This is a genomic window from Stenotrophomonas sp. 80084_Sma (genome assembly GCF_056481995.1).
The window spans coordinates 113,921-169,336 of record NZ_CM151177.1; the positions used below are offsets into that span (position 1 = coordinate 113,921).

At 67.1% G+C, this 55,416-nt stretch carries 53 protein-coding genes and 1 riboswitch (2 of these 54 only partly in view); of the genes, 31 read left to right on the forward strand and 22 right to left on the reverse strand.

Annotated features, from left to right (window positions below; genetic code table 11):
• From ACZK3W_RS00460 to ACZK3W_RS00490, 7 genes are all read left to right on the forward strand, one after another.
• Window positions 1–235, forward strand: partial view of a YceI family protein gene (locus ACZK3W_RS00460; protein ID WP_032128717.1) — the 3' end only. The gene continues 383 nt to the left of window position 1, outside the view; the window shows 235 of its 618 coding nt (coding positions 384–618); its start codon lies off the left edge, out of view; the stop codon is at window positions 233–235.
• Entirely contained in the window at window positions 232–2,283 is a 2,052-nt protein-coding gene (locus tag ACZK3W_RS00465) for a phospholipase D family protein (protein ID WP_253143522.1), read from the forward strand. The genes ACZK3W_RS00460 and ACZK3W_RS00465 overlap by 4 nt, the downstream gene beginning before the upstream one ends.
• Before the next feature lie 10 nt (window positions 2,284–2,293).
• A complete protein-coding gene (locus ACZK3W_RS00470; protein ID WP_032128719.1) occupies window positions 2,294–2,728 on the forward strand; it encodes a hotdog fold thioesterase in 435 nt (144 codons plus the stop codon).
• Window positions 2,729–2,848: 120 nt separating this feature from the next.
• Window positions 2,849–3,640, forward strand: coding sequence for a lysophospholipid acyltransferase family protein (locus ACZK3W_RS00475; protein ID WP_049398187.1), 792 nt, complete (start codon window positions 2,849–2,851; stop codon window positions 3,638–3,640).
• Window positions 3,641–3,692: 52 nt separating this feature from the next.
• Window positions 3,693–4,682, forward strand: coding sequence for a YheT family hydrolase (locus ACZK3W_RS00480; protein WP_050509830.1), 990 nt, complete (start codon window positions 3,693–3,695; stop codon window positions 4,680–4,682).
• 56 nt (window positions 4,683–4,738) lie between these two features.
• A complete protein-coding gene (locus tag ACZK3W_RS00485; RefSeq protein ID WP_049398186.1) occupies window positions 4,739–6,808 on the forward strand; it encodes a tetratricopeptide repeat protein in 2,070 nt (689 codons plus the stop codon).
• Window positions 6,809–6,818: 10 nt separating this feature from the next.
• Window positions 6,819–7,430 (forward strand): YbhB/YbcL family Raf kinase inhibitor-like protein, encoded by a 612-nt coding sequence (locus tag ACZK3W_RS00490; protein ID WP_125893046.1) that lies wholly within the window; start codon window positions 6,819–6,821, stop codon window positions 7,428–7,430.
• Between the two features lie 90 nt (window positions 7,431–7,520).
• On the opposite strand, the gene ACZK3W_RS00495 is transcribed toward ACZK3W_RS00490, so the two are convergent.
• From ACZK3W_RS00495 to ACZK3W_RS00505, 3 genes are all read right to left on the reverse strand, one after another.
• Window positions 7,521–7,979, reverse strand: coding sequence for an META domain-containing protein (locus ACZK3W_RS00495; protein WP_293799213.1), 459 nt, complete (start codon window positions 7,977–7,979; stop codon window positions 7,521–7,523).
• A 142-nt stretch (window positions 7,980–8,121) separates the two neighbouring features.
• Window positions 8,122–8,949 carry a DUF4377 domain-containing protein gene (locus ACZK3W_RS00500; protein ID WP_478450296.1) on the reverse strand — a complete coding sequence of 276 codons (828 nt, stop codon included), beginning with the start codon at window positions 8,947–8,949 and terminating at the stop codon, window positions 8,122–8,124.
• A gap of 73 nt (window positions 8,950–9,022) precedes the next feature.
• Window positions 9,023–9,817, reverse strand: a complete 795-nt coding sequence (locus ACZK3W_RS00505) for an undecaprenyl-diphosphate phosphatase (RefSeq protein WP_012509682.1) — start codon at window positions 9,815–9,817, stop codon at window positions 9,023–9,025.
• A gap of 224 nt (window positions 9,818–10,041) precedes the next feature.
• On the opposite strand from ACZK3W_RS00505, the gene glnA reads away from it, so the two are divergent.
• The 11 genes from glnA to ACZK3W_RS00560 all read left to right on the forward strand — a co-directional run bounded on the left by glnA (window position 10,042) and on the right by ACZK3W_RS00560 (window position 22,300).
• Window positions 10,042–11,451: a type I glutamate--ammonia ligase gene (gene glnA / locus ACZK3W_RS00510; protein WP_004153533.1), complete on the forward strand. Its 1,410-nt coding sequence runs from the start codon at window positions 10,042–10,044 to the stop codon at window positions 11,449–11,451.
• Between the two features lie 367 nt (window positions 11,452–11,818).
• Window positions 11,819–12,157, forward strand: a complete 339-nt coding sequence (locus ACZK3W_RS00515; protein WP_004134334.1) for a P-II family nitrogen regulator — start codon at window positions 11,819–11,821, stop codon at window positions 12,155–12,157.
• 21 nt (window positions 12,158–12,178) lie between these two features.
• A complete protein-coding gene (locus tag ACZK3W_RS00520; protein WP_071228817.1) occupies window positions 12,179–13,609 on the forward strand; it encodes an ammonium transporter in 1,431 nt (476 codons plus the stop codon).
• A 177-nt stretch (window positions 13,610–13,786) separates the two neighbouring features.
• On the forward strand, window positions 13,787–14,533 hold the full coding sequence (locus tag ACZK3W_RS00525) for an N-acetylmuramoyl-L-alanine amidase (RefSeq protein ID WP_125893050.1): 747 nt from the start codon (window positions 13,787–13,789) through the stop codon (window positions 14,531–14,533).
• Between the two features lie 67 nt (window positions 14,534–14,600).
• A complete protein-coding gene (gene mltA / locus ACZK3W_RS00530) occupies window positions 14,601–15,776 on the forward strand; it encodes a murein transglycosylase A (protein WP_125893052.1) in 1,176 nt (391 codons plus the stop codon).
• Window positions 15,777–15,860: 84 nt separating this feature from the next.
• Window positions 15,861–16,175 carry a hypothetical protein gene (locus ACZK3W_RS00535; RefSeq protein ID WP_032130155.1) on the forward strand — a complete coding sequence of 105 codons (315 nt, stop codon included), beginning with the start codon at window positions 15,861–15,863 and terminating at the stop codon, window positions 16,173–16,175.
• Between the two features lie 140 nt (window positions 16,176–16,315).
• Window positions 16,316–18,361, forward strand: a complete 2,046-nt coding sequence (locus ACZK3W_RS00540; RefSeq protein WP_478450297.1) for a TonB-dependent receptor — start codon at window positions 16,316–16,318, stop codon at window positions 18,359–18,361.
• A 115-nt stretch (window positions 18,362–18,476) separates the two neighbouring features.
• Entirely contained in the window at window positions 18,477–19,538 is a 1,062-nt protein-coding gene (locus ACZK3W_RS00545) for a two-component system sensor histidine kinase NtrB (RefSeq protein WP_478445287.1), read from the forward strand.
• Window positions 19,531–20,979, forward strand: coding sequence for a nitrogen regulation protein NR(I) (gene ntrC / locus ACZK3W_RS00550; protein ID WP_071228811.1), 1,449 nt, complete (start codon window positions 19,531–19,533; stop codon window positions 20,977–20,979). Before ACZK3W_RS00545 ends, ntrC begins: the two co-directional genes overlap by 8 nt.
• Window positions 20,980–21,072: 93 nt before the next feature.
• Entirely contained in the window at window positions 21,073–21,642 is a 570-nt protein-coding gene (locus ACZK3W_RS00555) for a superoxide dismutase family protein (RefSeq protein ID WP_004134573.1), read from the forward strand.
• Between the two features lie 31 nt (window positions 21,643–21,673).
• On the forward strand, window positions 21,674–22,300 hold the full coding sequence (locus ACZK3W_RS00560; RefSeq protein WP_478445289.1) for a superoxide dismutase family protein: 627 nt from the start codon (window positions 21,674–21,676) through the stop codon (window positions 22,298–22,300).
• 122 nt (window positions 22,301–22,422) lie between these two features.
• On the opposite strand, the gene ACZK3W_RS00565 is transcribed toward ACZK3W_RS00560, so the two are convergent.
• Window positions 22,423–23,310, reverse strand: coding sequence for a hypothetical protein (locus tag ACZK3W_RS00565; RefSeq protein WP_049423143.1), 888 nt, complete (start codon window positions 23,308–23,310; stop codon window positions 22,423–22,425).
• Between the two features lie 93 nt (window positions 23,311–23,403).
• Between ACZK3W_RS00565 and ACZK3W_RS00570 the strand changes: the two genes are divergently transcribed.
• Complete coding sequence (locus ACZK3W_RS00570) at window positions 23,404–24,699, forward strand: acetyl-CoA C-acetyltransferase (protein ID WP_099551602.1); 1,296 nt, start codon at window positions 23,404–23,406, stop codon at window positions 24,697–24,699.
• 219 nt (window positions 24,700–24,918) lie between these two features.
• On the opposite strand, the gene ACZK3W_RS00575 is transcribed toward ACZK3W_RS00570, so the two are convergent.
• The 3 genes from ACZK3W_RS00575 to ACZK3W_RS00585 form a co-directional block, all read right to left on the reverse strand.
• On the reverse strand, window positions 24,919–26,214 hold the full coding sequence (locus ACZK3W_RS00575) for a heme biosynthesis HemY N-terminal domain-containing protein (protein ID WP_478450298.1): 1,296 nt from the start codon (window positions 26,212–26,214) through the stop codon (window positions 24,919–24,921).
• Between the two features lie 6 nt (window positions 26,215–26,220).
• Window positions 26,221–27,198, reverse strand: coding sequence for a uroporphyrinogen-III C-methyltransferase (locus ACZK3W_RS00580; protein WP_478450299.1), 978 nt, complete (start codon window positions 27,196–27,198; stop codon window positions 26,221–26,223).
• Between the two features lie 104 nt (window positions 27,199–27,302).
• Window positions 27,303–28,112, reverse strand: a complete 810-nt coding sequence (locus tag ACZK3W_RS00585; RefSeq protein WP_180837879.1) for a uroporphyrinogen-III synthase — start codon at window positions 28,110–28,112, stop codon at window positions 27,303–27,305.
• Window positions 28,113–28,147: 35 nt separating this feature from the next.
• Between ACZK3W_RS00585 and ACZK3W_RS00590 the strand changes: the two genes are divergently transcribed.
• The 5 genes from ACZK3W_RS00590 (at window position 28,148) to ACZK3W_RS00610 (ending at window position 31,233) form a co-directional block, all read left to right on the forward strand.
• Window positions 28,148–28,615 (forward strand): YiiD C-terminal domain-containing protein, encoded by a 468-nt coding sequence (locus ACZK3W_RS00590; RefSeq protein ID WP_005407593.1) that lies wholly within the window; start codon window positions 28,148–28,150, stop codon window positions 28,613–28,615.
• A 32-nt stretch (window positions 28,616–28,647) separates the two neighbouring features.
• Complete coding sequence (locus tag ACZK3W_RS00595) at window positions 28,648–29,073, forward strand: hypothetical protein (protein ID WP_293798920.1); 426 nt, start codon at window positions 28,648–28,650, stop codon at window positions 29,071–29,073.
• Window positions 29,074–29,130: 57 nt separating this feature from the next.
• On the forward strand, window positions 29,131–29,568 hold the full coding sequence (locus ACZK3W_RS00600) for a rhodanese-like domain-containing protein (protein WP_004134671.1): 438 nt from the start codon (window positions 29,131–29,133) through the stop codon (window positions 29,566–29,568).
• Between the two features lie 100 nt (window positions 29,569–29,668).
• Window positions 29,669–30,187, forward strand: coding sequence for a protein-export chaperone SecB (secB, locus tag ACZK3W_RS00605; RefSeq protein WP_005407596.1), 519 nt, complete (start codon window positions 29,669–29,671; stop codon window positions 30,185–30,187).
• A gap of 20 nt (window positions 30,188–30,207) precedes the next feature.
• Window positions 30,208–31,233 (forward strand): NAD(P)H-dependent glycerol-3-phosphate dehydrogenase, encoded by a 1,026-nt coding sequence (locus ACZK3W_RS00610; RefSeq protein WP_004153554.1) that lies wholly within the window; start codon window positions 30,208–30,210, stop codon window positions 31,231–31,233.
• Between the two features lie 144 nt (window positions 31,234–31,377).
• Here the strand turns inward: ACZK3W_RS00610 and ACZK3W_RS00615 are convergent, their stop codons facing one another.
• Window positions 31,378–31,854 (reverse strand): YybH family protein, encoded by a 477-nt coding sequence (locus ACZK3W_RS00615; protein WP_180837880.1) that lies wholly within the window; start codon window positions 31,852–31,854, stop codon window positions 31,378–31,380.
• A 115-nt stretch (window positions 31,855–31,969) separates the two neighbouring features.
• Between ACZK3W_RS00615 and ACZK3W_RS00620 the strand changes: the two genes are divergently transcribed.
• Window positions 31,970–32,635, forward strand: coding sequence for an Ivy family c-type lysozyme inhibitor (locus ACZK3W_RS00620; protein ID WP_253145862.1), 666 nt, complete (start codon window positions 31,970–31,972; stop codon window positions 32,633–32,635).
• A 36-nt stretch (window positions 32,636–32,671) separates the two neighbouring features.
• Here the strand turns inward: ACZK3W_RS00620 and ACZK3W_RS00625 are convergent, their stop codons facing one another.
• From ACZK3W_RS00625 to ACZK3W_RS00645, 5 genes are all read right to left on the reverse strand, one after another.
• Window positions 32,672–34,054, reverse strand: a complete 1,383-nt coding sequence (locus ACZK3W_RS00625; protein WP_293798923.1) for a HipA domain-containing protein — start codon at window positions 34,052–34,054, stop codon at window positions 32,672–32,674.
• Window positions 34,051–34,272: a helix-turn-helix domain-containing protein gene (locus ACZK3W_RS00630; protein WP_200881082.1), complete on the reverse strand. Its 222-nt coding sequence runs from the start codon at window positions 34,270–34,272 to the stop codon at window positions 34,051–34,053. The genes ACZK3W_RS00625 and ACZK3W_RS00630 overlap by 4 nt, the downstream gene beginning before the upstream one ends.
• A 439-nt stretch (window positions 34,273–34,711) precedes the next feature.
• Entirely contained in the window at window positions 34,712–35,398 is a 687-nt protein-coding gene (locus tag ACZK3W_RS00635; RefSeq protein WP_032130168.1) for a L,D-transpeptidase, read from the reverse strand.
• 156 nt (window positions 35,399–35,554) lie between these two features.
• The gene (locus tag ACZK3W_RS00640; protein WP_012509703.1) at window positions 35,555–35,827 is read right to left on the reverse strand and encodes a hypothetical protein; all 273 of its coding nucleotides are present in this window, start codon (window positions 35,825–35,827) and stop codon (window positions 35,555–35,557) included.
• A gap of 212 nt (window positions 35,828–36,039) precedes the next feature.
• Window positions 36,040–36,990, reverse strand: a complete 951-nt coding sequence (locus ACZK3W_RS00645) for a DUF2268 domain-containing putative Zn-dependent protease (RefSeq protein ID WP_185749945.1) — start codon at window positions 36,988–36,990, stop codon at window positions 36,040–36,042.
• Between the two features lie 206 nt (window positions 36,991–37,196).
• On the opposite strand from ACZK3W_RS00645, the gene ACZK3W_RS00650 reads away from it, so the two are divergent.
• From ACZK3W_RS00650 to ACZK3W_RS00670, 5 genes are all read left to right on the forward strand, one after another.
• Entirely contained in the window at window positions 37,197–37,772 is a 576-nt protein-coding gene (locus ACZK3W_RS00650; RefSeq protein WP_004134798.1) for an OmpO family porin, read from the forward strand.
• 123 nt (window positions 37,773–37,895) lie between these two features.
• Window positions 37,896–38,663 (forward strand): helix-turn-helix transcriptional regulator, encoded by a 768-nt coding sequence (locus ACZK3W_RS00655; protein ID WP_125893073.1) that lies wholly within the window; start codon window positions 37,896–37,898, stop codon window positions 38,661–38,663.
• Window positions 38,664–38,731: 68 nt separating this feature from the next.
• Window positions 38,732–39,100, forward strand: a complete 369-nt coding sequence (locus ACZK3W_RS00660) for a VOC family protein (RefSeq protein WP_478450300.1) — start codon at window positions 38,732–38,734, stop codon at window positions 39,098–39,100.
• 123 nt (window positions 39,101–39,223) lie between these two features.
• A complete protein-coding gene (locus tag ACZK3W_RS00665; protein ID WP_049423112.1) occupies window positions 39,224–40,198 on the forward strand; it encodes a Dyp-type peroxidase in 975 nt (324 codons plus the stop codon).
• Between the two features lie 84 nt (window positions 40,199–40,282).
• Entirely contained in the window at window positions 40,283–40,699 is a 417-nt protein-coding gene (locus ACZK3W_RS00670; RefSeq protein WP_125893075.1) for a hypothetical protein, read from the forward strand.
• 636 nt (window positions 40,700–41,335) lie between these two features.
• Here the strand turns inward: ACZK3W_RS00670 and pnuC are convergent.
• The 7 genes from pnuC to ACZK3W_RS00705 form a co-directional block, all read right to left on the reverse strand.
• Complete coding sequence (gene pnuC / locus ACZK3W_RS00675; protein WP_125893076.1) at window positions 41,336–41,905, reverse strand: nicotinamide riboside transporter PnuC; 570 nt, start codon at window positions 41,903–41,905, stop codon at window positions 41,336–41,338.
• An 8-nt stretch (window positions 41,906–41,913) separates the two neighbouring features.
• Complete coding sequence (locus ACZK3W_RS00680) at window positions 41,914–44,103, reverse strand: TonB-dependent receptor (RefSeq protein WP_253145699.1); 2,190 nt, start codon at window positions 44,101–44,103, stop codon at window positions 41,914–41,916.
• Window positions 44,104–44,171: 68 nt separating this feature from the next.
• Window positions 44,172–44,267: riboswitch (TPP riboswitch) on the reverse strand.
• 43 nt (window positions 44,268–44,310) lie between these two features.
• Window positions 44,311–45,435 carry a phosphotransferase enzyme family protein gene (locus ACZK3W_RS00685; protein ID WP_253145701.1) on the reverse strand — a complete coding sequence of 375 codons (1,125 nt, stop codon included), beginning with the start codon at window positions 45,433–45,435 and terminating at the stop codon, window positions 44,311–44,313.
• Window positions 45,436–45,560: 125 nt separating this feature from the next.
• A complete protein-coding gene (locus tag ACZK3W_RS00690; RefSeq protein WP_071228796.1) occupies window positions 45,561–45,968 on the reverse strand; it encodes a glycine zipper 2TM domain-containing protein in 408 nt (135 codons plus the stop codon).
• A 246-nt stretch (window positions 45,969–46,214) separates the two neighbouring features.
• A complete protein-coding gene (locus ACZK3W_RS00695) occupies window positions 46,215–48,206 on the reverse strand; it encodes an XVIPCD domain-containing protein (protein ID WP_478450301.1) in 1,992 nt (663 codons plus the stop codon).
• Between the two features lie 111 nt (window positions 48,207–48,317).
• Window positions 48,318–49,088, reverse strand: coding sequence for a hypothetical protein (locus ACZK3W_RS00700; protein WP_478450302.1), 771 nt, complete (start codon window positions 49,086–49,088; stop codon window positions 48,318–48,320).
• 378 nt (window positions 49,089–49,466) lie between these two features.
• Complete coding sequence (locus ACZK3W_RS00705; RefSeq protein WP_032130138.1) at window positions 49,467–50,105, reverse strand: response regulator; 639 nt, start codon at window positions 50,103–50,105, stop codon at window positions 49,467–49,469.
• 74 nt (window positions 50,106–50,179) lie between these two features.
• On the opposite strand from ACZK3W_RS00705, the gene ACZK3W_RS00710 reads away from it, so the two are divergent.
• Window positions 50,180–53,779 (forward strand): ATP-binding protein, encoded by a 3,600-nt coding sequence (locus tag ACZK3W_RS00710; RefSeq protein WP_478450303.1) that lies wholly within the window; start codon window positions 50,180–50,182, stop codon window positions 53,777–53,779.
• Here the strand turns inward: ACZK3W_RS00710 and ACZK3W_RS00715 are convergent.
• Window positions 53,773–54,174, reverse strand: a complete 402-nt coding sequence (locus ACZK3W_RS00715; protein WP_478450304.1) for a c-type cytochrome — start codon at window positions 54,172–54,174, stop codon at window positions 53,773–53,775. The genes ACZK3W_RS00710 and ACZK3W_RS00715 overlap by 7 nt on opposite strands.
• A gap of 65 nt (window positions 54,175–54,239) precedes the next feature.
• Window positions 54,240–55,416, reverse strand: the 3' portion of a protein-coding gene (locus tag ACZK3W_RS00720; RefSeq protein ID WP_049461849.1) for an electron transfer flavoprotein-ubiquinone oxidoreductase. The gene runs 500 nt beyond the window's last position; the window shows 1,177 of its 1,677 coding nt (coding positions 501–1,677); the start codon falls outside the window, past its right edge; its stop codon occupies window positions 54,240–54,242.

Genomic DNA, 55,416 nt, shown 5'->3' on the forward strand with positions numbered 1-55,416 from the left:
GACCGTGGAAGACGGGGGCGACATCAACGGGCGGCTGACCCTGCGCGGGATCAGCCACCCCGAGACACTGAAGGTCGAGAAGGCGGATTGCGCCCGACCCGGCTATGATTGCGACGTCGTCAGCCGCGGTACCGTGCAGCGAGGCCGGTATGGAATGGACAGCTGGCAGCTTGCCTTGAGTGACCGAGTGACCTTCGTATTGCGAGCGCGCCTGAGCGAGGCGCCGAAACCGTGAACCTCCTGCTGCGTGTACTGGCGCTGGCAACCGTGTTGCTGGGCAGCGGTTGTGCATCGCTGTCCAATGCCGAGCGCGACCGCGCCGAAGCGATCGCCGTGCAGGCGCGCTCGATCCAGGTCGACTGTCAGCGCGCCGACCGCTGCGCACAGGATTCGCCGCTGCGGGCGCTGGCCGGCCGGGCGTTCACCGAATCCACCCCGGAGCAGCCGCGCCACTACGCCACCCTGCTGGACGAGGGGGAGGGCGCCCTGGTGGCGCGCCTGAACCTGCTGCGCAGTGCCACCCGCAGCATCGACCTGCAGACCTACATCTTCGACAAGGACGACAGCGCGCGGCTGGTCATCGACGAACTGCTGGCCGCGTCGCGGCGCGGGGTGAAGGTGCGGGTGCTGATCGACCAGCTCTCGGCGATCTCCGACCTGCAGATCCTCGGCGCATTGTCCGGCGCCCACCAGAACTTCCAGCTGCGGGTCTACAACCCGACCTTCGGCAAGGCCCGGCTGAACTACTTCGATTACGCCGGCAGCGTGCTGTGCTGCTTCCGTCGCTTCAACCAGCGCATGCACAACAAGCTGCTGGTGATCGACGATGCGATCGGCGTGGTCGGCGGCCGCAACTACCAGGACGACTATTACGACTGGGATCGCGAGTACAACTTCCGCGATCGCGACGTCATGATCGCCGGCCCGGAAGCGCGGGCGATGGCGGCCAACTTCGATGCGTTCTGGCGCGCCAAGCGCAGCGTGCCGGCCGAGCGCCTGAATGACGTGGGCCGCACCCTGCTGCGCGAAGGCGTGCCGGTGCTGCCGCCCGCCACGTTCCGCCGCCCGGAGCGGGTGCAGCGGGTCAGCGCTGAAGCCAATGACATGGACTTCGTCACCCGTTCCTTCGTGGATACCGCGCTGCCGGTGGCCTCGGTGCGCTACGTCGCCGACCTGCCGCGCAAGCACCGCCGCGAGAAGGCCGACGCCCCGCTGGCCGGCCAGCATGTGACCGAGCCGCAGCTGGACGCACTCATTGCCGGTGCGCAGAAGGAAGTGATCCTGCAGACGCCGTACCTGGTGCTGTCCAAGCCGGCGCAGAAGCTGTTCCGCGAGCTGCGCAAGCGCCCGCAGCCGCCGCGCGTGGTGGTGTCCAGCAACAGCCTGGCGGCCACCGACAACCCGATCGTGTATGCGCTGTCGTACAAGTACAAGCGACGCAACATGCGCGAACTGGGCTTCAACATCTTCGAGTACAAGCCGTTCCCGCTGGATGCACCGGTCGACTACCGCAATCTGCTGCCCGACCCGATCGCCGCGCCCGGAGGCGACGACGACGGCGGGCGCAATCCGCTGATCGGCGGCAGCGCCGCTGGCAGCAATGCCGGTGGTGGCAGCGAAGGGGATCTGGCCGCGCCCCGCAAGCAGGTGGCGGTGCATCATCCGCGTACCGGCAGTGCCTACCAGAACGCGCGCGAACGTCGCCGCGCCGCCGGCAGCGAGGTGGAAACGCGCCTGCTGCGCACCGAGACGCGTCCGTCGTTCCTGGGCAGCAAGGCGGTCAACAAGCCGTTGCCGGTCACCCGCAAGGGCGCCCGCATGGGCCTGCACGCCAAGTCGCTGGTGGTCGATCGCCGCATCGGCGTGGTCGGCACCCACAACTTCGATCCGCGCAGCGAGAACTACAACACCGAAGGCGCGGTGATCATCGACGATCCGGTGTTTGCCGAGCAGCTGGCCGAGAGCATCCTGCGCGATACCCATCCGCAGAACTCGTGGACAGTGGCGCCGCGGGCCAAGCCGCCAGTGCTGTCGGGCCTGAACTACAGCGTCGGCAAAGCCTCCGAAGCGCTGCCGATCCTCGACTTCTGGCCGTGGCGCTACGCCACCGACTACGAGTTCAAGCCCGGTCCGGACTGCCCACAGCCGCTGCCACGGCAGGACCCGGCGTTCCACAACTGCTACGTCGCCGTCGGCGACTTCCCCGAAGTCAACGTCGGCCCGAAGTGGCTGCTGGTGCGCATGCTGACTGCATTCGGCGCCGGCCTCGTTCCCATCCTCTGAAGGTGCCCGCATGACCCAGGTATTCCGCGAAGCCGTTTCCATCGAGCAGCTCAACGCGCTCAGCCGCAACACGGCGATCGAATCCCTCGGCATCGTCTTCAGCGCTGCGGGCGAAGACTGGCTGCAGGCCACCATGCCGGTGGACGAGCGCACCCGGCAGCCGTACGGCATCCTGCACGGCGGTGCCTCGGTGGTGCTGGCCGAGACCCTGGGCAGCAGCGCCGGCAACCTGTGCGTGGATACCGGCAAGCAGATCTGCGTGGGCCTGGAAATCAACGCCAACCACGTGCGCGCCGTGCGCTCGGGCACGGTCACCGGCACCGCCCGCGCGCTGCACGTCGGCCGCAGCACCCAGCTGTGGGAGATCCGCATCGAAGACGAGCAGGGCCGGCTGGTGTGCATCTCTCGGCTGACCCTGGCGGTGGTGGCCGCCGGCCACGGTTGAGCCCCCGGCGGGCGTGTTGACGGCGGCAGAACCCAGCGTTCCCCGCCGATTGCCCCGGTCAATGGCGGTTATGGCCTAAATCGGCTGGCAGCTGCTGCGGCGCTCCGGTATCGTGCGCGGATGACTTCCCCCACTCCGGCCCCCCGTGGCGGCGTGGCGCGTGTGTGCCGTTACCTGTACCGCGTACCGCTGCTGTTGGTCCACATCATCGTGTTCCTGCCGCTGATCCTGATCGGCATGCTTCCGCCGTGGGGCGAGCTGCGCGTGGGCGAGGATACCTTCGGGGCGAAGGTGGTGAACTGGTGGCAGGGGGGCCTGATGTGGATCTTCGGCTTCCGCCTGTCACGGGTGGGCCAGCCCTTGCCCGGTGCCGTGCTGTTCGTCGCCAACCACGTCAGCTGGGTGGACATCAGCATCCTGCACAGCCAGCGCATGATGGGCTTCGTCGCCAAGCGCGAAATCGCCAGCTGGCCGCTGGTCGGTTGGCTCGCCGCGCGCGGGCAGACCATCTTCCACCAGCGCGGCAATACCGAATCGCTCGGTGGCGTGATGCAGGTGATGGCCGATCGCCTGCGTGCCGGCAAGGCAGTAGGCGTGTTCCCGGAAGGGCGCACCCGCGGTGGCCATGAAGTGGGGCCGTTCCATGCCCGCATCTTCCAGGCCGCGGTCGAAACCGGTGTTCCGGTGCAGCCTGTGGCGCTGGTCTATGGGTTCAAGGGTGACGCACAGACCATCGTGGCATTCGGCCCGGGCGAGAGTTTCGCCGCCAATTTCCTGCGCCTGCTGGGTGAGCCGGCGCGGCATACCGAAGTGCATTTCCTGGAGCCGATCGGTACCCAGGACCTGGAAGGCCGTCGACGCATCGCGGAAACCTCGCGCGCGCGCATCGTGGCGGCCATGAGCACCGGCTGAGGGCACGGTGGCCCTGGTCCCGCCACCCGTCCTGGACGCCGGTACACCGACGTTGCATGCGACTGACTACCAGCCGCCGCGCTGGCTGCGCAATCCGCACCTGCAGTCGATGCTCAGCTCCAGCCGCATGCGCCTGCAGCGCGGCCTGCTGCTGCTGGCCGCCACCGGTGCGGTCAGCGAAGAGCTGATCCTCGACGGCGGTGATGGCGTGCGCCTGCAGGGCTGGCACAGCCATGTCGAAGGCCGCGAACCGAAGGGCATGGCCCTGCTGCTGCATGGCTGGGAGGGCAGTGCCGAATCCAGTTACATGCGCATGGCTGCCGCGCGCATGATCGAACAGGGTTTCGATGTTGTGCGGCTGAACTTCCGCGACCATGGCAACACCCACCATCTGAACCCCGGCATCTTCCACTCCAACCTGATCGATGAAGTGGTGCATGCCGCGGGTGACATCGCCCAGCGCTGGCCGCAGCTGCCGCTGGTGGCCGCCGGCTATTCGCTGGGTGGCAACTTCGTGCTGCGCCTGGCCCTGCGCGCGCCGGCTGCCGGCGTGCCGCTGCTGCGGGTGGCCTCGGTGTGCCCGGTGCTGGACCCAGGCCTGACGATGGAGAGCATCGAAAACGGCCCGGCGATGTACGACTGGTACTTCCGCCGCAAATGGGCCGGCTCGCTGCGCCGCAAGCGCGATCTGTTTCCCGAGCTGAGCGACTGCGACGACCGCGTGCTGAAGCTGGACATCCGTGCACTGACTGCCTGGCTGGTCGAACGGCACACCACCTTCGGCTCGCTGCAGGCCTATTTCGATGGCTATTCGATTGCCGGTGACCGCCTGTCCACCCTGCAGGTGCCGGCCGACATCCTGATGGCGCAGGACGACCCGGTGATCCCGTACGCGACCTTCAGCGATTGGCAGCTGCCGCGCCAGGCGCACCTGGAAACCGCCTGCTGGGGAGGCCACTGCGGCTTCCTGGAAAACTGGCGGGGTGACGGCTTCTCCGAGCGCTGGGTGGCGCAGCGCCTGCAGCGGGTGCTGGCGGGCTGAACCGGCACCGGTGCGTGGACCGCTACAATGCGGGTTTGCACTTGAACCGGACCGCCATGCAAGACCAGATCATCCAAGCGTTGCGCCAGAACCAGGCCGACCAGGCCGTGCAGCTGGCCCAGGCGTGGACCCGTGATGAACCCGGCCAGGCCGAAGCCCACCGCTGGCTGGCGCTTGCGCTGCAGCAGCAGGGCAAGGCCGAGGATGCGATGGAGGCGCTGCAGCAGGCGTTGCAGCTGGCCCCCGATGATGCCCAGCTGCACCTGCAGCACGCTGGCCTGCTGCTCGCCCTGCGTCAGTACCAGGGCGCTGACGAAGCGCTGGCACGTACCACCGGGCTTGACCCGAACTCATTCGCCGCCTATCTGATGCAGGCGCACCTGGCGATCGGCCGCAACGACTTCGATGAAGCCCAGCGCCTGTCCACGCTGGCCTCGCGCGTTGAGCCGGACCACCCGGAACTGCTGACCATCGACGGCATGATCGCGCTGCGCCGCGACGACCCGGATCGTGCGCTGACGCTGCTGTCGGCGGCCAACCAGGCGCAGCCCAACGACACCCGCGTGCTGTACGCACTGGGCTTCGCCTACCTGGGCAAGGACATGCTGGCCTTCGCCGAGCAGGCGTTCCGCCGCGTGCTGGAGCTGAACCCGGCCATCAGCTCGCTGCATGGCCTGGTAGTGCAGTTGGCGCTGCGCCAGGGCAACCTGGAGGCGGCTGCCGAAGCGATGCAGATCGCGCTTCAGCAGGAAGGCATGGATACGCCGTCGATGCGTCGCCTGGCCGGTGAACTGTCGCTGCGCGGCGGCCAGCCGCTGCAGGCGCTGGACCATCTGCTGCCGTTGCTGGAATCGATCCCCGACGACCGCCAGGTGCTGCAGCTGCTGCTGATGTCCTGGCAGCGCCTGGGCCGCGAAGACGAGGCGCGCGCGCGCCTGGACGCGGCCCTGGAACAGCATCCGCAGCTGCACGACCTGTGGCTGGCACGCCTGGCCGTGGAAGAAGTCGGCAGCCCGACCGCCGCGGCGACCGTGGAGCGCTGGATGGACGCGATGCCGGGTCATCTGCCGGCACTGGAAGCACGCCTGCGCCTGCATGACATGGTGGGCGAACACGAACAGGCCGAAGCCATCGCCGAACGTATCGTCAGCCTCGAACCGGGCCGCGTCAGTGGCGAAACACGCCTGGTCGAAGGCCTGCTGCAGCGTGATCCGGTTGCCGCGATCGCGCGCGTGCAGGCGCTGATCGACAGGGCGCCGGACGGCCATCGCGCCGACCTGCGTACCTGGCTGGGTGAAATCCAGGACCGCGCTGGCCAGCCGGAACAGGCGCTGCAGACGTGGATGGCGCTGCAGGCCGACCAGGCACCGCAGCGCCTGCCGCTTCCACCGCAGGCCAAGGCGCCGCCGAGCTGGCCGGAGAAGGGCGAGATCGACAGTGATGCCAGCTCCGCGCCGATCTTCCTGTGGGGTGCGCCGGGTTCGGGTGTGGAGCGGGTTGCGACCGGCCTGGCGGCCGCCAGCCCGGTGCTGCGCAGCGACCGCTACACCAGCAATCCGCCGGATGATGCATTCCAGAACTACCACACGCTGCAGGACCTCGCCTCCGGCGTGCTGACCCCGGAGCGGCTGGTGCAGCGCTGGCGCGAGCAGCTGCCGGCGCGTGGCCTGCAGGGCGATGCCGTCATCGACTGGCTGCTGTGGTGGGACAACGCCCTGCTGTGGGCGCTGCGCCCGCAGCTGCCGCAGGGACGACTGGTGCTCGTGCTGCGTGACCCGCGCGACATGCTGCTGGACTGGGTGGCCTACGGCGCTGCCGCTCCGCTGGCGATGACCTCGCTGGCTGAAGCCAGCGAATGGCTGGCGCGCGGGCTGGCGCAGGTTGCCACCCTGCATGAGGAAGAACTGTATCCGCACGTGCTGCTGCGCATCGACCAGATCGGCAATGATCCGCACGCGATGGCCGAGCTGCTGGGACGCCTGTTCGAGCGGCAGATGCCGCCGGCCGCACAGCTGGGCGCACCGCGCTTCCCGCCGGGCCACTGGCGCAACTACCGCGACGTGATGAGCGCCGCCTTTGCCAAGCTCACCCCGATTGCGGTGCGCCTGGGTTACCCGGAAGAGTAAGGAGAAGCCGATGCAACTGAGCAGCCACAGCCTGACCAACGGCGCGCCGATCGACCGCGCGTTCGCCGCCGGCGATGCCACCGGCTTCGCGCCGGACCGCAATCCGCACCTGGCCTGGAACGGCGCACCGGAAGGCACGCGTTCGTTCCTGCTGGTGTGCGTGGACCCGGATGTGCCGACCGTTGCGGAAACGGTCGGCCGCAGCGACATGACCGTGCCGCGCGACCAGCCGCGCTGCGACTTCGTGCACTGGGTGATGGCCGATATTCCGGCCTCGGTGCAGGAGATCGCCGCCGGCAGCTGCAGCGATGGCTTCGTGGTGAAGGGCAAGACCGCACCGGCTGGCCCGGCGGGCAGCCGCCAGGGCCTGAACGACTTCACCGGCTGGTTTGCGGGCAACCCGGACATGGCCGGCGATTACCTGGGCTATGACGGCCCCTATCCGCCGTTCAACGACGAGCGCATGCACCGCTATTTCTTCCGCGTGTTCGCGCTGGATGTGGCCTCGCTGGAGCTTCCGGCGCGCTTCACCGCAGCCGACGCATATCGCGCCATGCACGGCCACGTGCTGGCCGAAGCCGCACTGCATGGCACCTACACGTTGAACCCGGCGCTGGGCTGAGCGGCACGATGGGTAGAGCCGGCCGCTGGCCGGCTTTGCTTCCGTAGAGTCGAGCCACCATGAAAAGGGGCAGCCTTGCGGCCGCCCTTTTCATTCGTCCGTACCGGCTACCGGCGCGAACTCCAGCACATCGCCATATGCGTTGCGCAGCAGCAGGCGGCCACGCCCATCCAGCGCAAGCGTCATCTCTGCGCGTGCATTCACCAGCGTGCCGGCGACACGTTCCTGTTCGGCCACCTCGGGCCGGATGCAGGCGGCCGTGGTGATGATGCCGCCCTCCAGGACCAGCCGGTCGCCCTGCAGGTGATAGGTGCTGCTTGACTGGTTGCACAGGTTCAACTGGCTCATGTAACCGGGCTGGAAGCGCAGTGTGTAGGGCGGGCGACCGCGGACGAACAAGGCATCGATGCGTCGGCCCTGCGCGTCGGTGGCGCGCGCCAGTTGCCACCGGTGTGCCTCGAGCTGATCGGTGCTGGGCGTGCTGGCAGCGGCCACATCCGCAGACATGACCAGCAGCGCAGCAATGATGAGGACAGGGACGTGCTTCATGCCGATCTCCCGATGCATGTGGATCGTGCCGGCCGCTGGCCGGCAACATCCGAGTGCTGGCGGTGCTCCGCAGGGCAGCCGGCCAGCGGCCGGCTCTACCCACCACGAAGAAGGGCGACCTCGCGGCCGCCCTTCTGTCGTCTTACTTCTTCTCGATGGCCGACTCGACCACCATGTCCAGCACGTACGCCTGCGACGGCGCATCGGCCGGCGGGTTCTTCACTTCGTAGCGCTTCACGCGCACCACGTTGCGCACGCCGTCCTCGTGGGTGTAACCCTCGATGTTGCCGTAGAAGTTCTCGAACTTGCCCGGCTCACCCTGCTTCAGGCCCTTGTCGTCGAACTTCACTTCACGCACCTGCAGGCACTGGTAGTCCGGGATCAGCGGGTGCGAGCACTTCTCGGTCTTGGCGGCCACTTCCAGGAATACGGTTTCGCCGGCGCCGCCGTAGCGGGTTTCAGCGGTCGGTTCCGGGTTGAACACCAGCACGTCGCCCTTCGCGTTGGTCAGGGTCAGCTTGCCATCGGCATCCTGCTCGGCCTTCAGCTCGCCCTGCAGGCGGCTCGACACGGCCTCGTCCAGCGCCATCAGCGCCTTGTCGGTGCAGGCCATCATGGTCGAGGCCATCGCACTGACCGTCAGCTTGCCGTCGGCCAAGGTGTAGCCGCCACCCATGTGGTTGCAGGCGTTGCTGACCGACAGGCGGCCATCCGCGAAGTCCAGGGTGACCGGCTTGTCTTCGCGGGCGAACAGCGTGTCGATGCGCTTGCCGTCGGCGGCGGTGGCCTGCTGCAGCAGCCAGTGCTGGCTCTGCAGGCGCTGCGCGTCCAGGTGCGCCAGCGTCTGCTGGTCTGCTGCCTTGGCCGCGGCCGGGGCCACGTCGTCGCCGCCGGTGCCGGCCGGGGCCGGGGTCTGGCTGCAGGCGGCCAGCAGGGCCAGCGGGAGGAGCAGGGTGAGCTTGCGGTTCATGGTGATTCTCCTTGGGGAACCGTGGGGGAAACGGGGTGGGGCCGGCAATGGGGTTACCGTGCCCCGGCGCTGTTCAGCTGCCGGACGGCAACCACAGCAGCAGCGCGGCGCCCAGCGCGATGCGGTAAAGCGCGAACGCGGTGAATTTGTGCGATTTGATGTAGCCCATCAGCCACTTCACTACGACGAAGCCGGTGACGGCCGCGGCAAGGAAGGCCACGCCCACCTCGGTCCAGTTCTCGCTGCCCAGCTGTCCGGCCTTGGCCATTTCCAGGAAGGTGTAGGCGCTGGCGGCGAACATGGTGGGAATGCCGACCAGGAACACGAACTCGGCAGCCGCCGCGCGGCGGCTCAGGCCCAGCAGCATGGCCAGGAAGATCGCCGAGGCCGAACGCGAGGTGCCGGGGAACACGCCGGCCACCACCTGCGCCAGGCCGACGCCGATCGCCACGGTCCAGGTCACCTGGTCGCGGTCGGGCAGGCGCGCGGTGTAGGCCTCCACCAGCAGCATCCAGATGCCACCGATGATCAGTGCCCAGGCCACCGGGCTGACCGTCTCGGGCAGCGACCAGCCGGCTTTGCGCACCACCAGGCCGACCACGGCGGTGACCAGGAAGGCCGCGCCCAGCTTGAATACGTACTCGCGGTTCTCGCGCTGCCCGAAACCGGTGGCCAGCTGCAGCAGGCGCTGGCGGAACACCAGTACCACCGCCACGATCGCGCCGGCCTGGATGACGATGTTGAAGAAGTCCGAACGGGCACCCAGCCAGTGCTGGGCGATGAGCAGGTGGCCGGTGCTGGAGATCGGCAGGAACTCGGTCAAGCCTTCGAGGATGCCCAGCAACAGGGCGGAGAGCAGGTCGGACATGGACGGTGCGGGCACGCGCGGCAGGAAGGAAGAAGGTCGAGAGGATAGACGATCACTGCCGCACCAAACGGGTGCGTCCGCTGTCGGCTGCACCCATTTGGTGCGCACGGTTCTGCACCGCTGCGGGGCGGCCTTTTTGAAATCAATGACTTGCAGCCTGCGAAAAGTTGGCACGGTCGTTGCTGTACCTCAGCAGGCATTCATCCCCATCCGAGGTCGTACCGATGTCCGTGGAAAACGTTGAGAAGCTGATCAAGGACAACCAGATCGAGTTCGTCGACCTGCGCTTTGTCGACATGCGTGGTGTCGAGCAGCACGTGACCTTCCCGGTCAGCATCGTCGAGCCGTCGCTGTTCGAAGAAGGCAAGATGTTCGATGGCAGCTCGATCGCCGGCTGGAAGGGCATCGCCGAATCGGACATGGTGCTGCTGCCGGATACCGCCAGCGCCTACGTCGACCCGTTCTACGCCGATCCGACCATCGTGATCAGCTGCGACATCCTCGACCCGGCCACCATGCAGCCGTATGGCCGTTGCCCGCGCGGCATCGCCAAGCGCGCCGAGGCCTACCTGAAGTCCTCCGGCATCGCCGAAACCGCGTTCTTCGGCCCGGAGCCGGAATTCTTCATCTTCGATTCGGTCCGCTTCGCCAATGAAATGGGCCACACCTTCTTCCAGGTCGACTCGGAAGAAGCGGCATGGAACAGCGGCGCCAAGTACGACGGCGCCAACAGCGGCTACCGTCCGGGCGTGAAGGGCGGCTACTTCCCCGTTCCGCCGACCGACACCCTGCACGACCTGCGTGCCGAGATGTGCAAGACCCTGGAACAGGTCGGCATCGAAGTGGAAGTGCAGCACCACGAAGTGGCCACCGCCGGCCAGTGCGAGATCGGCACCAAGTTCAGCACCCTGGTGCAGAAGGCCGACGAACTGCTGCGCATGAAGTACGTGATCAAGAACGTCGCGCACCGCAACGGCAAGACCGTCACCTTCATGCCCAAGCCGATCGTCGGCGACAACGGCAGCGGCATGCACGTGCACCAGTCGCTGTCCAAGGGCGGCACCAACCTGTTCTCCGGCGACGGCTACGGCGGCCTGAGCCAGCTGGCGCTGTGGTACATCGGCGGCATCTTCAAGCATGCCAAGGCCATCAATGCCTTCGCCAACTCGGGCACCAACAGCTACAAGCGCCTGGTGCCGGGCTACGAAGCACCGGTGATGCTGGCCTACTCGGCCCGCAACCGCTCGGCCTCGTGCCGCATTCCGTGGGTCTCCAACCCGAAGGCGCGTCGTATCGAAATGCGCTTCCCGGATCCGATCCAGTCCGGCTACCTCACCTTCACCGCGCTGATGATGGCCGGCCTGGACGGCATCAAGAACCAGATCGACCCGGGCGCACCGAGCGACAAGGACCTGTACGACCTGCCGCCGGAAGAAGAGAAGCTGATCCCGCAGGTCTGCTCCTCGCTGGACCAGGCGCTGGAAGCGCTGGACAAGGACCGCGAGTTCCTGAAGGCCGGCGGCGTGATGAGCGATGACTTCATCGACGGCTACATCGCGCTGAAGATGCAGGAAGTGACCAAGTTCCGCGCGGCCACCCACCCGCTGGAATACCAGCTGTACTACGCCAGCTGACCGGTGGCGATGGCGGTGGGCTTCCCCTCCCACCCGCCGCCATCGCTTCCGTCTTCGCGGCTGGGGAGCCGCAGGGCGGGCCCCGGTCCGCCGTGGTAGAGCGGACCCCGACCCGCCGTGGTAGAGCGGGCCGCTGGCCCGCTGCAGTAGAGCGGACTGTTAGTCCGCTGAAACAGGGGCAAGAGAGACCGGATACGCGACCAGGGCCGCCCTCCCTCCCGCGTCGGTCGTGCAAGGAGAGAGGCACGGCCGTCCCGGCCCTGTACGTGTCCGGTGCAACAGCCACGGCCATCATCCTGATGGCCGCTGGTTGCCTGATGCCAACGCGCGCTGGCGCGCTGGCCCCATCCACCCTCGGGACATGCGCATGAAACTGATCTCCGCCATCATCCGGCCGTTCAAGCTCGACGAGGTCCGCGAGGCCCTCTCCGACGCAGGCGTGTCGGGCATCACCGTGACCGAAGTGAAAGGCTTCGGCCGCCAGAAGGGCCACACCGAGCTGTATCGCGGCGCCGAGTACGTCGTCGACTTCCTGCCCAAGATCAAGATCGAAACCGTGGTCACCGATGAGCGTGCCGACGCGGTGATCGAAGCGATCCAGTCGTCGGCAGGCACCGGCAAGATCGGTGACGGCAAGATCTTCGTCACCGCCGTCGAACAGGTCATCCGCATCCGCACCGGCGAAATCGGTGCCGACGCGCTGTAACCCCTTTCCGGAGACTCCCCCATGAAGATGCGCCTTCTCACCGGGTGGCAAGCCCGGTTCCACTTCGTGTGCCTGTTGATGCTGCTCAGCGCGCTGGCCGCCGGTGCGTGGCCGGGCAGTGCCCACGCTCAGGCCCAGATCTCGCCGCTGCCGAGCGAAAGCGTGGCGGTCGAACCGCTGCAGGATCCGGTCGCTGCGGCCGCCGCACCGGCCGCGGCTGAAGCCGCCGCGACCTACGACCATGGCGACGTGGCCTGGATGCTGACGTCCACCCTGCTGGTGTTGCTGATGGTGGTGCCGGGCCTGGCGTTGTTCTATGGCGGCCTGGTGCGTTCGAAGAACGTGCTGTCGGTGCTCAGCCAGATCCTGGTGGTGTTCTCGCTGGTGCTGCTGCTGTGGGTGGCCTATGGCTACAGCGCGGTGTTCAGCGCCGGCAACCCGTTCTTCGGCTCGTTCACCGAATTCGCCTTCCTCAAGGGCTTCACTCCGGAGTCGGTCGGCAACACCCCGATCAAGGGCCTGCCGGATTACCTGTTCGTCGCCTTCCAGTCGACGTTTGCTGGCATCACCACCGCGCTGATCGTCGGCGCGTTCGCCGAGCGCATCAAGTTCCGTGCGGTGCTGCTGTTCTCGGCGCTGTGGTTCACCCTCAGCTACATCCCGATGGCGCACATCGTCTGGGGTGGCGGCTACCTGGGTGAGATGGGCGCGATCGATTTCGCCGGTGGCACCGTGGTCCACATCAACGCCGGTGTGGCCGGTCTGGTCGCCGCGTGGTTCGTCGGCAAGCGCCTGGGCTATGGCCAGACCGCGCTGAAGCCGCACAACGTGCCGTTTACCTATATCGGCGCGATGCTGCTGTGGGTCGGCTGGTTCGGCTTCAACGCGGGTTCCGCCGCTGCCGCCGATACCGTCGCCTCGCTGGCCTTCCTCAATACCGTGCTGGCCACGGCCGCTGCCGTACTCGGTTGGACGCTGGTGGAAGCGATCAGCAAGGGCAAGCCGTCGGCACTGGGCGCGGCCTCGGGCGCAGTGGCCGGCCTGGTCGGCATCACCCCGGCCTGCGGCACTGTCGGCCCGCTCGGCGCGATCATCATCGGCTTCGTCGCCGGCGTGGTCTGCGTGTGGGGTGTGACCGGTTTGAAGCGCCTGCTGAAGGTGGACGACACCGCCGACGTGTTCGGTGTGCATGGTGTCGGCGGCATCGTCGGTGCGATTCTCACCGGTGTGTTCAGTGCGCAGTCGCTGGGCGGCACCAAGGCCGATCTGGATATCGCCCATCAGGTCTGGGTGCAGGTGGTCAGCGTCGGCCTGACCGTGGTCTGGTCGGCGGTAGTGACCACGCTGATCCTGCTGGTGGTGCGCAGCGTGGTCGGCCTGCGCGTGACCGAGGAAGCAGAGCGCACCGGCCTGGATGTGACCTCGCACGGCGAGTCCGCGTACGAGGCCTGAAATAGCGGCCGAGCTGCTGCATTGATGTTGTGGGTGCCGACCGTTGGTCGGCACTTCTACTGGTCTGGTAGGTGCCAAGCTTGCTTGGCACTGGGTCTGGGTCTGCTCTGGTGGGTGCCGACCACTTGGTCGGCACGGCAGCATGCATCATCGCGCCTGATCGCGCACAATCGGGCCATGCACCCGATCCGCACCGCCCTGATGCTCTCGGCCTGCCTGCTGCTGGCCGCCTGTGCCTCCGCGCCGCAGGAAACCCGCAACCCGCTCGCCACCTGGGTGCCGTCGCCGAACCAGAACGCGCGCACGCCCGTCATCATCGTCATCCATCACACCGAGCAGAAGTCAGTGCAGCAGAGCCTGCGTACGTTGCGCACGGCCAACAGCGGTGGACCGGTCAGCGCGCACTACCTGATCGGTGCCGATGGCCATCGCTATCAGCTGGTTGCCGATGAGCGCCGCGCCTGGCACGCCGGCGCCGGGCGTTGGGGCACCATCACCGACCTCAACTCGGCATCGATCGGCATCGAGCTCGACAACGACGGCCGCAGCCCGTTCAGTGCGGCGCAGATCGAATCGCTGATCGTGCTGCTGCGCGATCTCACCGCCCGCCTGAACATTCCGCCGCGGCAGGTGATTGGCCATGCTGACCTGGCGCCGACGCGCAAGCAGGATCCGAGCCGGTTCTTCCCGTGGCAGCAGCTGGCCGAGGCCGGTTTCGGCGTCTGGCCGCGCGCGGCCGACGGTGCGGCACCGGAAGGCTTTGACGCGTGGAGTGCGCTGGCCCGCTTCGGCTATCCGCTCGACAACCGGGACGCCACCGTCGCAGCCTTCCACCGCCGTTTCCGTGGCCGCGACGACCTGCCGAAGACACTGGATGCTGAAGACGCCCGCATTCTGCATTCCCTGCTGCTGCAGACGCCGTGAGCCGGCGCATGAACGCTTGGCCCAGCGCTGGGTTGCCGCCCAGCGGCCGGCACTCCACCATGGCGGCATGATCGATTCCGCCATCTTCTTCAAGCGCAAGCACTGCATCCTGCTGGCAGCGGCTGTGCTCGCCGGCTGCTCCACCACCGCTCCCCGCACCGGAACCGAAGTGCCGACGCCGGTCACGCCGCCCGCTGCCACCTATGCCAAGGCCGCATGGAGTGCACTGCCACCGGTCTCCGACAGCGACCTGCAGGCCGGTTTCGTCGCCTGGCGCAGCAGCTGCACCCGCCTGAAGAACGATGCGGTCTGGGCCAAACCCTGCGCCACCGCCGCGACGGTTTCGGACAAGGACCCGGCGGCGATCCGCCAGTTCCTGCAGCGCGATTTGGATGTCTATGCATTGCGTGCCGGCGGCCACCAGGCCCACGGGCTGATTACCGGCTACTACGAGCCGATCTACCCCGGCAGCCTCACCCGCACGGCTGCTGCCACCGTACCGGTTTACGGCACGCCGAATGATCTGATCGTGGTGCAGCTGGACAGCGTCTACCCGGAATTGAAGGGCAAGCGCCTGCGCGGGCGCGTCGAGGGCAAGGTGCTCAAGCCCTATGACGACGCCGGCACCATCGCGGCCAAGGGCGCCAAGGCGCCGGTACTGGCCTGGCTGACCGACCCGATGGACCTGCAGCTGCTGCAGATCCAGGGGTCGGGCCGGGTGCGCCTGCCCGATGGCACGCAGGTGCGGCTGGCCTATGCGGAACAGAACGGCCACCCCTACCGCGCGATCGGTCGCTGGCTGGTCGACCAGGGCCAGCTGAAGAAAGAAGACGTCACCATGGACGCGATCCGCGCCTGGGCCCGGGCCAATCCCGCGCGCGTGCCGGAACTGCTGCGCAGCAACCCCAGCTACGTGTTCTTCGTGCGCAACCCGGACAGCCCGGAAGGCCCACGTGGTTCACTGAACGTGCCGCTCACCGCCGGCTACAGCGTCGCAGTGGATCGCACCGTGGTGCCGCTGGGCAGCCTGCTGTGGCTGTCCACCACGCGCCCGGACGGCACCCCGGTGGTGCGCCCGGTGGCCGCGCAGGACACCGGCGGCGCCATTGCCGGTGAAGTGCGCGCCGACCTGTACTGGGGCAGTGGCGATGCCGCAGGCAAGCTGGCCGGCGACATGAAGCAGAAGGGCAACATCTGGATGCTGTGGCCGAAGGGCGTGGCGCTGCCTGCGTCGGCCCGGTGAAGCACTCACCTGCGCGCTGCGAGGTCGGGCGATAATGGCGCCATTCCGAACTTTCCGACCGCGCCTGCGGCCAGGACCTCTGCAATGACCTACGCAAAGCACAACGCAAAACCCGGCGCGAAATCCGCCGCGAAGAAGTACTACAAGCACTGGGCCGAATCGGGCCTGGGCAAGGGCAACGTGCTGATGGAAGCCCGTGGCGAGAAGATCGTGCGCCAGGTGGAGATCTACGGCACCAAGATGGTCTGGGCCGACGAGCATGCCCACAGCGATGACCGCTTCCTGCTGGCCGACCAGCCGGTGTCGTTCCTGGATTTCGACGAAGACGACGAGATCAGCGCGCGCGAATTCGAAAGCGCCTGGAAGAAGGCCCGGGAAGCCACCGGCTACCCGGTGTAAGCCACCGCTCCACCCCGTTTTTGTAGAGTCGAGCCATGCTCGACTGCTGTTTGCCAGGAGCAGTCGAGCATGGCTCGACTCCACATGGCAGACGCATGTAATGTTATATAATTACATTTCATCTGCGCCCGTCCACCCCCATGAAAACCTCCACGCTGGTGGCCACCCTCGCGGCGGCTCCGTTCGCCCCTGAAGCACTCGCACAATCGGCCGACGCCGCACTCACCCTCGGCAGGGTGCAGGTACACCAGCACGGGGAGGGCCAGCTGAGCGCGCACCAGGTGCTGACCCCGGTGGACGTGCTGGGCGCGGACCAGATCGAAGACCGAAACGTCTCGCACAGCTGGGAACTGCTCGGGCAGATGCCCGGCATCCAGCTCACCGAAACCCGGCAGGGTGCCGAATCGGGCAAGGTCAGCTTCCGCGCCTTCAACGGTGAGGGCTACCTCAATGCCATCAAGACGCTGATCGATGGCATCCCCAGCAACGTCAACAGCGGCAACCAGCGCTTCATCGACATGCTGTTCCCGCTGGAAATCAGCTACATCGAAGTAGTGCGCGGTACCAACGATCCGCGCTATGGCTTGCACAACATCGGCGGCACCGTGAACTTCGGCACGCGCCAGGGCGGCAGCTATACCGATGCGCGGCTGGCCTACGGCAGCTACAACACCCGTGATGCGCAGCTGGCGGTAGGCCGTGAAGCCAATGGCGTCGCACAGAACTATTTCGTCGGCACCCAGGCCAGCGATGGCTACCGCGACCACGACACCTCGAAGAAGTACTCGCTGGGCGGCAAGTGGTTCTACGGCTCGCTGGACGAGGGCCTGCGCGTGGGCCTGACCGCGCGTGCGTACCACCACGAAGCCGAAGAACCCGGCTTCATGACCGCCGACGAACTGCGCACGCATCGCCGCCGCAGCGACCTGCGCAACGGCAACGATGGCGATGACCGCGACATGCGCCAGATTGCCGCGCACCTGGATATGAAACTGTCCGAGAGGCTCACCTTCGGCACGCGGCTCTATTACAACCGCTACGAAGACGACCGCCGCGTGACCTTCAGCGACCTGCCCACCGGCAACCTGCCGCGCCAGCGCCGCGTGTGGGATGAGCGGCAGACCGGCCTGCTCAGCACGCTCACCTGGCAGGCCAGCCCCGCGCTTACCGTCGAGGGCGGCTTGAACTACGAGCAGCAGGACAACAGCTACCTCCGCGATCGCTACGCCTACGCCGAACCCACCGACTTCAGCCGTGCCCCGGCACGGGTGCAGAACAACGACCGCCACGGCTTCGACAATTGGGGCGCCTACGTGCAGGCCATCTACCAGCCCGTCGAGGCGTGGAAGATCGTGCCGGCCTACCGTGTGGACCGCTTCAGTGGCCGTACCCACCTGATGAACGGCCTCAGCGCTCGGCTGCAGGATTACGGCAGCATCGGCCAGCCCAAACTGAGCGTCATCCACAGCCTGGGCGAGAACACCCACGTCTACGCAAACTGGGGCCGCACCTTCCAGGTGCTCACTGGATCCACCGCGCCGGCTTACCTCGCCCCGGGCCAGGCGCCGATGCATCCGTCCACCAACACCGGCATGGAGCTGGGCCTGAAGTTCCAGCCGTTCGCGGGCAGCCAGGCACGTCTGGCGGTATGGCAGCAGGATGCGGAAAACGAGGTGTCCAACATGCCGGCCACCGGTACCACGGTCACCTTGGGCAAGACCCGCCGACGCGGCGTGGATGCGCAGTTGAGCCTGCAGCTGGGCGACGACTGGACGGTATGGGCGTCGCACGCCTACCAGGAAGCGAAGATCACCCGCGACGACCGCGACGCCAGCATTTCCCTGCAGGGCCGCGAAGTGGCCGCCACCCCGCGATACATCAGCAACCTGGGGGCGGATTACCGCGCCAGCGACGCGCTTCGCCTCGGCCTGCAGGCACGCGCGCAGGGCGACTACTACCTTGAGGAGCGCAATGTGGCCGGAAAGTTCGGTGGCTTTGCCGTGCTCGACCTCAGCGCGGCCTACCAGATCAACCCACGCTGGAGCGTGGACCTGCAGCTGAAGAACGTTACCGGACGCCAGTACGCCTACGCCTGGTACGACAGCTTCTTCTGGGACAGCGCTCGCCCGATGTTTTCGCCGGCCCCTGGCCGTAGCGTGTTCGTCGGCCTCAATATGAAACTGTGACCCGCTCACGTATCCGGAAGTGGGCGAGCTTGCTCGCCCTGCGGCAGTGGTCAGGGCCCTTTCCTGACGGAAAGGGATCCGACCCCGGACCCGCGTTTTGCACTACATTGGTGCAATGTCCGACCCCGCACCCCCACCGTCCCTCGATGCCCTGGGCACGCCGTTGGCCTGGGCCGGGGCCGATGGCTGCATTGCCGGCTGCAACCCGGCCTTCGCCCGCTGGCTGGGCGTCAGCGTCCGGCGCCTGCTGGGGCGGCCGCTGGCCGCACTGGAAGTGCAGGGCGAGGCACTGGCCCATTTCCTGGCCCGCGATGAGCGCGACAGCCTGCGCCTGAACCGGTTGGCGCTGGCGGTGCCCGGCGAGGCGCCGCGCTTCGCCGAGGGCTGGATGAGCCGCCGCGACGATGGCGGCTGGCTGCTGGAGGCGCATCCGGTCGATGAGTTCCCAGGACTCGATCCCACCCAGGCGCTGCCCAGCGCGCTCAGTGCGGCGCTGAAGGGCCTGGCCCACGAGCTGCGCAACCCGCTGGCCGGACTGAAGGGCGCGGCCCAGCTGCTTGCCCGGCGTGCGGCGCAGCGCGACGCCAGCGAACGTGAGCTGATCGAACTGATCGGCTCGGAGATCGAGCGCCTCAACGGCCTGCTCGACCAGCTGCTGTCGCCGGCCCCGGCCGCGCCGCATGCCGAACTGAACATCCATGCCGCGCTGGAACGCGTGCTGCGCCTGGCCGAGAGCGAAGCCGGCTGGGCGGTGCGCCTGCAGCGTGACTACGACCCCAGCATCCCCGAATTCCATGGTGACGCCGACCGCCTCACCCAGGCGGTCTGGAACCTGGTGCGCAACGCGATCCAGGCCGGCGCCGGCAACATCACCCTGCGTACCCGCGTGGAGCATGGCGTGCGCATCGCCGAGCAGCTGCACACGCTGGCGTTGCGCCTGGAAATCGCCGACGACGGCCGTGGCGTGCCGGAGGAACTGGCTGAACACCTGTTCCTGCCCTTGGTCAGTGGCCGTGCCGAAGGCACTGGCCTGGGCCTGGCGCTGGCGCAGCAGGTCGCGCGCGAACACCGCGGTACGCTGACCTACCGCTCGCGCCCGGGCCATACCGTGTTCACCCTGCTGCTGCCGATCATCAGCGGCGCCGCCCCGGCCGAGGAGGCCCCGCGCGATGTCTGAGTCTTTTTCGTCCCCGCAGCGCATCTGGGTGGTCGATGACGATCGGGCCGTGCGTTTCGTGCTGTGCACCGCGCTGCGCGAGGCGGGCTACCAGGTCGTCGATTTCGACAGCGCCGCCCCCGCCCTGCAGGCCCTGAGCGAGGGCCCGCCGCCGGCGCTGCTGTTCACCGATGTGCGCATGCCCGGCGACGATGGCCTGGTGCTGCTGGACAAGCTCAAGGCCGCGCTGCCGCAGCTGCCGGTGGTGGTGATGTCGGCCTACACCGACGTGGCCAGCACGGCCGGTGCGTTCCGCGGTGGCGCGCATGAATTCCTGTCCAAGCCGTTCGATCTGGACGACGCCGTGGCGCTGGCGCAGCGTGTGCTGCCGGCCGTTGCACCGGCACTGGCGGCGCCCACACCTGCGGCGGAAGCGCATGGCGACCAGCCACCGCAACTGGTGGGCGATACCCCGCCGATGCGCGCGCTGTTCCGTGCCATCGGCCGCCTGGCGCAGGCGCCGCTGGCGGTGCTGATCACCGGCGAAACCGGCACCGGCAAGGAGCTGGTGGCCAATGCGCTGCATCGCGAATCGCCGCGCGCGCAGGGGCCGTTCGTCGCGCTCAATACTGCTGCAATCCCGTCCGAGCTGCTGGAAAGCGAGTTGTTCGGCCACGAAGCCGGCGCCTTCACCGGTGCCCAGCGCCGCCATATCGGTCGCTTCGAGCAGGCCAACGGCGGCACCCTGTTCCTGGATGAGATCGGCGACATGCCGTTGCCGCTGCAGACCCGCCTGCTGCGCGTGCTGGCACAGGGCGAGTTCTTCCGCGTCGGTGGTCGCGAGTTGATCCGCGTCGACGTGCGGGTGATTGCCGCCACCCACCAGGATCTGGAAGGACTGGTCGCGCAGGGGAAGTTCCGTGCCGATCTGCTGCATCGCCTGGACGTGGTGCGCCTGCAGCTGCCACCGCTGCGCGAGCGTCGCGAGGACATCGCACAACTGGCAAGTACGTTCCTGGGCGCCGCCGCACGCAAGCTGGATACGCCACCGAAGCGCCTGACCGCCGCCGCACTGCAGGCGCTGCGCGAACACGACTGGCCGGGCAACGTGCGCGAACTGGAAAACGTGTGCTGGCGGATGGCGGCGCTGGCCGCCGCTGACACCATTGGTGTGGCCGACGTCGATACCGCGCTCAACCGTACGCGCGGTCGTCGCAGCAGCACCACCAACGCCGATCCGGGGCAGTGGGAGGCGCTGCTGGCCGAATGGGCACGCCGTCAGCTGGCCGAAGGCGTGGAAGGGCTGCACGCGCAGGTGCGAGAGCGGGTCGACCATGCCCTGCTGGAGGCCGCGCTGCAGATCACCCATGGCCGCCGTGCTGAAGCCGCGGCCCGCCTGGGCCTTGGCCGCAATACCCTTACCCGCAAGCTGGGCGCCGGGCGCCGTCGCGGGGGCCATTGAACGGTCCCTGCACGCGATCCTCGCGCCCGCTTGCCGAACCGTTGATCGTTCATGGACGATGCCGTCCGTAGTGTCACCTGCAAGGAGTCTTCGATGCGTCTGTCCTTTGCCATCCTGCCGTTGTCCGCCGCCGCGCTGCTGTCTGCCTGTGGCAGTGCGCCGAAGAAGGCCGAGCCCACCCCGCCACCGCCGACCGTGGTCAGCGCCGCCAAGCAGGCCGAGGCCAATCTGTCGCCGGCCTCGGCCAGCATCGTCAGTGGCCGCATCGCGCTGATGGTGGAGCCCGGTGGCATCCACATCACCGGGCTGATCGGTGGCCTGCAGCCGATGCAGCAGGCCGGTTTCCACATCCACGAGCGCGGTGACTGCAGCGCGGTGGATGCCAGCAGTGCCGGCAATCACTTCAATCCCGGTGGCGCTGCGCATGGCCGCGCCGGCACCGGCAAGCACCACCTGGGCGACATGGACAATCTGCGTGCCGACGCCCAGGGCCGCGCCAACGTCGATATCCACCTCAAGGGCGTTACCCTTGGCGGAGGCGCCGCCACCGATATCGCCGGACGTGCACTGGTCGTGCATGCCAACGCCGACGACTATCGCAGCCAGCCCGCCGGCAATGCCGGCGTCCGCATCGCCTGTGGCGTGATCCGGGTTGTCCGCTGATCACTGCAGGCATCATCCAGGGAGAGATTCCATGCGTTTGATCCACACTTCGCTGTTCGCAGCCATTGCTGCACTGGGCCTGGCGGCCTGCAATCAGCAGCCGGCCGCGCCGCAGGCTGAAACCGCGCCGGCCGCTCCGGCCGAGGGCGCAACCACTGAACCGGCCGCAGCACCGGCACCCGCTGCCGCCCCGGCGGCCGACGCCTCGGCCACCGCCGAGCTGGCACCGACCCAGGGCAACGAGGCCAAGGGCAGCGTCACCTTCAAGGTGGTTGACGGCAAGGTCCACGTGACCGGCCAGATCAGCGGCCTGAAGCCGGGCAGCGAGCACGGCTTCCACATCCACGAGAAGGGCGACTGCAGCGCGCCGGACGGCATGAGCGCCGGTGGCCACTTCAACCCGGGCAAGCAGGATCACGGCAGCGTGTCCGCCGATCCGCACCACGGTGGCGACATGCCCAACATCAAGGCCGACGACAAGGGCGTGGCCACCATCGACGGCCCGGTGTCGAGCAACGTCAACATCGGCAAGGGCGATGACTTCGACATCATCGGCCGCGGCCTGATCGTCCACGCCGATGCGGATGACTACAAGACCCAGCCGACCGGCAACGCCGGTGCGCGCTTGGCGTGTGCGGTGATCCAGAAGGCGCAGTAAGTCATCAGAAAACGCCGGCGCAAGCCGGCGTTTTTCTTTATCGGTAGTGCCGGCCGCTGGCCGGCAATCGCAGATCCGGAGGTTGCCGGCCAGCGGCCGGCACTACCAACAGGCCACCCGGGTCAGCGCGCCAGCAGTTCGCGCGCGTCCTGACCGGCCTCGCAGTGCACGAACAGCACCGGCACGCCGTGCGCTTCCAGCACCGCGGCCATCTGCCGCTGGCGCATCAGGAACTGCTCGTAGATGCCCTTCAGGCGGTCGCAGTCGTTCTTGCCGTGGTTGTAGTGCGCGCACCAGCCGGCCGGATCGAACAGCGCCATGCGTGCCTCGCCGTGCGTGTAGCGCAGCAGCGGCTCGGGCGCGGCGTTGAGCCATTCGTCCTCGCCCGGGGCCATGATCGCGGTCTCGATCAGCGGCCACAGCGCGGCCAGGCCCTGATTGTCGTACTGCATCGACATCATCGCGGCCAGATCATTCACGGTGAAATAGCGCGCATGCTCGATGCGGGCACCGAAGGTGTTCTGCGCCATCAACGCGGTATCGGCATGCGCCATGCCGTTGGCCAGCAGCGTGTCTTCCAGCGCCTCGGCCACTGCATTGGTCGTCGCCACGTCGCTGCCGGTCAGCAGGAACGGCACCACGCGCAGGCCACCGCCCACCAGGCTGGCATCGGCCTGGAACGGCAGCGGCACATCACCGTTGGCATCGGTACCGAAGGCCAGCAGGCGCGGGCCCTGGTTGCGGCCCGGCGCACGCATCTGCAGTTCTTCCAGGCGGCGATGGATCGGCCAGCCCGGGCGCAGTACTTCGGCCGGGTCGAAATGGGCGGCGGCGAACACCAGGTCCAGCTCGGCCACCTGCGGCACCAGCTTGGACAGGTCGCGGCCGACGCGATCGGCCAGTTCACCGGCCTGTTCGGCGCTGAGCACCGCCTGGCGGGGGATTTCGCCGCCGGCCAGTTCCAGGGCCAGCACGCCAAGGGCATTCATCGCGGGGTCGGGTTTGCTCATGGTTCCACGGTTGGCCCATCACAGGGCGGCAGCTACACTTGGCTCCATTATGCCTGCTCCGTCGTGCAGGCCATGTTGCAGACACCCTCATCCATGCCAGGTATCTCCATGCCCAACGCTCGTCCCGTCGCCATCCTCGGTGGCGTCCGCATTCCGTTCTGCCGCCAGAACACCGCGTATTCGGATGTCGGCAACCTCGGCATGTCGGTCCGCACGCTGGGCGCGCTGGTTGAACGTTTCGGCCTGCATGGCCAGCAGCTGGGTGAAGTGGCGATGGGTGCGGTGATCAAGCACTCCAGCGACTGGAACCTGGGCCGCGAAGCCACGCTGTCCTCCGGCCTGTCGCCGTTGACCCCGGGCATCACCCTGCAGCGTGCCTGCGGCACCTCGCTGGACAGCATCATCACGGTTGCCAACAAGATCGCGCTGGGCCAGATCGAATCGGGTATCGGTGGCGGTTCGGATACCACCTCCGACGTGCCGATCGTCTACGGCAAGAAGCTGCGCGCGCGCCTGCTGGCCGCCAACCGTGCCAAGAGCACTGGCGACAAGATCCGCGCGCTGACCGCTGGCTTCAAGTTCTCCGAGCTCAAGCCCGAGTTCCCGGGCGTGGCCGAGCCGCGCACCGGCAAGAGCATGGGTGACCACTGCGAGGACATGGCCAAGGAATGGAACATCTCGCGTGACTCGCAGGACGAGTGGGCGGTGTCGTCGCACAAGAAGCTGGCTGCTGCCTATGAGCGCGGTTTCTTCAACGACCTGATCGCACCGTTCCGTGGTGTCGAGCGTGACAACATCCTGCGCCCTGATACTTCGCTGGAGAAGCTGGCCACGCTGAAGCCGGCGTTCGACAAGGTCTCCGGCCGCGGCACGCTCACCGCCGCCAACTCCACGCCGCTGACCGACGGCGCCGCCGCCGTGCTGCTGGCCAGCGAAGAGTGGGCGCGTGCCCACGGCCATGAGCCGCAGGCCTATCTGCGTGACGCGCACGTCTCGGCGGTGGACTTCGTGCATGGCGAAGGCCTGCTGATGGCGCCGACCGTGGCCGTGCCGGAGATGCTCAAGCGCAACGGCCTGACCCTGCAGGACTTCGACATCTACGAGATCCACGAAGCTTTTGCCGCGCAGGTGCTGTGCACCCTGCGTGCGTGGGAGAGCGAGGATTACTGCCGCAATCGCCTGGGCCTGGATGCACCGCTGGGTCGCATCGACCCGGACAAGATCAACTTGCTGGGCTCGTCGCTGGCCACTGGTCACCCGTTCGCGGCGACTGGCGCACGCGTCATCGCCACCGCAGCCAAGCAGCTGGCCGAACGTGGCGGCGGCCGTGCGCTGGTGTCGATCTGCACCGCCGGCGGCATGGGCGTGGTCGCGATCGTCGAACGCTGATTGCTGCGACCGCGCGCCAACCAAGGTTGGCGACTACCCGGAATATGCGCTGGATCTGCTGCGGTAGATGCCGACCTTGGTCGGCCATGCGATGCCATCGTTCGGAAGATGTCAGAGCGCCAACCAAGGTTGGCGACTACCGGGTTCCACAGATGAAAACGCCGCCCAATGGGCGGCGTTTTTCTGCTCCGGTGGGTGCCGACCGTTGGTCGGCACGCTTCACGGCAACCGTGGATTGCCGAATTCGTCGCGCTCTTCGTTGGCGTCATACACCGGCGGCTGCACCGTAACCGGCTGCTCCTCCACCGTGTCACGCAGCGGCGCTTCGGTGCCGCGCACCAGTTCCACGCTGTCCTCGCCACGCTGCAGTCGCAGCGCATTGGCCAGGCACTGCGCGGCCAGCGCGTGCTCGCCACGCTGTGCGAACAGCTCACCCAGTGCCTCCCACGCCGGGGCACCGGCGCCCGCGGCGATGGCCTCGTGCAGGAACGCATCGGCGGCATCCCACTGCTGCTGGGCCAGGGCCACGCGGCCCTGTGCCAGGCGCAGCGCAGCCGAGCTGTCGTGCACGTTGCGCCAGCGCGCGAGGTTGGCCTGACGCGTGGCCAGGCGCTCGGCCGGCAGGCGGCCATACAGCGCCACCAGTTCGTCATCCCAACGCTGGTCCAGTGCCTGTTCCAACGCCAGCAGCGCCGGTTCGTCCCAGTTCAATGCAACCGCACGGCTGGCATACGCACCCACCACGTCCGGGGTTGGCCGCAGCGCCTTCGGCGTGGCTTCCCATTGCGCGGCCAGCGCATTGACGTCGGCCGCTTCCAGTAGTGCCTGTGCGGCCAGGCGTGCTTCCAGTTCGCTGTTTGCGTCGGCCGGCAGCACCTTGCTCTGGCGCAGTGCACCCAGCTGGCCATACGCCTCGTGGGCGCGGCCGGCCTGTGCCAGCGCTTCGGTACGCAGCCACAGGCCGCGCGGCGGCAGCGGCTGGATCGTCGCCACATCCAACGCGTTGATCGCATCCACCGGCAGATCGCGCGCCAGCAGCTGTTCGGCGCGTAGAAGCGCCTGCAGGGTGGCATCGCTCTCGCCCAGGCGCTGCAGCAGGGCTTCACCGGCGGGGCCGTCGGCACGTGCCTGCGCACAGCGCACGGCATTGGCCAGCGCCACCGCGCTCACTTCCGGATCCTTGGCGGCACCATCCAGCAGCTTTTGGGCACGCTGCCACTGGCCGTGCTCATAGGCCTGCAGGCCGTCGATCAGGCGCACCCGGCCCTGCTTGCGGCGGTAGCGGCCCCAGGCGCGGAACGGTGCTGCGATCAGGCTCCACAGCAGCCACAGCACCAGCACCGCGATCACCGACAGCAGTGCCACCTTGGGCAGGTTGCTGTGGTAGTCGTAGCCGCCGTAGCGCAGGGTCACTTCGCCGAAGCGGTTGAGGTCATCGGCGCCGAGCCATTGCGCGGCCACCACGCCGATGGCCACGGCCAGCAACAGCACGACCAGGGATTGCAGGGGTTTCATGGGGGATTACCTCCGGTCGGTCTGGGTGCGCAGTTGCTGCAGGGTGCTGCCAAGAACGCTGTTGCTGGCCTGCAGCGGAAGCTCGCGCAAGGCCTTCAGTTCAGCACGTTGCGCGCGCAGGGCCGGTGAATCCGGCCAACGCCGCTGTGCCCAGTGTTCCACGCGCGCCAACGCGGTATCGCGACCGGTGCGGTCGCCACGTTCGATTGCGGCACGCGCCAGGGTCAGTTCCAGCTGCAGCGCATCGTCGGCATTGCGGCGTTCGGCGGCGGTCAGCGGGCCATTCTGGCGGCTCGGGGTGATGTCCACGAACGGTGCCAGCGTGGCCTGCCACCAGGGCTTGCCGGCGCCGGGCGCGGTGCTACCCGTCACCTGCGAGGGCAGGCCCTGCAGGGCCTTGGCCAGGGCATCCAACCGCTGCAGCGATTGCACGCGCGGGCCGGTGCCCAGCGCATCCAGTGCATCGCGTTCCTGTACCAGGGCCTGGCGCAGGTTCAGGCCGTCGCTGTCGGGCAGATCGGCCAGCGCGGTGGCGGCCTGTGCATACAGGCGGCGTGCGCCTTCCACGTCGTCGGCGTAGTTCAGGCGCTGCGCCGCCTGGGTCAGCAGCAGTTCGGCCTCATCGCGCTGTACCGCCTGACGGCCCTGGTTGGCGCTGTCGGCCAGCTTGGCCAGGTTCTCTTCCAGCAGCGCACTGCGCTGGTAAAGGCCCAGCATCTCGTCGCGCAGCACGCGGTTGGTGGTCGCCGCATCCTGCAGGCGCTGGCTGGTTGCGCGCTGGTCGCGGCGCAATGCATCCAGCGTCGCCTGCAGGCCCTGCAGCTGTACGGCCGTGGTCTGCGCCTGCGCTTCCTGTTCGTTTTGTTGCTGCTGCCAGACGTACCAGCCGGCATAGCCGCCCACGCCAAGCACGACCACCCCGGCCAGCGGCAGCAGCCAGCGCACGGGTCGACGGGGCGGGGAAACGGGCGGAGTCTCGTTCATGGGGCTTCCTTGTCGGCACCGTCGCCGGTCAGGTACCGGCAGGCCGCGTTGTGCACAGCATCACTGTTGCCGACCACAGCGGCAAGCGTGATCCACGTCCCTGTTCAGTTCGCTGCCGGGACGGTGAGCGTGGCGTGTGCAGCCGCCACCAGCTGCGCGGTGGTGGGCCCGGCCGCGCGCGCCACGCGCTGCAGCCCCAATGCGTGCGCCTGTTCGCCCAGCCGTTCGCTGGCCACCACGGCGGTGGCATGTGCCTGACAGCGTTGCTGCAATGCCGGCGGAAGCTGCTGCCAGAAATGCAGCAACGCCTCACCACTGCTGACCGCCAGCACCCACGGATACGCTGAATGCGCCAATCGAGCCAGCGTGCGTGGCGACAGGCGCAGCAGGCGACGCTGATAGACATCGGCGCGTTCGATGCTGGCGCCGGCCGCCTGCAGTTGCGCGGCAATCAGGCCGCGTCCGCCGGGGGCGGTGACCAGCCCGATGCGCAGGCCGCGTACGTCCGCCAGTACCGGCAGCGCCAGCAGGCCCTCGCTGTCCATCCGTTGAGGCGCATGCACCTCGGCGACACCCTGCGCCCGCAGCGCGCGCGCGGTGCCTTCGCCCACGGTCAGCCACGGGCTGCGTTGTGCCTCGGCCAGTGGCAACAGGGTGGCGGCTGCGGTAACGGCGGCCGGGCTGGTGAACACCACCCGATCGCAGTTCAGCGCGCGTTGCAGCTGGTGCACCACTGGCGTGCCGTTCAGGCGCTGCAGGCGCCAGGGTGGCAGGGCCAGCACATGCCCGCCCAGCCCAGCAACGGCGCGGCGCAGCGCGGAATTCTGGCCCTGCGGTCGCAGCGAAATGAAGGTCCAGCCCGGCTCGGAACCGGCGGCGCCAGTGGGTATCGTATGGTCGGCCATTGCCTGCATTATGCGGGCCCTTCGTTGTCGTGGTCCCTGCTCCGATGTCCGTTGATGCTCTGACTTCCTCGCTGGCCGCCCTGCAGGACGTGCTTGACTGCATGCCGGCGGTCCGCGCCATGCAGATCCAGCTCGACGGCTATGCCGATGGCGTGCTGCGCATCACCGCGCCGCTGGCCGCCAACGTCAACGACAAGGGCAACGCCTTCGGTGGCAGCCTGGCCTCGGTGCTGACCCTGTCCGGCTGGGCACTGGTCAGCCTGCGCCTGCGCCTGGCCGGCCACGATGCCGAGGTCTACGTGGCCGACAGCAACCTGCGCTACCTGGCACCGGTCTACGAAGACCTGCACGCGCATGCCGAAGCGGCCGAAGCCACTGGCTGGGATGCCTTCCTGAACACCTTCCGCCAGCGCCGCAAGGCCCGCATCAGCATCATCGCCACCCAGCCCGGTGCCGATGGCAAGCCCGCCGCCGAGTTCAGCGGTCGCTTCGTTGCCTTCGCCAAAGGGTAGGATGGCAGGCTGACGTTCTGGGGAAACCACCGATGCGCCGCCTCATCCAGTTCCTGATGTGTTCCCTGCTGCTGGCCAGCGCCGTGGCTTCGGCAGACGACCTGAGCCGCAAGCAGCGCAAGCTGCTGGAAGAGACCCAGATCGCCTACGGCGCCACCATCCGCTGGGGCAGCATGGACGATGCCATCGGCTATCTGGACCCCAAGCTGCGCAAGGAAAAGCCGCCCACCGAGTTCGAGCTCAACCGCTACGCGCAGCTGCGCGTGTCGTCCTACCGCGAGCGCAGCAGCGCCTCGCTGGACGGGGGCCTGGTCGAGCGCCGGGTCGAAATCGGGGTGATCAACCAGAACACCCAGGCCGAACGCACCGTGGTGGTGGTCGAGCGCTGGCGCTGGGATTCCGAGGCCAAGCGCTGGTGGCAGACCGCCGGCCTGCCGGACCTGTGGAAGGGGCAGTGACGGGCCGCGTCCGGCTTGTGCGACAATCGGCGCCCGCTTAATCGACCCGTGACCTGAGTGAATTACGAAGAGTTGCTGGCCTTTGCAGGCCGAAACCCGATGCTGTCCGCGGCCCTGGTCGGCCTGACCGTGGCCATCATCGTCACCGAGATCCGCCGCCTGTTCCGGGGCTTCAAGGGCATCAAGCCCGCCGAACTGACCCAGCTGATCAACGCGGGTGGCACGGTGGTGGTCGACCTGTCGGCCAGCGGTGACTTCGAGAAGGGCCACATTGCCGGCAGCCGCAATGCCCAGGCCAGTGCCTTCGGCCCGGACAACAAGCTGGTGGCCAACGCCAAGCAGTCGCCGGTGGTGCTGGTGTGCCGCAGCGGCAACGCCTCGGAAACCGCCGCCAAGGCGCTGAAGAAGGCCGGCTTCGAAAAGGTCTACGTGCTCGACGGCGGCATTCCCGCCTGGCAGCAGGCCGAGCTGCCGCTGGTCAAGGGCCGCAACTGATTGCCGCAGGTGGCGGATCCGGCCTTGTATGGGCCTGATCCCGCCCCCATCGCAGTAGTTCGACCATCGTTTTCATTGCATTCACCTGGAGTTACTGGAAATGTCCGAAGAGATCACCAACGGCGCCGCTGCGCCGGTCGATGCCGCTACCGGCCCTGCTTTCACCGTCGAGAAGATCTACGTCAAGGACGTCTCCTTCGAGTCGCCGAACGCTCCGACCATCTTCAATGACCAGGTGCAGCCGGAACTGCAGCTCAACCTGAACCAGCAGGTGCAGCGCCTGGGCGAGAACGCCTTCGAAGTCGTGCTGGCCGTGACCCTGACCTGCCAGGCCGGTGAGCGCACCGCCTACGTGGCCGAAGTGAAGCAGGCCGGCGTGTTCGGCCTGGTCGGCCTGGACCCGCAGTCGATCGACGTGCTGCTCGGCACCCAGTGCCCGAACATCCTGTTCCCGTACGTGCGTCAGCTGATCAGCGACCTGATCCAGGCCGGCGGCTTCCCGCCGTTCTTCCTGCAGCCGATCAACTTCGAAGGCCTGTACGCAGAAACCCTGCGCCAGCGCCAGGAGCAGGGCGACGCACCGTCGCTGGCTGACTCCGAGCCGGCTGGCAACGCCTGATTCCTGCCGCGACGTCACGGATGAGCACTACCGCTGACAAGATCGCCGTGCTTGGCGCCGGTTCCTGGGGAACCGCGCTGGCCAGCCTGCTCGCACGGCACGGTCACCCGACCGTGCTGTGGGGGCGCGACGCTGCCGTGGTCGAGGCCATCGACCAGCGCCACGAGAACCCGCGCTACCTGCCGGGCATCCCGCTGCCGGACAGCCTGCGTGCCACCACCGACCTGGCGTCGGCAGTGGAGGGCGCCGCCTGGATCCTGGTGGTCACCCCGTCGCATGCCTTCGGTGAAACCGTGCGTGCGCTGGCGCCGCTGCGTCCGGCCGGTGCCGGCGTGGCCTGGGCCACCAAGGGCTTCGAACCTGGTTCGGGCCGCTTCCTGCATGAAGTGGCGCGCGAAGTGCTGGGTGAGGACGTGCCGCTGGCCGTCGTCACCGGTCCGTCGTTCGCCAAGGAAGTGACCCAGGGCCTGCCGACCGCGATCACCGTGCACGGCGACGTGCCCGAGTTCGCGCAGGCGGTGGCCGAGGCGATGCATGGCCCGGCGTTCCGCGCCTACACCGGCGACGACATGGTCGGTGCCGAGCTGGGCGGCGCGATGAAGAACGTGCTGGCCGTGGCTACCGGTGTGGCCGACGGCATGCAGCTGGGCCTCAACGCCCGTGCCGGCCTGATCACCCGTGGCCTCAACGAGATGCTGCGCCTGGCCGCGGCGATCGGCGCCAAGCCGGAAACGCTGATGGGCCTGGCGGGCCTGGGCGATCTGGTGCTGACCTGCACCGGCGATCTGTCGCGCAACCGCCGCCTGGGCCTGGCCCTGGGCCGCGGCCAGACGCTGCAGGATGCCGTGCGCGAAATCGGCCAGGTGGTCGAGTCGGTGCAGACCGCCGACGAAGTGATGCGACAGGCACGCCGTCATGGCATCGACCTGCCGATCTCGGACCGCGTGCGTGCCGTGCTGCACGGCGAGCAGACGCCGGAAGAAGGCCTGCGCGCGCTGCTGGCGCGGGAACAGAAACCGGAATATCCGGATACACTGTTCAAGTGAATCGAAAAACCCCGGCCACGTGCCGGGGTTTTTTATGTGTGTGGCCCATCCACGCATGGCGTGGATCTACTCCGGAATCCGCTTCTGGTAGCAGCCAACCTTGATTGGCGCCCGGTAGCGCCGGGCCATGCCCGGCGGAATCCATCACCGCGCCCGTGGCGGCGCGCTGGTGTTGTCCATGTCCGAGAAGATCAACCACGGCCCGTCGCCCACGCGCTTCAGCGTCAGCGTGAACTTGCCGGTGTCCCCCACGTTGTTGCCGTAGCGGTAGGCACCAATGATGTAGCCCGTGCTGCCCTCCACCGAGTACGCCAGCGCGCGCAGCCGCAACGGGCTGCCGCCCTGGCCGGCATACGCGGCTTCGATCGCGCTGCGCCCACGCACCGGTAGCTGGTTGCTCTGCAGCACAAAACCATCCTCGGCGAACAGCGCAGCCAGTGCCTTGGCATCGCCCGTGCGCCACGCCTGCTCGTAGTCGCGCAGTACGCGATCCAGCGTCGCGGGCAGGGCCGCATCAGGAAGAGGCTGTGCGGGCTTCGCGCCTTCAGCATCGTGGGCGATGGCCGGCGATGCCAGCAGCAGGGCACTGCAGAAAATCACGGCGAGTCGTGTGCGGTGCATGCGTCCGGCTCCAGGCGATGACGGGAACGTGCGAACGCATCCTAGCGCGCTGCTGGTTAGAATCACGCAGGCGCCCGCGCGGCGGCATGCACCGCAGATCAGACAAGGACAAGGAATGAAGATTCGAATCACAGGGATGGCACTGACGGTCGCACTGCTGGCCGCCTGCGGACAGGCACCAGCGCCGGATGCAGCACCGACCGCACCGGCACCAACCACCGAAGCACCTGCGGCCACGGCAACGGTGGTCGAGCAGGCGCCGTCCATCGAAGACGGCGTAGACCCCTCGGTGTGGGACAACGAAGGCGAACCGGAAGACCCGAGCGCCGGCGGAGAACTCACCTGTGCGGACAACCCGCTGGCGACGCATTTCTTCACCCTGGTGGGCGGCAACACCGTGGACGACTGTGGCCGCAAGGATCCGAAGGTGCTGGCCGCGTTCAACGCCCTGATGAAGAACACAGCCGCGGCCGAATCTGCTGACAAGGAGATTCCGTCGCTGCGCGAACGCCTGTTGAGCGGGCCCAGCGGGCCCGGCGAGCTGGTGGTGCTGCAGGGCGAGCCATGGTGGTTCTACACCGCCTGCCAGGCCCACGACTGCCCCGGCACCGCATTGGCGATGCTGTACTCGCCCGATCAGTCGAAGATGGTCGGCCGCCTTACCGCGCGCTGCAGAATCTGGTGGCTGGGTGAACCCAGCGACGAGCAGCGCGCGCTGATCGAGCGCGAGCAGCCGGTGGACAAAGCGATGCTGAAGGAAGAAGGCGAGTCCTGCGAGTAATCGGTGGTGACGCCGGATGATGTTCCGGCGGCCGCATCATGCGGGTGAAAGCTGCCTCACCATGTCGGCGATGATCACGTGGACCAGTGTTCTCAGGAAATGCACTTCGCCTTCCAAGGTTGGGCCGATGTCGAAACGGGTCGACCATTGCTGGTTTTCCTGCAGCACCAGCGCGTAAAGCGCCTGGGCTTCGCTCGTGATGCGGTCGATCTGATGGCGCAGCTGCCGGGTGGCAGCCGGCCTTCCCAGGCCCAGCGCTTCACCGGCAGAAACCAGATGCTCGAAACGAAGGTCGTGGAAGCGCGCGACACCGAGAATGGGCCACGACAGTTCCGAGCGTTCTGGCCAACGTGCGCCCTCGTCGGCATACGCGCGGGTCTCGTAACATGCGGTGGACAGCAGGTCGTAGTGGGGGGCCAGTTCGATGCCCCTGCTGTCGACCAGGAAGCTCAGGTTCTTCAGGTGCGCATCGTTGTTGCCGGTGAGTACATTGAAGATCAACCAGTCGAACAGGCGGACGCGCGTCTTGAGCTTGCTTCTGCATTGCTCGACGATGACCTTCAGGGTGTCGATGCTGCCGAGCGTGTACTTGAACTGCCGGTCGAGGTTGAGCAGCTGGCAGGCGTCGATGGCATGACGGCGATGGATGGCATCGGCGGTGATTTCGCGATCAAAGCGCTCGATGATGAAGACCGGCTCCGGTACGTAGCGGCGCTCGATCTTCGGCACCTGCAGCCCCATGCGCTGTGCAAGGCGCATCACGAACCACTCGTTGGCCACGCTGTGGGGATAACTGCTGCTGGTGCTGTCAGGCTTGAGGATGTGGGTCGAGGGCTCGGCGCCCAGAGGTTGGTAGAGTTCTCCCCCTGTCTCGATGATTGCCAGCTTGTGCTGGGCACCTGCCAGTGACATGCGCTTGGCGGCACCCGCCGCAAGCGACGTGCGTGGCAGGCCTTGGATACGCGTGGAGAGTTCCGCATCGGGCAGTGGTTTTCTGCCGCCGGGTGGCAGGCGCTGGCCTGGAGGCAGCAGCGTCAACGAGCCTGCCGATTCCGCGCCATAGGCGGCCAGCAATGCGAACGCGTCCGCGCCATCCACCCTGGCATCGGTTGCCATCAGCGTGCGTTGCTGCTCTTCCGGCAGCAGATTGTCGAAGTACCACTGCACGGGGCGTTGGCTGGAGCCATCGAGGATGGCGGTGTCTTGCAGTGGCAACGCAGGCGCCAGTGGAAACCGATGTGCGCTGCCGAGCCACTCCGGCGCATAGGTGAAGTGCCACAGGTTTGCTGCTTCGGTCAGGCGGCCCACCGGCGCTTCGTCGATGCTGACCTGCAGTTCGCGTGGTGGAAGCGGATAGTGCAGTCCAGACAGGACGGTCGTTGTAATGACGTCCTTGAGATCGATACGGGGGGCGCTCATGGCACCTTCCCGTTGGCACGTTTGGCCAGCAGGGCCATCGCTTCGTCCGGCACGTCGATTTCGACATGCAGCCCCAGCTCGTCAAGCACGGTGAACAACTTGCCCCATTGCACCGTGGTACCGCCGCGTTCGACCTTGGCCAGGAAATTCTCGCTGACCCCGATGCCTTCGGCGGTTGCATCCTGGCGCAGTCCCTGATGCTTGCGGGCGGCTCTCACCAGTGGTCCCAAGGCCTCAGCCTTCTCAAGCCTGATCTTCAATGGGAACTCCCCCAGCAGAGCCTGACGCTCTGGATTCGACCCATCGTCTATACCATAGAATCCTCACTGCAGTGAGGATTCTTCGCGCAAAACCCAGGATTCCTTAGAATCCTTTCGATCTTGAGGATTTTTTCGCAAAAGAGCTGGATGCAAGAAAATCCTCATTGAAAGAAGGATTTATCTGCAAAGGCGTCCAGCCCGCAAAAAATCCTCATGAACTCAAGGATTCTTTGGCGCCGTGAGAGAGCGATGCCTCATCCGGTCCATATGGGCAGCGCCACGAGGGTGGGACGTCCGCGATGAGTGGGGTCCAGGTGGGGCCTGCCAGGAGCGTGCCCGGGAACCTCTGCCTGCAGCGCAGGCTCGCATCGTCAACAGGCCGCAGGCAAAGCGTCTGTTACTTGCTCGCGCGCCGCGCGCCTTTCTCGTCTTCGTCCTTTGCATCGCCCCGGCTCTGCGCGAATTCCGGGAACGTCTTCGCGATCGAATCCTTGTCCGGAAGGATGTAGAACACGCCGCCCTTCTCGAACGTGGATTGCACGATCTGCTCGTAGAACGCAGGCGTGACGTTGATGCAGCCGTGCGTAACGCGGTTGTCGTCCGGCGAAGGTGATGCCAGCCGTTCGGCGCGCTTCTCTTTCGGAGTGCCTGGCGGCAGCGGGTGCATCGAAACGGCGGAATCGTAGTCCACCCACAGCACGCGACCGGCATCGTCGGAGGGGCCGTAGCCACCAATGAAACGGCCCGCCGGGGTGGTGCGGTCATGGCCTGGAATCGCACTCAGCGCGAGCTTGGCAACGCCGGGTGCGGAGTGATCGCCGATGGCCGAACCGAACAGCGCCGGTGCGGCACCGCGCAGCTTGCCGTCTCCGCCGAAGACCAGTACCTGCGCAGCCGCCTTGTCCATGATCGCGAACGGATAACCCTGGTTGTCCTTGCTGGCGACTACCCAGCCGGCCAGTTCGATCACCGTCTCGGACACGCTCTGGTCAGCGGGCAGTTCATCGACTGCGGCGACCGGGGGTGCAGGTGCGTCCTTGTCCCTGGCGTTGGCTACGCCGCTGCACGCAACGGCCAGTGCCATGGCCAATGCGGCATGGAGGGCGCGGCGTGCAGGGGAGGAGGAGGTACGAATGGGACGGCTCCTTGCAGTGCAATCTTGGTGGAAGGATGCCAGTGGCCGGCGAAGGCCACTGGTTCCCGATACAGAGGTGGATCAGTTCAAACGGTGAGGGAGCGATCAGCCGCGCGGCTTGCGGCCCGCTGGTGCCCTTTCAAGCTGCTGCACGCGACCTTCGATCTGGTCCAGACGCTGGTTGGCCTGCTGCGCCGACTGGTTGGCGGACTCGGCACTCTGGGCGGCGCCCTGCACCTTTACATCGAGCTGGTCGAGACGCGAGTTGATCGTTGCAAACTCGTTCTTGTAAGAGGCGCAAGCGCCAAGGCTCACGGTGGCGATGAGCGCCACGCTGAGTGCACGGGCCATCTTCATGTGTTGCGAGGTCAGTTTCATTCCACTCCCTCCTTCGTCTGGGGAAGCTGGAATATAGCGGCGTTTGTTCCCGGCGCTACCAAGCGCTTTCAGCTGGAATTTGAGTACGTGGATGGGCTGTGAAGGCCTGTAAATCAACGAACCTTAACAAGCGGGATCAAGCGAGCTGATCTGCACCGGCGTATCGCCTTGTGCCTGTTCAATATCACCCATTCACCTGCATGAAGCCGGCATCACGGCATGTGCGTCTGTGTGCTTTCGCCTGCTCCGCACGCAGGCTGCCATCCACTTGCTTCCAGCAGCGCTGCAGCGTTTCCAGGCTGGACATCCAGCAGTTCGGCGATGGCGTTGGGCGTGTCGGGCCCGCGCGCAACATAGGCGTGGGCAATGCGGTAGCCGATCCAGTAGCCGAGATCTCCGCGGCGCGTATCGTCGCCGGGGCCGTTGTACAGCCACCTCGAAAGATCGGTACCCATGCTGTCCTGCAGGAACGCGCGCTCCAGCGCACACTCGCGACCCTGCGCCCAACGCTGCAGATGCGCGTTGGCCGGTTGCCCGGAGATCCGTTCGGCCACGTATTCGGCGCCGCCTTCCAGCAGCGTCTGATAGAGCAGGGTGGGCTGCTCGACATCAACGCGCGCGCCGGGCTGTTGCACGTGCACGTACTCATGGGCGATCAGGTGCACGAAGCGGTCGCTTGCATCGGCCTGCATCCAGTCCGCATTGCACAGCGCTTCCAGTCCAATGACCACACCTGCTTCGGTGGTAACGCCACCACTGTTGCCGCGGCCCACCAGTACGGTGACCGGAGGAAAGCGCGCAGACGGCAACAAGGCGCCGAGCTGATCGACGGCAGCGGCGACGCGCGTGCGGATCGATGGCAATGCGGTCGCGCAGGTTCTCGCTTTCGCAAACAATGCCGGCTTGTCCTGGATGGCCCTGGCCAGCCGCTCCATCGAGCCGATACGGCTGTCGGTGAAGCTGCGCAGGGCATCCGTACCCGCATCCAGATAGCCGTGCTGCAGATCATCGGCGCTTGGGCGCCCATGGTTGGCGTCCAGCACCTTGAAGAAGCGCGTGACATCGTCTGTCTGTACGACGATGTGCCCGGCAGGACCGACACGCTCAGCCGCCTGTGCCTGCAGCAGCGCGATCGGCGAGGCGATCAGGATCAGTGCCCGCATCAAGCATCGAGCGTGATGCGCGTAAGAAGCCGACAGCAATGCCATGCGGAGTTCCCTGAACGCCAGCCTTATTTATACACCAGTCAGTTCAATATTCAGGGTTGATTAGACCCCCTAACGGATAATTCACACCTGTCGACCGCCTCCTCTCTCTCCCCCTCCCGGGAGGCGGTCGACGAAACCAAAATAATTAAAGGTGTGTCCCGATGAACAAGAATTCGCTGCTTGCCCTGGGTCTTCTGGCTGCTCTGCCGTTCGCTGCATCGGCAACCGATGGCCTGTCGTACAACTACGTTGAAGGCGGCTACGTGAACACCGATGCCAAGGGCGGCGACGCCGATGGCTGGAAGGTGAAGGGTTCCGTTGCGGTGCACCCGAACTTCCACGTCTTTGGCGACTACAGCGCCCAGGAAACCGACAAGTTCAAGAATGACGTCGACCAGTGGCGCCTGGGTGTCGGCTACAACTACGGCATCGCACCGAACACCGACCTGGTGGCCCGTGTTGCGTACCAGAAGTACGACGAGAAGCGCGGCCTGGACTTCAACGGCTACTCCACCGAAGTGGGCGTGCGCACCGCGTTCAACCCGTACGTGGAAGGCTACGTGATGGCCGGCTACGAAGATTTCAGCAAGAAGCACGGCTACAACCCGGACGGCGAGTTCTACGGCCGCGTCGGCGCCACCGCCAAGTTCAACCAGAACTGGGGCCTGAGTGGCGAAGTGAAGCTGGCCAAGGCCGGCGACCGCGAGTGGTTCGTGGGCCCGCGCTTCACCTGGTAACAAACGCCTGTCGTTAGTGCGTGTTGTGCTGGCGTGTGACTCTCTCTCTCTCCCACACGCCAACCGAAGCCCGGCCTCGCGCCGGGCTTCACTTTTATGGGCCCTGTGGCGCCACAATGCGGCATGGGCGACCCTTCCTCCCTCGCAGGTACTGGCATGGCCTACCAGGAGCATCTGGTGCCTGCGCCGCTGCGTGGCCACTTCGGCCAGCTGTGGCAGAGCCAGCTCCCTGCCGATGCCGATGGGCACATCACCGTATTGCCCGATGGCTGCGTGGATATCCTCTGGCGCGACGGCGCGCTGTTCGTGGTCGGCCCGGATCGGGTGGCTGCACATCCGGCACTGGCACCCGGTGCACAGGTACTGGGGGCACGCTTCCGACCTGGCCAGGCATTGGCCGCGCTGGGACTGCCACTGGCCGGCATCATTGGACAGGCGGTGCCGTTGGCCGATCTGAAGGGCGGATGGGCCACAGCAGCCGCTGCTTCCATTGGCGATACCGCGCCGGCTCAACGATTGCAGCGGATGGCGCAGTGCCTGCAACAGCACATGGGCGCGGCGGCCCTCGACGTGCAGGCGCAACGGGCTCATGTGTTGTTCCACGCGCTTGGCCGTGGCCAAGCTACGCTGGACGAGCTGGCGGCAGGCTTGAACCTGAGCCCGCGCAGCCTGCGCCGTTTCAGCCAGTCGCAGTTCGGCTACGGCGCCAAGACGCTGGAGCGCATCCTGCGCCTGCAGCGCTTTCTTCGCCATAGCCGCGCGCTGCCGCAGCACTCGTTGGCGATGCTGGCCGCTGATGCCGGCTATGCCGACCAGGCCCACCTCAGCCGTGAGGCGCGCGAGCTTGCCAGCATGACCGCACGGCAGCTGCGCCTGGAATGGGGCCGATGATGGCCGTTTTGTTCAAGACCGCCGTGCCGCGCTGACCGAAGCTGGGGCTCCCACCCAGGAGTCACGCCATGAGCCACGCCGCACCCCGCGATGCCGAGCGCCGCATCGACAACATCGAATTCAACGTCGTCGACATCGCCCGCAGCAAGCGCTTCTACGGCGAGGTATTCGGCTGGAAATTCACGGACTACGGCCCGGCCTACACCGAGTTCGACGACGGCCGCCTGAAAGGCGGCTTCGTGTCCGACACACCGGTACGTGCGCAGGGCGGCCCACTGGTGATTCTCTACTGCGCGGACCTTGCCGACGCCCAGCAGCGCGTGATTGCCGCCGGTGGCGAGGTGGTGCAGGCGGTATTCGCCTTCCCCGGTGGCCGCCGCTTCCACTTCCGCGATCTGGATGGCTACGAGCTGGCGGTCTGGAGTGATATGGATTGAGGTCTTCGTACCTTCGCCGGTGGACGGAACGAGAACCGCTCCGTCCCCGGTCAGGCGGTTCCGCTATGATCGCCCGCACATCGCCACACGCGATGCGCCCGCCTCAAGCCAGCAGGAACCGCCGTGAACTCCCAGCCCGCACCGATCACCGCCCTCAACCACACGCTCGACAACGAGCCGCAGCAGATCACCGCGCCGCTCACCCATTCGGCGGCGTTCCTGGTGCTGAAAGTGAAGGATGACGAGGCGTCGATCGCCAAGGCACGCGAGGTGCTGGCCAGCACCGATGACCTGATCAAGAACACTGCCATCCGTGAAATCGAGCGCACCTTCACCTGCAATGTGGCCATTGGTCACCGCGTGTGGCAGCCGTTGGTGGGCACCACGCCGCCGCGTGAACTGAAGCCGTTCCGCGAGATCAAGGGCGCGACTCACACCGCGGTGTCCACGCCGGGTGACCTGCTGTACCACATCCGTGCGCGCACCATGGACCTGATCGTGGCATTCGAGCGCAACCTGCTGATGGCGTTCGGCGATGCGGTGGAAACGGTCGATGATGTGGCCGGCTTCCGTTATTTCGATGGCCGTGACCTGCTCGACTTCGTCGACGGCACCGCCAATCCGGAAGGGCTGTCGTTGCCGGAAGCCACCATCGTGGGCGATGAAGATCCGGAGCATGCCGGTGGCAGCTACGTCGTGGTGCAGAAGTACCTGCACAATCTTGATGCCTGGCGCGCGCAGAAGACCGAGGCGCAGGAAGCGATCATCGGCCGCACCAAGCACGACAACATCGAGCTGGACGATGCACCGGCCGATGCACAGAAATCGCACAAGACCCTGTGCACCATCGAGGACGCCGACGGCGAGCACGAGATCCTGCGTGACAACATGCCGTTCGCCAACCCGGGCCGTGGCGAATACGGCACCTACTTCATCGGCTATACCCGCCGCCTGTGGGTGATCGAGAAGATGCTCGAGCGCATGTTCATCGGCAATCCTGCGCCGCTGCATGACCGCATCCTCGACTTCTCCACCGCCACCACCGGCGTGACCTTCTTCGCGCCCTCGCGCAAGGTGCTGGCCGACCTGGGCGATTGATCGCGCCGGCCAGCGCCGCCCGCCATCTGCCTGTCATCTACCGCGCCGACCATCAGACGTTGGATGAGAGCGCAGGGGCGGGCGATGGCGATGGCAAGGAACACAACCGGCGCACGCCGCTGGTGGCGGCCGCTGGCCGCGTTGTTCGGTGCGCTCGCACTTGGTAGTGCCAGCGTTTCCGCGCAGGAGGCTCCCGCACACTGGATGGCCTATGCCGCCGCCGTGGGTGGCCAGCTGCAGCAGCGCCTGCAGCAGGAGCAGGACCCGCAGGCGCAGCGCGTGCTGGAATGGATGCAGGCACACCCGGATACGCCGACGCCGTTGTCGGTGAGCGTGTGGATCGCGGCGGATGGCCGCATTTCGAAACTCGAATTCGACAGCCTGGGCGACGCCCAGGTCGACGCCGACCTGCGCGCGACCCTGCAGGCCGCGCCGTTGCAGGCAGCCCCACCGGCCGACATGCGTCAGCCGCTGCGGCTGGGCCTGCTGCTTACCCAGTAGATTCACGCCATGCGTGGATGCGCCTGGTAGATGCCGACCTTGGTCGGCACGCGCACGCCAACCAAGGTTGGCGACTACCGGTAGGCCCCTAGCCACGCATGGCGTGGCTCTACTGATCTTGCGGGTGCAGTAGATCCACGCCCTGCGTGGATGTGTTGGGTAGATGCCGACCTTGGTCGGCAGGCGTGCGCCAACCAAGGTTGGCGACTACCGGTAGCCCCAAGCCACGCATGGCGTGGCTCTACTGATCTTGCGGGTGCAGTAGATTCAGGCCCTGCGTGGATGTGTTGGGTAGATGCCGACCTTGGTCGGCAGGCGTGCGCCAACCAAGGTTGGCGACTACCGGTAGGCTCCCAGCCACGCATGGCGTGGCTCTACTGATCTTGCGGGTGCAGTAGATTCAGGCCCTGCGTGGATGTGTTGGGTAGATGCCGACCTTGGTCGGCAGGCGTGCGCCAACCAAGGTTGGCGACTACCGGTAGCCCCAAGCCACGCATGGCGTGGCTCTACTGATCTTGCGGGTGCAGTAGATTCAGGCCCTGCGTGGATGTGTTGGGTAGATGCCGACCTTGGTCGGCACGCGCGCCAACCAAGGTTGGTGACTACCGGTAAGCCCCGGCCACGCATGGCGTGGCGCTACTGCGTTGCCACCTGCGGTTCACGCGCGGCTGCGCTCCATGCGCGCAGGCCGAACACGGCCAGGCCGAGGAAGAACACGTACAGCGCGGCGGTCACGTGCAGCGACTTGAACAGGTACGCGCCCACGTACACCACGTCCACCGCGATCCACACCCACCAGCAGGCCACGTGGCGGCGCGCCTGCCACCACTGGCCCACCAGGCTCAGCGCGGTCAGCATCGCGTCCAGCCACGGCAGCGCGGCATCGGTGAAGGTGTGCATGGCCGCACCCAGCGCCACGCCACCACACAGGCCGATGGCCAGGTCGCGCAGCAGCTTGCCGCGTGCCAGTGGCACGATGCGGACGCTGCCCTCGTCGGAGGCGTGCTGCCGCCAGTTGAGCCAGCCATAGATCAGGAAACCACCGAAGGCGACCTGTAGCAGCGTGTCCGAATACAGCTTGGCCTCGGCGAAGACCAGCCCGTACAGCGTCACCGACAGCAGGCCGACCGGCCACGCCACCAGCCGGCGCTTGGCCATCAGCCATACGCCAAGGATGCTGCACAGCGCGGCGGTCCACTCGAGCATGACGCCGCTCACAGTGCGAACGTCACCGACAGGCGGGCCTGTCGCGGTGCGCCGGGGAACAGGTAGTAGTCACCGCCACTGCTGCCGGTATCGCGCCAGTAGAAGCGGTTGAACACGTTGTCCACCGACAGGTTCCAGGTCACCGCACGCTCGTGCAGGCGATGCTGGAAGCGCAGACCGGCATCGAACACCGAGTAGTCCGGTGCGCGTACACCACCGTCGGCGCGTGCCACGTTGGCACCGGCATAGCGCCAGCCGCCGGTCACATCCAGGCCCTGCACGAACGGGAGCGCATAGGCCACGTGCACGCTGGCGCGCACCTTTGGCACATTCACCAACTGATGGCCTTCATAGGCCGGGGTGCCGGTGTCGCGCGCGCGCGCCTGCAGCACGCTGGCGCTGGCCACGATCTGCAGCGCGTCTGTCAGCTGCCCGTTGGCAGTCAGCTCCAGGCCGGTGTGGGTCTGCGTGCCTTCCTCGACGAAGGTGTAGCCGACGTCGCTGCTGTCCGGCTTGGCGTACTGGTACGGCTGCGAGATGCGGAACACGGCTGCGCCCAGCGTCAGCGCCTCGACCGGCACGTACTTCACGCCCACTTCCAGCTGGCGCGACTGCACCGATGGCAGGAAGGTGTCGGCATTGCTGGTCCAGAATGGCGCTTCCTGGCCCAGCGAGATGCCGCGCACATAGCTGGCATAGGCATTGAGCTGATCGGTGGCCTTCCACACCACGGCGGTCTGCGGCAGGAAACGCGACAGGCGGCTGTGCCGCTGCGGGGTACCACGCTTGTCGTAGGCACGCTCGTCCAGGCGCACGAAGCGGCCGCCGGCCAGCCACTGCCAGTCATCACCGAAGCTCATCCGGTCCAGCGCGAAGAACGCGGTCTGGCGGCTGTCCAGGCGTCGTGCGGACGGCCCTGGCATCTTCGGCGACGGCTCGAACACCGGCACCTGCGCGTCGTGAATGTTGCTGGTGCCGACGTACTCGTTGACGCTCGGGCGCTTGTCCACGGTGCGGCGGAAGTAATCGGCACCGATGGTCAGCTGGTGGCCGACGCTGCCGGTCTCGAAGCGGCCACGCAGCTCGGCACGGGCCTGCTGGTTGCGGCGGGTGTCGTCCGGGCTGCGGTAGTCGTACACGTCGTAATCGCCATTGGGCGCGAAGTAGTTGCCCGGTACGCTGCCATCGGCGCATTGCGTGGCGTAGTAGCAGCCGTAGGCGAAGGCGACGTTGTCATCGATCACCGAGCGGCTGTGGCCGACCGAGACGCGCGACTGCCAGGCATCGTTGAAGTCGTAGGTGTGCAGGGCGGTGATGTTGGTGCTGGCGATATCCACCGGCCGCTGCCACGGCTGGTAGCCGAGCAGGAATTCGCGATCCACGCCGTGCGGCAGCTCACGCGCGCCCAGCAGTTGGTAGCCGGACACCGAACGCTGCGAGCTGGTCTGGTAGTTGGCATCCACTTCCAGCTTGCCGCGTTCGCCAATCAGCCAGTCGGCGGCCAGCGAGTAGAAGTTGCGACGGCCATCGGCGTGCTCGACGTAGGAATTGCTGGAATCCCATGCGGCATTCAGGCGCAGGCCGAAACGCGGGGTGATCCAGTGGCCGACATCGACGGCGACGTAGCGCGAGCCTTCCGAGTCGGTACCGAGCGTGGCGGTGCGCACTTCGGCCGGGCGCTTGCCGATGTAGTTGATGATGCCGCCGGGCGCCATCACGCCTGCGGCCAGGCCGGCTTCACCCTTGAGGATCTCCACCGACTGCACGTTCTCCAGCGCAAGGCGCTGTTCGCCGGCGATGGACAGGCCGTTGAAGCGGTAGCCGGTGGCGGCGTCCAGCGCGAAACCGCGGATGGCGATGTTCTGGTAGTAGCCCACCGGCGCATACGCATCGCCCAGCGAGGCATCGTTGCTGGCCAGCTCGGACAGCGAACGCACCTGCCGGCGGTCGAGATAGTCGCGCTCGAGCACGTTCACCGATGCCGGCGTGTCCTTCCAGGAACCACCACCGAAGGCGTTCACGCGCGAGGTATCGGCCTTGGGTTTGCCGGCCTGCACGCGCACTGCCGCCAGTTCGGTGGGCGAGCGCTCGGCGCCGGTGGCAGCCGCATCGGTGGCAGCGTCGGCCTCGCTGGCATGCAGCGGCAAGGCGGCGCAGAGGGCGAGGGAGAGCAGGGTGGGGCGCAGGCAGCGGTTCATTCGGTTCGTCTTCGGACAACAAGGGAGACGAAGCGACGGCGCGCAGGTGCACCGCCATGACGGGGGTGTGGCTGCGGCTCAAAGCTCCCTACGCCGGTGCAAACCGGATCAGGTTCCAAGGGACTCTCTCAGCCTGGCAGATCCAGGCACCCCCGCTTCAGGTGACCATTTCACTACAAATGGTACGGATTTGCGAGCCGGTGCCCTTCAGGCTGCCGCGTGCAGCGCCTGCAGCAGTGCCTGCCCCGGCGCGCCGTGGAACCACGCCGGGTGCCCCAGCATGAAGGGCTGCCAGGCCACATCCGCGTTCGCGGTCGAGCCGGTGACGCCTTCGAAGTACTCCACTTCGGACAGTGCGAAGTCGAAATGGACCATCGGCAGCAGGTCGGCCAGCAGGTGCACGCGTGCCGCCGACAGCGGCAGCACCTCGCGGTAGCCGTCGAGCAACGCCAGTGCGATGTCGATGCGCACCGCCTCCATGCCGCGCTCCAGTTCCAGCCACGCCACTGCGTTGCGCTCGATCGCGGTGGCGAGGTCAAACAGTGCGCTGGTGGGCGAAGCCAGGCCGAAATCCAGCACGGTGCTGACCTGCCCGTCGCGCCACAGCAGGTTGGAGACATGCCAGTCGTTGTGCGCCCACAGCCGTGGCTCGTCGCGCAGGCGTTCGGCCAGGCCGGCATGCCACGGCAGCACGTCGCGGCGAAGCTGGGTTTCCCATGGAATGCGCGCGAGGTAGCGGGCCAGCCCCGGTCGTGTGGGCAGTTCGGCTTTGATCGCGGCGATGGGATCGTCGGCGCGGATCAGATCGTCGCGCGCCACCAGCAGATGGGTACTGCGCTGTGGCGCGTGATAGCTGGCGGCGGCACGGTGCAGCCGGGCCAGCATGCGGCCGGCTTCGCGGGCCTGCGCGACATCGGTCAGCAACGACCACGACACGGCATCGCGGTACAGGTCCTCGCCCACGCCCACGGCATGCAGTTCGAAGGTCCATTCGCCGTGCTCTACTGCGGTGTGGCCATCGGTTGCCGCCAGCACCTGCACCACCGGTACGCCGGCGGCAGCGAGATGGGCGATGAAGTGGTGTTCTTCTTCCAGGCAGGCGGCGCTGCGAACGCTGTGGTGGTGGCGCTTGATGAACACCGGTCCGCGCGTGCCATTGACGATGGCGGCGGCCGACAACGGTCGAGGACTGTGCCAGTGCGGCTGGCTGCCCGCATCCAGCTGCGGAAAGCGCTGGCGCAGCCACGCGAGGTCTGCGGTGCTGATCGGCGGCCAGTCGGCAGCGACCTCGTCGTTGTTGAGGCCCTGCACCCGGTGGGAAGAAGAAGTCATGCCGCAGCCCCAATGGGGAAAGTCACATCCAAGGGTGCGCATTCAACGCCATGGCCGCCCGCAACGCAAACGGGCGGGTCATCGACCCGCCCGTCCGTGCATCGGCATGGGGGATGCCGCGCTGCTTACCAGCCGCGATGGCGGCCGCGGTCGTGGTAGTAGCGGTTGTCGTAGTAGCGCTCGCGCTGCCAGCGACGGTCGTCACCGCGGTCGTAGTAGCCGCTGCGGTAGTAGCCACGGTCGTATCGGCGATCGTAGCGGTTGTCGTAACGGCGATTGTCGTAGTAACGACGGTCGCGGCGGTCGGAAGTGGTCAGGTTGCCGATCGCGCCGCCGGCCACGGCACCGCCGACAGTGGCAGCGGGATCACCGTTGGAGAGCAGGTTGCCGGCCACGCCACCGACCACGGCGCCGACCAGGGTGCGCTTGTCCTTCCTCGACATCGCGCTGGCATCGCTGACCACGGCCACACCGGCCACCAGTGCCAGAGCCATCGCCAGACCGCGGAAGCTGAGTGCGGAAGTACTGAGCATGTTCGTTCTCCTGTGAGGTGCATGCCACGCTGGGCAGGGAGGGCGCGGGGCGCCCCGGCTGCCGTGATGTCCACGCTGGCGTTCCAACATTGCCGGAACATTGCCTGGTCCACCGTGCGGCTTGCGCATTCATCTAGCGGCAGGCGGCATGAAGCAAGGCTGAAAGCGGCCCCGGCCGCTCAGCTGGCAGAAAGGGAAAGGGCCACGCGAACGTGGCCCTCCCTTCTCTCCCAAGGCGCCGCGGGCCTAGACGCCCATCGCCTTCTGCGCCTGCCGGGCCTGCTCCTGCTGCGTCTCCTGCTGCTGGTGCAGCACGTTCGGCGCGCCCTGCACGGCACCGCTGCTGAGTGCCAGGCTCTGCTCGCTGGCCGTACGGGTCTCCACCGCCGCGCGAATGGCGGCCGGGTCGCCGATGGTGCCCTGCACGGCGAACAGGCGCTCACCGTTCGGGCTGGGCACCACCGAGTCGATGCGCTGCAGGCCGGCGGCATGCGCCTCCTTGGTCAAAGCCGCAGCAGCGCTTTCCAGCGTGTGGCGGTCCTTGAAGGTCCCGGCCGGCAGCAGTTCCAGACCCTTGCTGGCCTGGATGAACAACGGATTGCGCGGGTGCCGCTCGTCGTTCAGCAACGGCCGTTCGCGTGCGTCCTTGATTGCCTCCAGGGTCTTCGCCCCGACAATGCCGTCGACCACCAGGCCGTTGTCCTTCTGCAGCTGGCGCACTGCCGCGTCGGTGTTGCGGCCGAAGCGGCCATCTTCGACCAGCGGCTTGCCGTCGGCGCCGACGTAGCCCAGGTGGCCCAGCTGCTCCTGCACCTTGCGCACGCCCTCGCTGTGTGCGCCCTGCTTGTAGAGTTCGGCGTGCGGCGTGGCAGCGGCCTTGTGCTCGGCCGCGGGCCTGCCCTGAGTCTGTTCGTGCGACTGGGTGCGGTTCTCCAGCAGATCGCGCGCCTTGGACAGCGGGTCGGAGGCGTACAGCTTCCAGTTCGGGTGGTCCTTCACCTGCTTGAGGTAGTCCTCGACCGGCATGGTGTGCACGCCCTTGCTGCCGGTGGACTGGCTGATCAGCAGCTTGTCGGTGTTGGGGTCGCGCACCACCATCACGATGTGGTCGATGCCGTTCCAGTGCTCATGGCGGGTCCTGGCCGTATCCAGGCCGATGATCATGCCTTCCTTCAGCGCATCGGGCTTCAGGATCGCGTCGCGGTCCAGCAGCACGCCGGACTGGTCGAACGCCTTGCGCACGATCCCACCGGAACCGAGGTTGCCCAGGTCGATGCGATCAGCCTTGCTGAACACCGCGTGCCCGGCCTTCTGGTTGATCTCGTCCATGGTCCGGTTCTGCAGCGTGCCGACCCAGCCGGAACAGTCGATGTAACCCTGCTCCACGTTCTTGCCGGTCTTGCCCGGTACGTACAGTGCGTGGCCCGGAATGTTGATGGCGTACTTGACGTCGTCGTACTTCACGCCGGCCTCGTAGGCGGCCTGCAGTTCAATGCCTGGCTTCGGTGTGGCAGCTGCCGTTGCGGTTGCCGCCAGCGTGGCTGCACCCGCCGCCACGGCTGCGCTGGCCTGCGCAGGTGCTGCCGGGGTCTGGCCCTGGCCCTGCACTACCGCCTGCGGTTCGATGTTCTTTTCCGGAATGCTGATCGCTGCGTACTTGTGGATGTAATAGTTGGAGAACGTCCGCGCCAGGTCGCCGTCGTTCATCCCGCGCATCTCGGCCAGGGTGTGGCCGGTCAGCGCCTTCGCGTCGGAGCCGATCTGGTTCAGCACGTTGCGGCGCATGTTGATCTCGTCGCCGTGGCTGTTGCGGACCACACCGAAGGTGCCGGTGGCAATGGCAGTCTGCACCGAGCCGTAGCCGGCGCTGCCCTGCTGGTGGGCCAGGTACAGGTCCAGCCCGGTGGGCGTGTTGCCCCCGGACAGGTACGGGTTGCCGGTGCGCTCGTTGCGGCGCGCCATCGAGTCCAGGTTGTCCTGGTACATCTGCGCGGCCGCTTCGGTGTTGCGGGTGGGGTCGAACTCGTGGCCGGTCAGGTGGTACTGGCGCGCGGAGCCGGGCACGAACTGGAACAGGCCCTTGGCGCCGGATGAGGTGTTGTGGGCGCGCTCGTTGAAGGTGCCACCGGTCTCGATGTGCGCGAAGCGCATGAAGTCATCCACGGGGATGCCCTTCTGCCTGGCGACCTGCTCGACGATGTCCAGGACTTCCTTTCTGCTGTAGTCATGCTGTGCCATGACGTTTTCCTCGGGGTTGATGGAGCGGCGGATGCCGCGAATCGCCAACCGGACTCATCCGTGAGTCAAGAACATGTCGGTCAACAGGTAACCCGCGCGTGGCGGGTGCGATCAGGGCGCGACGTACTGCTGGGTCGCGCTGTCGAAGGTGTAGTGCACGGCGTCGTCGGCACCCAGTGCGCGGGTCTTGCCGGGGCCTTCGATGGTGGTGCCCTTGAAGGTCACGGTCAGTCGCGGCAGGCCGTTGCCGTCGGCAGCGAAGACCAGTTCGCCATCGCTGTCGGTGCAGGGCATCACGTTGCCGTCGTCGCAGGCGGCGCTGTTGTCCTCACCCGTGCGCACTGAACCGACATAGCGCCAGACCTTGCTGTCCACGTCGTCTTCGCTGCGCCTGGGGTTGAACAGCAGCAGCGCATAGCCGGTGCTGCTGATGCCGCGGTCGAAGCTGCTGGTCGGCACCGCCAGCAGCAGGCGACCATCGGCCGTGCGATGTTCAAGCGGCTTGCGCCGGGTATCGACATCGTCGGCCTTGTCGTACGCGCCCAGTGCGCCGATGGTCCATTCCTGGCCACGGAACTTCCATGGCTTCCTGGCGTCGGTGCCGGCCAGCACGAAGGTGGCCTCGGCAAGGTTGGCGCGGTCATCCGGACCGGCCGGCGTCTGCTCGCCCGGCTTGCCGTAGTGCTCGCGGGTATCCCAGGAGAAACCCGTGTAGTACGTGGTGCCATCGAGAGTGAAGGTGTGGCCGAACCAGAAGGTCGCCACGCTGCCGTTCTGGACCTCATAGGAGGTCGCGCCATCGCCGTCCACCTGGTAGGTGAAATACATCACGGTCGGCGCGTCGGGCGGGGTGGCGGCGGCATCGGGGGTGGGGGTCTGCATCGGGGCAACATCCTGTCGGGGCGCATTGGCAGCCTGCGCAGGGGCGCCGGGCTGGGAGGACGAGGGGGCCGGATCGGCGGCGCTGCAGGCGGCAGCGGAAAGAGAGACGAGCAGGCACGCCGCGAATGCGCGCAGAGGCCGCAACGGCAGGGTCCAACATAGCTTGGGGGGATGATGCATGCGCCTCTCCATGGTCAGCGTTGCCGGGCCAGACGGCCGGCAGGAAACCGCGCCACGTCCACCAGGAACGGGAGCGAGGACATGAGCCGGTCGATTCCTTCGACCTCGCATTGAGAACTCATGCCGGACCATCTTGGCACAGATCGGCGGCCGGTCAAAGAGGGCGGTGGCAGCTGACCTTCTTGTGTGATCTGGCTCTCAGATCTTGCCGTCGCGCAGGTAATCGAACAGCTCGGCGTCGCCCTTGAGGCCCAGTTTGAGCATGGCGTCACCCTTCTGCCGGCTGATGGTGCTGACGCTCTTGTGCAGCTGCAGCGAGATTTCCTTCACGGTCATGCCGGTGCCCAGCAGCCGCAGCACCTCCACCTCGCGTGGCGACAGTGGCTTGCCGTCGCCCTCGCGCATGCGCCAGCTGCCAGCGGCCTCGACCCGCTCGCGCAGGCTGCGGCTGATGTAGGGCTGGCCCCGGTAGACCGCCTGGATGGCCTGTGGCAGTTCGTCCATCGACGAACTCTTGTCGACCAGGCCGAGCACGCCGCTGTCGAGCACCATGCGCAGGATCGCCAGGTTGTTGGAGACACTGAGCATCAGCACCGGCAGGTCGGGATGACGGCGGCGGATCATGCCGATCATGGCGAAGCCGTCGGCCTGGGGACTGCCCGGCATGGAGTAGTCGGTTACCAGCAGGTCACAGGGTTGGCTGCCGAGCAGGGCCATCAGCGCCTGCGCGCTGTCGGCTTCGCCGACCACGCGGCCCACCCCGCTCGATTCGATGACGGCACGGGTACCGATACGGACCACCGGGTGGTCGTCTGCGATGATGATGCGCAAGCTCATGCTCTAGTATGGCCACCGGGCACGCCGGACCGCGACCATCGCGGTTCCTGGCAGATTCTAGGAGATCAACGCCGATGCGTAGCTGGGCTGTTCGCGGGCTGGTCCTGCTGCTGGCCGTGCTGGTGCTGCCTGCGGCGCTGGCACAGGCGGTGCCTGGGCTTTTGCCGCTCAGCCCGCTGCAGCGCGAGTACCTTGCCGCGCATCCGAGCATCGTCGTGGGCCAGTATGACAGTGGCTGGCCGCCGTTCGAGTCCCTCCGTGATGGCCAGCAGGTCGGCCTGGGCCCGGATTATCTGTCGCTTCTCGCCCGTCAGCTGGGCGTGAAGGTGGAGGCACGGCGCTATCCCGACTGGACATCCGTGCTGGATGCGGCATGTCGTGGCGAGATCGATGTAGTGATGAATGTCGGTCTCAGTGCCGACCGCACCCGCTGCATGGTCTATACCGCCGCCTATGGCGAGGCACCGCTGGCCCTGGTGGGACGCCCGGATGACCTGCGTGCCTCCGACATCCCCGACCTGGATGGACTGCGGGTGGTGATCGAGCAGGACTTCCTGACCGGCCCGCAGGTGCGGGCGCGCTTTCCCCGGGCACGACAGCTTGTCGCAAACAGCTCGTTGGCGGCGCTGGAGATGGTCAGAGACGACAAGGCAGACGTTTACATCGGCAATGCCTACGTGGCCACCGAACTGATCGCACGCGAGGACCTGCAGGGGGTCGTGCTGCTGCGCCCCAGCGATCTGCCGCCCGAACGGCTGCACTTCGGTGTTCCCAACAGCAAGCAGCCGTTGGCCGAAGCATTGGACCTGGCACTGGCTGCGACCAGCCAGGCCCAGCGCGATGCGCTGGTGCAGCGCTGGCTGCCACCTCCGCAGTGGTCGGCATCGGCACAGCTGGCGTTGAGCCAGGCCGAGAAACGGGTATTGGAGCAGCCGTTGAAGATCGGCTTCGCGCCGAACGCGGCGCCGCTGTCGTTCGCGGACCAGGATGGCAACCCCAGTGGCCTGGCCAGCGAATACCTGCGGCGCCTGCTGCAGGCTGGCGCCAACCTGCAGGTGGAAAACAGCCATGACTGGTACGAGGTGCGCGAGAAGGCGCGTCGCGGCGAGCTGCAGGCGGTGATGGGCATTCCTGCCGATTCTCGCTACCTGGGCCCGGACTGGGTGTTCAGCCAGCCCTTCATCAGCGTGCCGAACGTGATCGTCAGCCGGCGTGACAGCCCGGCGTTGCTGGGCCTGTCCGACCTGCAGGGCAAACGGGTGCTGCTGTCCGATCCGGAACGCGTGCGTGGCTATGTGCTGCAGCAGGCGCCGCAGGCGCGGATCATCGCGGCACGCAGCGCGGAACAGGCCCTGCAGCGCCTGATCAATGGCGACGCCGATGCCTACGTAGGCAACCTGGCACTGGTTGACCATCTGCTGCGCAACCGCTTCCCGGGGCGCCTGCAGGTGGCGGCACCGGCAGGTTTCAACGATCAGCTGGTGCTGGCGGTTGAGCGTCGCCATGCCGCCCTGGCCACCACCTTCGACCGCCTGCTGCTGCAGATGACGCCGCGCAAGCGCGAGGCCCTGCGCGGGGACTGGCTGGCCGTCGAGTACCGCAACGGCCTGGACTGGAACAGCGCGATGCGCTGGGGCGTGCCGCTGCTGCTGGTGCTGCTCACCGCGCTGCTGGTGCACGCCATCGGGCATTGGCGGCTGCGCCGCGAGGTGGCCGGACGGCGTCACCTGGAACAGCGCCTGGCCGAAGTCACCGACAACCTGCCCGCCGTGGTCTATCAGGCTCGCCGCGCGGCAGACGGAACCCTCAGCTTCCCGTTCATTGCCGGTGACCTGCAGGCGTTGTTCGGGATCAGCCGGCAGCAGGCCGAACAGGATGCAATGTGCCTGCTGGAGCGCATCGAGGAAGACGACCGCGAGCACATCCTGCATGCGGTCGAGCAGGCGGCGCGCCAGTTCGCACCGCTTGTTCTCGAGTTCCGGCTGCGACCTGAAGGCACCGGCGCGCGCTGGGTGCGCAGCCAGGCCCATCCCTATGCGGCGGAAGCGGGCGTGGTCACCTGGAGTGGATACTGGGTGGATGTCAGCGAGGCGCGTGCACAGGCCGAGGCCCTCACTGCGGCCAAGGCTGACGCCGAACAGGCGGCGGAGGCGAAGTCGCGTTTCCTGGCGACCATGAGCCATGAAATCCGAACGCCGATGAGTGGCGTGCTGGGCATGCTGGAAGTGCTGGCGCATTCGCCGCTGGATGCCGAGCAGCAGCGCATCCTAGGGGTGATCGAGGATTCGGCGCAGATGCTGCGGCAGATCCTCGACGATATTCTTGACTACTCGCGGCTTGAGGCCGGCGCGCTGCGCCTGGAACCGGTGCCGCAGCCGCTGCGGCCATTGCTGGAAAGCGTGTGCCGGTTGTTGTCGGCGCAGGCCAGTGCACGTGGGCTGGACCTGCACGTGCAGATCGACCCGCAGCTGGCGGCCGCGCACGAAGTGGATGGCGTGCGCCTGCGCCAGATCGTGTTCAACCTGCTCAGCAACGCCATCAAGTTCACCGTGCGCGGCGAAGTGCGGCTGCAGCTGGACGTGCTGGGGCCGACCGCCGAAGACGGCAGCCAGCCGCTGTGCCTGAGCGTCACCGACACCGGCATCGGCATCGCGCCGGAACAGCTGCAGCACCTGTTTGCGCCGTTCACCCAGGCCGGTGCCTACATCCAGCGCGACCATGGGGGTACTGGCCTGGGCCTGAGCATCTGCCAGCGCCTGGTGCAGATGATGGACGGCGAGCTGGAGCTGCACAGCACGCTGGGCGAAGGGACCCGCGCCGAGGTGCGGCTGTCGCTGGTGGAAGCCGGCAGCGGTGATGTGGAAGCGCTGGTCGCCGAGCAGGAACAGGCCTCGCTGCTGCCGCCGGCGCTGCGCCAGGCGCGGGTGCTGGTGATCGAAGACCACCCGACCAACCAGGCGATGATGGCCTGGCGACTGCAGCAGCTGGGGGTGCCGCATGTGATGGTCGGTGACGGCCAGCAGGGCTTGGATCGGCTGTCGTCGGAGAGTTTCGATCTGGTGATCACCGACTGCCGGATGCCGGTGCTCGATGGCTTCGGTTTCACCCGCCTGCTGCGCGAACGCGAGGGCCGCAACGGCCAGCCGCGGCTGACCGTGCTGGCGCTGACCGCCAGCGTGCTGGATGACGATGCACGGCGCTGCCGCGAGGCCGGCATGGACGAAGTGCTGGCCAAGCCGCTGTCACTGGCCACGCTGCGCACCGCACTGCTGCGCTGGTTGCCGCAGGCGCAGGGACAGTCGTTCGAGGAGCCGCAGGCCGGGTCCGCCGCCGACGATGCTGGGACGCTGCCCGATCTGGACAGCCTGCAGCGGCGCTTCGGCTCACGTGCGGTGGCCGAGCAGCTGCGCGACAGCCTGTTGCAGGCCAGCGAGGGCGATCTTGCCGCCGTGCAGCGCGCGCTGCAGGCTGGAGATCGCGAGGCGGCCGCACTGCACCTGCATCGTCAGGCCGGTGGGTTGGGCGCGGTGGGAGCGACAGTGCTGGCCGGGCAGGCCAATGCGTTGGTGGAGCGTCTGCAGGATTCGGCGGAAGCCGATGTGGCGCCGTTGTTCGCGGCAGTGGCGGAATTTGTGGCACGGCTGCAGCGACAGCTGCAGCGCCTGGCTCACTGAGCCGACTGCTGCTGCAGGTAGGCGATCACCAGTGCGCGGCGTTCGGCGCTGGGGAAGGCGTTGTACATGCGCGTGCCGGGTACCATGTGGGTGGGCGACTGCAGGAACGCATCCAGGGTCTGCGCGGTCCAGGTGATATCGGCGCGGCGCATGCCGTCGGAATAGCCATAGTCCGGCAGGCTGCCAGCGCGGCGGCCGATCACGCCGTGCAGATTGGGTCCGAAGCGGTGGATGCCACCAGGTTGCACGGTGTGGCAGCCGGCGCACAGCTCGAACGCGCGCTGCATGGCCTGCTGCTGCGCCTGTTCCGGCGTGGCCGGTGCCGCAGGCGGGCGCTGGCAGGCCGTGGCCGTCAGGGTCAAAGCAATGGTGATGAGCAGGCGGAAAGCACGCATGGGCGGGCAGGATAGCGACGCAGCGGGGCAGGTGGGCTGCGACACGCGGTCGCAGCCCGGAGCAATCACATGCCCGAATAGTTCGGGCCGCCACCGCCCTGCGGGGTCACCCAGACGATGTTCTGGGTCGGGTCCTTGATGTCGCAGGTCTTGCAGTGCACGCAGTTCTGCGCGTTGATCTGCAGGCGCGCGTTGTCGGCTTCACCGACGAACTCGTACACACCCGCCGGGCAGTAGCGGGCTTCCGGGCCGGCGTACTCGGCCAGGTTCACCTTCACCGGAATGCTGGGGTCCTTCAGCGTCAGGTGGCTGGGCTGGTTCTCGTCGTGGTTGGTGCTGCTGAGGAACACCGAGCTGAGACGGTCGAAGGTCAGCACGCCATCCGGCTTCGGGTAGGCGATGCGGGTGTGCTTGGCCGCCGGCTCCAGGCAGACGTGATCCGGCTGCGTGCGGTGCAGGGTCCACGGCGGATTGCGCACGCCCAGCTTTGGCAGCAGCCACTGCTCCACGCCGGTCATCAGCGTGGCCACGGTCTGGCCCTTCTTGAACCACTGCTTGAAGTTCTTGGCCTGCTGCAGTTCGGTGAACAGCCAGCTGGCTTCGAACGCCTTCGGGTAGGCGCTCAGTTCATCGTGCTGGCGGTCGGCGGCCAGCGCGTCGAACGCGGCATCGGCGCACAGCATGCCGGTCTTGATCGCGGCATGGCTGCCCTTGATGCGGCTGGCGTTGAGGTAGCCGGCCTCGCAGCCGACCAGCGCGCCACCGGGGAACACGGTCTTGGGCAGCGACAGCAGGCCACCGGCGGTGATCGCACGCGCGCCGTAACCGATGCGGGTGCCACCCTCCAGGTGCTTGCGGATGGACGGATGGGTCTTGAAGCGCTGGAATTCCTCGAACGGGCTCAGCCACGGGTTCCTGTAGTCCAGGCCAACCACATAACCGATGGCGACCTTGCCGCCGTCGGCGTGGTACAGAAACGCGCCGCCATAGGTGTCGCTGTCCAGCGGCCAACCGGCGGCGTGCACCACCAGGCCCGGCTCATGCTTGGCCGGGTCGATCTGCCACAGTTCCTTGATGCCGATGCCGTAGGCCTGCGGGTCCTTGCCTTCATCGAGCTTGTAGCGCGCGATCAGCTGGCGGCCGAGGTGGCCGCGTGCGCCTTCGGCGAAGATCGTGTACTTGGCCTGCAGCGCCATGCCGCGTTCGAAGGCCGGGCCGATGCTGCCGTCCTTCTCGATGCCC

Bases quoted from the DNA above. Each gene is read 5' to 3' on its own strand.
- ACZK3W_RS00700 (WP_478450302.1), bottom strand. From the start codon at position 49,088: ATGCAGACCCCCACCCCCGATGCCGCCGCCACCCCGCCCGACGCGCCG.
- ACZK3W_RS00660 (WP_478450300.1), top strand. From the start codon at position 38,732: ATGAGCCACGCCGCACCCCGCGATGCCGAGCGCCGCATCGACAACATC.
- ACZK3W_RS00680 (WP_253145699.1), bottom strand. From the start codon at position 44,103: ATGAACCGCTGCCTGCGCCCCACCCTGCTCTCCCTCGCCCTCTGCGCC.
- secB (WP_005407596.1), top strand. From the start codon at position 29,669: ATGTCCGAAGAGATCACCAACGGCGCCGCTGCGCCGGTCGATGCCGCT.
- ACZK3W_RS00655 (WP_125893073.1), top strand. From the start codon at position 37,896: ATGGGCGACCCTTCCTCCCTCGCAGGTACTGGCATGGCCTACCAGGAG.
- ACZK3W_RS00590 (WP_005407593.1), top strand. From the start codon at position 28,148: ATGTCCGTTGATGCTCTGACTTCCTCGCTGGCCGCCCTGCAGGACGTG.
- ACZK3W_RS00595 (WP_293798920.1), top strand. From the start codon at position 28,648: ATGCGCCGCCTCATCCAGTTCCTGATGTGTTCCCTGCTGCTGGCCAGC.
- ACZK3W_RS00610 (WP_004153554.1), top strand. From the start codon at position 30,208: ATGAGCACTACCGCTGACAAGATCGCCGTGCTTGGCGCCGGTTCCTGG.
- ACZK3W_RS00520 (WP_071228817.1), top strand. From the start codon at position 12,179: ATGAAGATGCGCCTTCTCACCGGGTGGCAAGCCCGGTTCCACTTCGTG.
- ACZK3W_RS00575 (WP_478450298.1), bottom strand. From the start codon at position 26,214: ATGAAACCCCTGCAATCCCTGGTCGTGCTGTTGCTGGCCGTGGCCATC.
- ACZK3W_RS00620 (WP_253145862.1), top strand. From the start codon at position 31,970: ATGAAGATTCGAATCACAGGGATGGCACTGACGGTCGCACTGCTGGCC.
- ACZK3W_RS00495 (WP_293799213.1), bottom strand. From the start codon at position 7,979: ATGAAGCACGTCCCTGTCCTCATCATTGCTGCGCTGCTGGTCATGTCT.
- ACZK3W_RS00625 (WP_293798923.1), bottom strand. From the start codon at position 34,054: ATGAGCGCCCCCCGTATCGATCTCAAGGACGTCATTACAACGACCGTC.
- ACZK3W_RS00645 (WP_185749945.1), bottom strand. From the start codon at position 36,990: ATGCGGGCACTGATCCTGATCGCCTCGCCGATCGCGCTGCTGCAGGCA.
- ACZK3W_RS00615 (WP_180837880.1), bottom strand. From the start codon at position 31,854: ATGCACCGCACACGACTCGCCGTGATTTTCTGCAGTGCCCTGCTGCTG.
- mltA (WP_125893052.1), top strand. From the start codon at position 14,601: ATGATCGATTCCGCCATCTTCTTCAAGCGCAAGCACTGCATCCTGCTG.
- ACZK3W_RS00715 (WP_478450304.1), bottom strand. From the start codon at position 54,174: ATGCGTGCTTTCCGCCTGCTCATCACCATTGCTTTGACCCTGACGGCC.
- pnuC (WP_125893076.1), bottom strand. From the start codon at position 41,905: ATGCTCGAGTGGACCGCCGCGCTGTGCAGCATCCTTGGCGTATGGCTG.
- ACZK3W_RS00540 (WP_478450297.1), top strand. From the start codon at position 16,316: ATGAAAACCTCCACGCTGGTGGCCACCCTCGCGGCGGCTCCGTTCGCC.
- ACZK3W_RS00560 (WP_478445289.1), top strand. From the start codon at position 21,674: ATGCGTTTGATCCACACTTCGCTGTTCGCAGCCATTGCTGCACTGGGC.
- ntrC (WP_071228811.1), top strand. From the start codon at position 19,531: ATGTCTGAGTCTTTTTCGTCCCCGCAGCGCATCTGGGTGGTCGATGAC.
- ACZK3W_RS00685 (WP_253145701.1), bottom strand. From the start codon at position 45,435: ATGACTTCTTCTTCCCACCGGGTGCAGGGCCTCAACAACGACGAGGTC.
- ACZK3W_RS00515 (WP_004134334.1), top strand. From the start codon at position 11,819: ATGAAACTGATCTCCGCCATCATCCGGCCGTTCAAGCTCGACGAGGTC.
- ACZK3W_RS00490 (WP_125893046.1), top strand. From the start codon at position 6,819: ATGCAACTGAGCAGCCACAGCCTGACCAACGGCGCGCCGATCGACCGC.
- ACZK3W_RS00635 (WP_032130168.1), bottom strand. From the start codon at position 35,398: ATGGCACTGGCCGTTGCGTGCAGCGGCGTAGCCAACGCCAGGGACAAG.
- ACZK3W_RS00505 (WP_012509682.1), bottom strand. From the start codon at position 9,817: ATGTCCGACCTGCTCTCCGCCCTGTTGCTGGGCATCCTCGAAGGCTTG.
- ACZK3W_RS00695 (WP_478450301.1), bottom strand. From the start codon at position 48,206: ATGGCACAGCATGACTACAGCAGAAAGGAAGTCCTGGACATCGTCGAG.
- ACZK3W_RS00500 (WP_478450296.1), bottom strand. From the start codon at position 8,949: ATGAACCGCAAGCTCACCCTGCTCCTCCCGCTGGCCCTGCTGGCCGCC.
- ACZK3W_RS00475 (WP_049398187.1), top strand. From the start codon at position 2,849: ATGACTTCCCCCACTCCGGCCCCCCGTGGCGGCGTGGCGCGTGTGTGC.
- ACZK3W_RS00535 (WP_032130155.1), top strand. From the start codon at position 15,861: ATGACCTACGCAAAGCACAACGCAAAACCCGGCGCGAAATCCGCCGCG.
- ACZK3W_RS00565 (WP_049423143.1), bottom strand. From the start codon at position 23,310: ATGAGCAAACCCGACCCCGCGATGAATGCCCTTGGCGTGCTGGCCCTG.
- ACZK3W_RS00585 (WP_180837879.1), bottom strand. From the start codon at position 28,112: ATGCAGGCAATGGCCGACCATACGATACCCACTGGCGCCGCCGGTTCC.
- ACZK3W_RS00525 (WP_125893050.1), top strand. From the start codon at position 13,787: ATGCACCCGATCCGCACCGCCCTGATGCTCTCGGCCTGCCTGCTGCTG.
- ACZK3W_RS00485 (WP_049398186.1), top strand. From the start codon at position 4,739: ATGCAAGACCAGATCATCCAAGCGTTGCGCCAGAACCAGGCCGACCAG.
- ACZK3W_RS00710 (WP_478450303.1), top strand. From the start codon at position 50,180: ATGCGTAGCTGGGCTGTTCGCGGGCTGGTCCTGCTGCTGGCCGTGCTG.
- glnA (WP_004153533.1), top strand. From the start codon at position 10,042: ATGTCCGTGGAAAACGTTGAGAAGCTGATCAAGGACAACCAGATCGAG.
- ACZK3W_RS00580 (WP_478450299.1), bottom strand. From the start codon at position 27,198: ATGAACGAGACTCCGCCCGTTTCCCCGCCCCGTCGACCCGTGCGCTGG.
- ACZK3W_RS00570 (WP_099551602.1), top strand. From the start codon at position 23,404: ATGCCAGGTATCTCCATGCCCAACGCTCGTCCCGTCGCCATCCTCGGT.
- ACZK3W_RS00640 (WP_012509703.1), bottom strand. From the start codon at position 35,827: ATGAAACTGACCTCGCAACACATGAAGATGGCCCGTGCACTCAGCGTG.
- ACZK3W_RS00545 (WP_478445287.1), top strand. From the start codon at position 18,477: ATGTCCGACCCCGCACCCCCACCGTCCCTCGATGCCCTGGGCACGCCG.
- ACZK3W_RS00555 (WP_004134573.1), top strand. From the start codon at position 21,073: ATGCGTCTGTCCTTTGCCATCCTGCCGTTGTCCGCCGCCGCGCTGCTG.
- ACZK3W_RS00690 (WP_071228796.1), bottom strand. From the start codon at position 45,968: ATGCTCAGTACTTCCGCACTCAGCTTCCGCGGTCTGGCGATGGCTCTG.
- ACZK3W_RS00670 (WP_125893075.1), top strand. From the start codon at position 40,283: ATGGCGATGGCAAGGAACACAACCGGCGCACGCCGCTGGTGGCGGCCG.
- ACZK3W_RS00705 (WP_032130138.1), bottom strand. From the start codon at position 50,105: ATGAGCTTGCGCATCATCATCGCAGACGACCACCCGGTGGTCCGTATC.
- ACZK3W_RS00650 (WP_004134798.1), top strand. From the start codon at position 37,197: ATGAACAAGAATTCGCTGCTTGCCCTGGGTCTTCTGGCTGCTCTGCCG.
- ACZK3W_RS00470 (WP_032128719.1), top strand. From the start codon at position 2,294: ATGACCCAGGTATTCCGCGAAGCCGTTTCCATCGAGCAGCTCAACGCG.